Raw genomic sequence first — 57,016 nt, 5'->3', positions numbered from 1 at the left:
CGACCCGCCGGAGCGCCCGGCGCCGGGGAGACGGGCACCGAGGCCCGACCGGCGCCAGCGCGGCCAGCGGCCACACCAGGTGCCGGTGACACCGGCACCGAGGCTCGACCGGCCCGGCCGGTCGCTGCCGAACCCACCGAGGCGGACCCGGCGGCCGCGCCGCCACGCGGCGGCACCGAGGCGGACCCGCCGACCGTGGCGCGACCACCGGCGGCCCGCGGCGTCACCGAGGCCCGGCCCGGGGTCGCCGCGCCGCCCTCCGAGGCTGACCAGCCGCCCCCGCCGGAGTCACCGCCGGGTCGGCGGTACGCGTCGTCCGCGCCCGGTCCGGGGTCACCGTCTGGACCCGAGTACTGGGTCCGTCCGCGCGCAGAACTGGGATCGCCGTACGAGTTCATTCCTCACACCCTGCCGGTCGCGGTGGGGCGCGACTGCGCCGCCACCGGGTTGCCGTGAGTTGCTTCACCCGGGGCGCCGGCATGGGGGTGCCGGCCGACCGGGGTCATTGCCGTATCAATCGGGCCAATCGGGCCAACAAGCGGTCGGCCGTCCCGGGATTCGTCGGCCCCGGGGCCGGTCCAACCAGCTGAGATCACCGTTGCGCCTCTCGCCTCCGCCGCCCGGCGCCTCCGGCGCCCGCCGCGTCCTGCTCGCTGATGCCGTCGCTGTCGCCGGTCAGACCGTCCCGGCCGAGCAGGTACTGCTCGACCAGATGGTTCCAGTCGCAACCGAGGCACACCTCCACCACGAAGACCTGGAACTCACGCAGCGTCATCGCCAGCACGGGCAACTCGGTCAGTGTCCGAGCCTGGCCGGCGGACTGCTTGAGTTCGTCACCGTAAATGTAGTGGACCAGGGTCAGGTTTTCGCTGCGGCAGATCGGGCAGCGCCGGTCGGTCGGCTCGCCGTGGAACCGAGCGGCGTTCTTCAGGTACGGCGACGCGTCGCAGACGTCGTACGTGCCGACTCGTCCGGCCAGGAGCTCACGCAGCACTGCTCGCTTCTGAAGCGAGTAGTCGACGACCTGGCGCTGCGTACGCATGCGGAGAAGGGTACGCGGTCCGGCCCGACCAGGCGACCACGCTCACAATCCGTGACGACAGGGTCTCGGAACGGGGGTTTGCCCTGGCCCGCACGACCCGCTAACGTGCGATGTATCGGTCCGATACATCGCGGCGGTTACCACTTCACGCCGGAGGGTAAAGAGAGGGTGGCCAGTGCTTGAGTTCGCCATCCTCGGCCTCCTGCAGGAGTCTCCGATGCACGGCTATGAGCTGCGCAAGGAACTGACCGCCAAACTCGGCGCGATCCGGGCGGCGATCAGCTACGGCTCGCTCTATCCCACGCTACGCAGGCTGCAGGCGGCGGGATGGATCACCGAGGCTGCTGAGACACCCGCCACTGCCGAGGAGGTTCCCGCGCTGACCAGCCGACGAGGTCGGGTGGTCTACAAAATCACCGCGGAAGGCAAGGAACGCTTCGCCCAGCTGATCGCACAGGCCGGGCCCGAGACGTACGACGACACGGGCTTCGGGGTGCACTTCGCGTTCTTCGCCCGGACCGACCAGGCGACCCGACTACGCATTCTGGAGGGTCGCCGCCGCAAGATCGAGGAACGTCGCGAAGGGCTTCGTGACGTGCTTGGCCGGGCGGCCGAGCGCCTCGACGCTTACACGCTGGAACTGCAGCGCCACGGCCTTGATGCCTGTGAGCGCGAGGTCCGCTGGCTGGAGGAGCTCATCGCCAACGAGCGCTCCGGCCGAGCCCCGACGGTCCCGAACATCGGGACAGCCGGCGGCCGACGAGAAGACAACAGCCCGCCTCCGCCTGGAGAGACCAGGAATGAGCGGCCGTGACAGAAAAGAAGGAGGCAGACGCTATGGGCTCCGTCCGCGTCGCCATCGTCGGTGTGGGTAACTGCGCCTCGTCCCTGGTTCAGGGCGTCGAGTACTACCGGAACGCCAACCCGAACGACCGCGTCCCGGGTCTCATGCACGTCGCCTTCGGCGACTACCACGTCAACGCCGTGGAGTTCGTCGCGGCATTCGACGTGGACGCCAAGAAGGTGGGCATGGACCTCGCGGAGGCGATCGTCGCCAGCGAGAACAACACCATCAAGCTCTGCGACGTGCCGCCGACCGGCGTCAGCGTGCAGCGCGGTCCGACCTTCGACGGTCTGGGCCAGTACTACCGCGAGATCGTCGAGGAGTCGGACGCCACTCCGGTCGACGTGACGCAGGCGCTGCGCGACGCGCAGGTCGACGTCGTCGTCTGCTACCTGCCGGTCGGCTCCGAGCAGGCCGCCAAGTTCTACGCCCAGGCCGCGATCGACGCCGGCTGCGCGTTCGTCAACGCCCTGCCGGTCTTCATCGCCTCCGACCCCGAGTGGGCCAAGAAGTTCGAGGACGCGGGCCTGCCGATCGTCGGCGACGACATCAAGAGCCAGGTCGGTGCCACCATCGTGCACCGCGCCCTCGCGAAGCTCTTCGAGGACCGCGGCGTCGAGCTGCTGCGCACGTACCAGCTCAACTTCGGCGGCAACATGGACTTCATGAACATGCTGGAGCGCAAGCGGCTGGTCTCGAAGAAGATCTCGAAGACCCAGTCGGTCACCTCGCAGATCCCGCACGAGATGAGCAAGAGCGACGTGCACATCGGCCCGTCGGACCACGTGCCGTGGCTGGACGACCGCAAGTGGGCGTACATCCGCCTCGAGGGCCGTTCGTTCGGTGACACCCCCCTCAACGCCGAGCTCAAGCTCGAGGTGTGGGACTCGCCGAACTCGGCCGGCGTCATCATCGACGCGGTCCGGGCCGCGAAGATCGCCCTGGACCGGAAGATCGGCGGCCCGATCCTGTCGGCCTCGTCGTACTTCATGAAGTCCCCGCCGGTGCAGTACGCCGACCACGACGCCCACCAGGCCGTCGAGGAGTTCATCGCCGGTGAGGTCACGCGCTGATGCGCTGAATCATCAAGCACGCGGAAGGGCCGGGTCCGTGCGGACCCGGCCCTTCGCCGCGTTCAGCTCGACATCTCCAGGTACGGCGACAGCCGCAACGTCAACTCGTCAGTCTCGGGACCAGGCGTGTCGCAGCGCGACCCCGGCCTCCAACTCCAGCAGCTTGACCTTGCGGGGCAGGCCCCCACCGAAGCCGACCAGCTTGCCGCCCGCGCCGACGATCCGGTGACACGGCACGATCACCGGGACCGGGTTGCGGTTGCAGGCCACGCCCACCGCCCGTGCCGCTCCGGGATCGCCGACCAGCCGCGCCACCTCGCCATATGTCAGCGTCTCCCCGTACGGGATCCGGGTCATCTCCCGCCACACGGCGCGCTCGAAGTCGGAGCCACGCGGGACCGACACCGAAACGGTGAACGTGGTCAGCTCACCGGCGAAGTACGCCCGCAACTCGTCGACGGCCTGCCGGGACAGCGCGTCGTCGGGCTCGTTGGTGGCCGCCTCGAGCCGGCCGAAATGCGCGCCGCAGACGCTCGTGCCGTCGGTGGCCACGGAGAACTCACCGATGGGCGAGTCGAGCACAGTCCAGCGCATCCACCCATTCTCCCTCTCTGTTGCGGACTCGTTCGCCGGCCGGCTACCAGCGTTCTGCCGGACCGTTCGGCGTTGCGCGGCGTCGATACCGTCAAGGTCGTGGCAACGGGGACGCTCATCTTTCTGATCATCGGCGGGGCGGGCGTCGGTGTGCTCGCGCTCGCGCTGCTCGGCACCGAGTTGCTCCAGTTCGGGCACGCCGACGTTGACGGGCCGATCTCGGTCGAGACGGTCGCCGGCTTCGCCGGGGCGTTCGGGTTCGGCGCGGCCATCGTCAACGAGCTGCTCGGTGCGCGTACACCTGGCATGGTCGTCGGGGCGGTGGCCGGCGGCGTGCTCGCGGCCGTGCCCACCGGCTGGTTGGCGTCCCGGCTGAGTCGGGCGGCGCGGAACATGCGCACCGACCCCACCCCCACCCGCGACGACCTGGTCGGCGCGCTCGGCCTGGTCGTCACCCCGGTGCCGGCCAACGGGTACGGCGAGGTCCGCATTCGCCTCGCCGGCCAACCGGTCAAGCTCAGCGCCCGCGCGGACCAGCCGATCCCGATCGGCGCCCAGGTCTTCGTCGTGCAGGCGCTCAGCGAGACCAGCGTGCACGTAGAGACCTACTGACCTCCCCCTCATAGACGGGACTCCTCACATGGCCCTACTCATCGCCATCGGTGGCGCGGTCCTCCTCGCGCTCATCCTGGTGCTCTTCGTGCTCTCCCGGATCAAGGTGGCCGGCCCGAACGAGGCGTTCATCGTCACCGGTCGCAAGGGCCGCACCACCCAGACCGCCGACGGCGGGCGGTCCACCGACAACTCCGGGCAGAAGGTCGTGCTGGGCGCCTCGGTCTTCGTGCTGCCGGTGGTGCAGAAGCTCCAGTCGCTCGACCTGTCCAGCCGGCGGATCGACGTCGGCATCCGGGGCGCCGTCAGCAAGCAGGGCATCCGCGCCGACCTGCACGGCGTGGCGATCGTCAAGGTCGGCGGCACCGAGGACGCGATCCGGGCCGCCGCACAACGGTTCCTGCACCAGCAGGACGAGATCGACAACTTCACCCGGGAGGTGCTGGCCGGCGCGCTGCGCTCGATCGTCGGCCGGCTCACCGTCGAGGAGGTCATCCGGGACCGGGCGGCGTTCGCCAGCGCGGTCGCCGAGGAGGCCGAGCACTCGATGACCAACCAGGGTCTGGTGTTGGACACCTTCCAGCTCCAGGACATCCTCGCCGAAGGCTCCTACCTTCAGGACCTGGGCCGACCCGAGGCCGCCCGGGTACTCAAGGACGCGGCGATCGCCGAGGCCCGGGCCCGGCAGCAGGCCGAGCAGGAGCGGCTGCTCGCCGAGGAGGCCATCGCCGAGGCGAACCGCAACCTGGCCCTCAAGCAGGCCGGTATCCAGGCCGAGATCGACGCGGCGAAGGCGAAGTCCGCGGCGGCCGGACCACTCGCCCAGGCCGAGCGGGACCAGGCGATCCTCTCCGAACAGCAGAAGGTGGCCGAGCGCAACGCCGAACTCAAGCAGCGCCAACTCGACACCGAGGTTCGCAAGCCGGCCGACGCGGCCCGGTACAAGGTGGAGCAGGAGGCCGAGGCGTCCCGAGCAGCGGCGGTGCTGCACGCCGACGCGCAGCGTCAGTCCGTCATCGCCGCCGCGCAGGCTTCCGCCGAGCAGGCCCGCCTCACCGGTGAGGGTGAGCGGGCCCGACGGGCCGCGCTCGCCGAGGCCAACGCCATCGAGGGCGCCAAGGAGGGTGAGGCCGAGCAGCGGCGACGCTCCGCCATCGCCGAGGCCGTGGAGCGGGAAGGTCAGGCCGAGGCCGCGGCCATCCTCGCCAAGGGTGAGGCCGAGGCCGACGCGATGGCGCGCAAGGCCGAGGCGTTCGCCGCGTACGGAGAGGCAGCCGTGCTGGACCTGCTGGTCAAGGTGCTGCCGCAGGTCGTCGAGGCGGCCAGTGCGCCGATCGGGGCGATCGACAAGATGACCGTCATCTCCACCGACGGCGCGTCGTCGCTCACCAAGTCGGTGGCCGGCAACGTGGCCCAGGGCCTCCAGCTCGGCAGCGACCTCACCGGGATCGACCTGCCCGGCCTGCTGGCGCGGCTCGGTGCCGGACGGGCCGACGCCACCGCGCCGGCCACCGGGATCGACACGGTGGACGGCAGGACCGTCTCGCGCTGAGCCCGAGGGGCCCGCCGACGGTCAGGCTCTGGCCTGCCCCGGATGACCCACGAACGGCCGGCGCCCGCCGGCACCGCCTCCCGAGGGAGGGGTGCTGGCGGGCGCCGGTGGTAATTCCGTGGCTGGTTCAGGCGAGGTTCATGACGAACCGCTCGCCCGCCGAGAGGCCGAAGTCCGGACTCCAGAAGTCGAAGTCCTTGTTCGGGATGAGCTGGCTGGTGCCAGCGCTGCCGGCGCTGACCGCCTGCCCGTCGACGTTCGCGTAGATCCAGCCCGACCCGTCCGTGGTCCCGACACCCCGGTGCCAGAAGGTGAAGGCCTCCCAGGCATCGATCCTCGGGGCTGAGGCGAGCATCGGCTTCGATCCGGCACCGGTCGCCGAGACCCACTTGCCGTTGGCCAACGAACGCAGGCCGAAGTAGCCGTAGTAGTCCAGATCGAACAGCTCGAACTTCTCCCAGGTGCTGACCGACGCGACCAACGGGATCAACGGCTTGCTCCCGGCACCGTCAGCGGAGACGTACTTGCCGCTGGCTGCCGATTTGAAGCTGACGATCAGGTTCGTCTCGAGGTCGAACTTCTCCCAGGTGCTGGCGTTCGTCGCGCTGGCAATCAGCGGGCCACCGTTGCTGGGCGCACTGACGTACTTGTTGTTGACAGTGGCCCGCAGGCTCACCGTGCCGTCAATGTGGTGAACCAACTGGAACCTCTCCCAGGTGCTCACCGACGCGGCTGCGGCGATCAGTGGCTTGCTGCCGGCACCGTTGGCGCTGACGTACTTGCCGTTGACGTTCGCCCGCAGTGCGACCAAGCCGTTGCCGGCGTCGACGATGTCGAGCTTCTCCCAGCCACCGAGCACCGGGCCGACGGCGGCCAGAGGCTTGCTGCCCGCACCGTCAGCCGAGACGAAATAGCCGTTGGAACGCGCCAGCAGGCCGTGCGAGGTACGCGCGGGAGAGAGGGCCGACGCGACGTTGAGCAGACGGTCCACCCCGCCCTGCGGGTTCAGCACTGCGCCAGCGAGCCCTCGGGTCACGATCGTGTTGCGCACCTGCGCCGGGGACCACGTCGGGTTCGACTGAAGCAGCAGCGCAGCGGCTCCGGCCACGTGCGGCGCCGCCATCGAGGTCCCGCTGAAGGCCACCGACCCGTCGGTGGTTCCGCTTGCCGCCGAGACGATGTCCACGCCCGGCGCCCAGACGTCGACACACGGGCCGTAGTTCGAATCGAAGTATTCGGTCGAGGCCCGACGGTCGATCCTGTCGGTGGCTCCGACGGTGATCGCCGCCGACACCCCGGCCGGGCTGTACGCGCAGGCATCGTCCGCTTCGTTGCCGGCGGCCACCGCGTAGGTGAGACCGGTGGCGATGGAGTTGCTGACCGCTGTGGAGATCGCCGAGTCCTCCGGCCCGCCGAGGCTCATGTTGACCACGGCAGGCTTCTGCGCGTTGGCGGTCACCCAGTCGATCCCGGACAGGACCTGCTCGGTGGTGCCAAAACCCTCGCAGTCGAGGACCCGGACGGCGACCAGGTTGGCGTTCTTGGCCACGCCGTACTTCGTGCCGCCGACGGTGCCCGCCACGTGCGTGCCGTGACCGTTGCAGTCCTGCGCCACATTGTCCTGGTCGACCGCGTCGTAGCCGTTCGAGGCACGGCCACCGAAGTCGCTGTGGCTGATGTCGATGCCGGTGTCCACGATGTACGCCTTCACCCCGGCACCGGTGTTGGGGTAGGTGTAGCTGCCATTCAGCTTGGGCGAAACCTGATCGATCCGGTCCAGGCCCCAGGAGGGGGGCGAGCTCTGCGTTCCGCTCTTCTGGAAGCGGATCACCGGCTGCACGGATGCGACATCCGGGTCGGCGGCCAGCCGGCCAGCCTGCTTCGCGGTCATGGCGGCGGAGTAGCCGTTGACGGCGCTGCTGTACAGCCGACGGACACTGCCGCCGTTCTCCTTGGCCAGAGCCGAAGCGGCGGCCTTGATTTTGGCCGGGGTGGTCTTCTTGTCCTTGAGGACCACGATGTAGCGATCCGGTACGACCTCGGCGGGCTTGGCCTTGGCCAACCGGCCGTCCTGCTGGGGGGCCGTCAACTTGCTTGCGGGCTTCGGTGCCAGCGGAGCGGACGGTTCGGCCAGGGCGGCCCCACCGGTCGCGGCGCTGACGATGATGGTTGCGGAAGCGAGAGCAAGGCTCGCCACCGCCGAGCGGCGTATCACGCCACGGCGTTTCACTAGGTGATCTCCCCGTTTGGTCGTCGCCCGTCCAATCCGGAGGGCCGGACGGGCGGTGGGGTCGGCGGCGGTGTCGATGCACCGGTAGCCGACGGACGCCCAGCCATCATGGACGACGATGAAAGCGCTACACCTCAGCCATTCGGTCGATCCGCTCGCGTTTCGTCGTCGACCGGACAGCTGTGCATCGCCGTCGGCCACCTGACGGGCTCCCGCCACCTCACGGCAGATCGCGCTACACGACCAGCATCGAGGTTGAGCGCGTCAGCCGAGGATGCCCTCGGCGCGGGCCCAGCGCAGCAGCTCCGCCTCGGCGGCGTCGCGGTCCAGCGGGCCGTGCTCGAGGCGTTGTTCCTTGAGGTGCTTCCAGGCCCGCCCAACCACCGGCCCCGGCGGTACGCCGAGCAGCTCCATGATCGCGTTGCCGTCCAGGTCGGGTCGAACCCGCGCCAGGTCTTCCTCGGCCGCGATCCGGGCGATCCGGTCCTCCAGCGCGTCGTAGTCGGCCGCGAGCTGGGCGGCCTTGCGCCGGTTGCGGGTCGTGCAGTCGGAGCGGGTCAACTTGTGCAGGCGGGGCAGCAGGTCACCGGCGTCGGCGACGTAGCGGCGCACCGCCGAGTCGGTCCACTCGCCCCGCCCGTACCCGTAGAAGCGCAGGTGCAGCGCGACCAGCGCGGTCACCTGCGCTGTGACGTCCTTCGGGTAGCGCATCGCCTTCATGCGGGCCTTGGTCAGCCGGGCGCCGACCACCTCGTGGTGGTGGAAGCTGACCCGACCGTCGGAACCGACCGCCTTCGTCGCCGGCTTGCCCACGTCGTGCAGGAGGGCGGCCATCCGCAGGATGAAGTCGCAGCCTTCCTCCTCGTAGGAGACCGCGTTCTCGACGACCGTCAACGTGTGCTCGTAGACGTCCTTGTGCTGGGCGTGCTCGTCGATCTCCAGCTTCAGCCCGGTCAGCTCGGGCAGGAACCGCTCGGCCAGCCCGGTGTCGACCAGCAGCCGTAGCCCGGTGATCGGATCGGCGCCGCAGAGCAGCTTGGTGAACTCGTCGCGGATCCGCTCGGCGGTGATCCGGTCCAGGTCGGCGGCCATCTCGGTCATCGCCAGGTGCACGTCCGGGTGGACGGCGAAACGCAGCTGGGCGGCGAACCGGGCGGCACGCAGCATCCGCAGCGGGTCGTCGCCGAACGACTCACCAGGCGTACTCGGGGTACGGATCACCTTGGCCGACAGATCGTCCAGTCCACCGTGCGGGTCGGTGAACCGGTGGTCCGGCAGGCTGACCGCCATCGCGTTGATCGTGAAGTCGCGCCGCTTCAGGTCCTCGTCGAGGCTGGTGCCGTACACCACCACCGGGTTGCGGCTGACCTGGTCGTATGACTCCGCGCGGAAGGTGGTGATCTCCAGTCGGAGGCCGTCGCGCTGAGCGCCGATGGTGCCGAACTCCCGACCGGTCTCCCAGATCGACTCGGCCCAGCCCTTGATGATCCGCAGAGTCTCGTCGGGGTGCGCGTCGGTGCAGAAGTCGAGGTCATCCCCGAGTCGACCGAGCAGGGCATCCCGCACCGAACCGCCCACCAGGTGCAACTCGTGACCGGCGCGGACGAAGCGGCGGCCCAACTCGTCGGCGACCGGGGACACCCGGAGCAGTTCGGCGACGGCGTTGCGCTGCGCGGCGGTGAGTTCGCGGCGGTCGGCGGCGTGAGGAGCGGAGGCTTCGGACATGGGATCACCAGCCTATCGGGCCGGGGTGTGATCCGATCCGCCGGGCGCGGGTAACGGGTGGGGGTTGACTATGGTCTGTGGCGTGCGGGTCGGTGTCCGACTCGACGTACCCCTGGGAGGCTGGAGATGAGCGGCGGGCTCTACCGCAGCGCCAACGCCGCGAACGATGGCGGCGCTGGCGCCCGTCCCGGGGACGGCGCCACCTTCATCTCCGCCGAGCCGCTGAACCAGCCGGCCATGGAGTCGACCGCGCCGCCGCAGGAGCAGGTGGGCGAGGCGAGCGCGGCGACCAACAGCGCGGTGATGGCGATCGGCAGCCTGGTCAGCCGGGGCACCGGCTTCCTGCGCACGTTGGCGCTGACCGCCGCGCTGGGTGGGGCGCTGGTGGGTGACGCGTACACCACCGCGCAGATCCTGCCCGGAATGGTCTACGAGTTCCTGCTCGGCGGCATCCTCACCAGCGTGTTGATCCCGGTGCTTGTCCGTCGGCGCAGGGTCGACACCGATGGCGGCCAGGCGTACGCCCAGCGGCTGCTGACCCTCGCGGTGCTGACCCTGGCGGGGGCGGCCCTGCTGGCCGTGCTGTCGGCCGGACTCCTGACCAAGCTCTACGCTGGCGAGAACACCGGCGAAGACTTCCGGGGCCTGGTCAAGGCACTGTCGTACCTGATGTTGCCGATGATCTTCTTCACCGGTCTCAGTGCGCTGATCAGCGCGGTGCTCAACACCCGGGGGCACTTCGCCGCGCCGATGTGGGCGCCGATCCTCAACAACATCGTGGTGATCGCCACCGCGGGCCTGTACATCGCGATCTTCGGCGCGAAGATCGTCAAGCCGGAGGACATGACCACCGGCCGGATTTTGCTGATCGGTGGCGGCACCCTGCTCGGCGTCGCGATCCAGGCCGCCGGCCTTTTGCCAGCGTTGCGCAAGGTCGGCTTCCGGTGGAAGTTCCGGTTCGACTTCCGCACCCTCGGGCTACGGGAGCTGGGGCGTCTCGGCGGCTGGATGTTCTGCTACGTCGCGGTGAGCCAGGTCGGCCTGATCGTGATGTTCAACCTGCTGAACCGGGCAGGCAAGGAGAACGCTGCCGGCCCGCTGATCTACAACAACGTGTTCCTGCTGCTGATGATGGCGCACGGCATCATCGCCGTATCGATCATCACTGCACTGATGCCCCGGATGAGCGCGGCTGCCGCCGACGGCCGGTACTCCGACGTCGCCGCCGACCTTTCCCGGGGCACGCGCACCGTCTCGGCGGTACTCGCCCCGATCGCGGTCTGCTACGCGGTACTGGCGACTCCGCTGGCCGTGACGCTGTTCCGCTACGGCGCGTTCACCGACGAGAACGCGGCGGACACCTCGCTGGTGCTGCTCGTGGCGGCGCTGGCGCTGGTGCCGTTCGCGATCAGCCAGCTCTTCACCTTCGCCTTCTACGCCCTGCCGGACACCCGCACCCCGGCGCTGATCAACATTCCGGTGGTCGCCCTGCGGATCGGCGTGCAGGTGGTGCTCTACGTCGCCTTCGCCGCCCACTTCGCTGCGGCCGGGATGATGATCGGCAACGCCGTGTCCTACCTGGCTGCCGCCTTCGCCTCGGCGTGGCTGCTGCGGCCCCGCGTAGGCCGGATCGGGATGGGTGCCATCCTGCGGACGCTCGGTCGAGTGGCGGTTGCCGCGTTGGGGGCCGCCCTGGTCGGCCTCCTCGTCGTGAGTCTTCTGCCTGGCGGCGACAGGCCAAGTTGGATGCAGGCTGTCGTGCAGCTCGTGATCGGCGGCGTGGTGATCGGCGGGACCTACCTGGGTCTGGCCATGCTGCTGCGGATCGGGGAGATCACCGAGGTGGTCGGGATGGTTCGCCGACGGCTCGGTCGCTGAACGTCCGCATTCGATTCAACAAGTTGACAGTCATACGGACTGTGACGACGGATCACCAGGCTGGGGATGCGCCTGTGGATAACTCCGCGATTCGCCGGTCAACCGCCGCTTCGGCCTGTGGATAACCAACCGTACGGCTGAGGGTGGCGACCCGATCGGTGGGAACGTACGAGGTAGCGGAAGCGGCACGCCAGCCCAGCCCCGGCGTCGGTCACTTGCGGTGAAGCCGTAGATTAGCTAGTACATGTGCCAGCAACGTGGCTGACAACGGTCGTAACCGGACGACCTCTTCGACAGCCGGAACCCCGCCAGGTACGGCGGGAAGATGACATGTCGGAGAGACGGGCAACCCGGGTAAGGTCGCTCTCGACGGGTACGGCAGGGGCCGACGCTGGGCGTCGACACCGGTCGGCCGGTTCCTTCAACGGCAGAGCGGGAAGCCACATGCCCAGCAGTTCGGGTTCATCGATCGACACGATCACCGAGGGAGGACGGGTGACCCAGGTCGGCGAGGGTCAGGAGGCGGACGAAAGCGCTCCTCCGGTCATGACCTTCGGTGCTCCCACGGCCGGTGAAGTCCTCGCCGAGCGGTACGAACTGGTTGAGCACATCAACAACGACAGTGCGGGTCGGCTGGTCTGGCGCGGGGTCGATGTCATCCTGCGCCGTCCCGTTGCCGTGGTGCTGCGTTACCCGGGTGGCGACTCCGCCACCGAAATGCTTCAGGCCGCCGTCGCGGCCAGCCGGGTCATCCACCCCAACCTGGTCGGCGTCTACGACGCGATCGACGAGGCCGACCGGGCGTACGTGGTGCGCGAGTGGGTCGACGGGCAGTCCCTGCGGGACCTGGCGACCGACGGCCCCCTGGACCCGGCTCGGGCCACCGCGATCGGCAACGCCGTCGCGAGCGCGCTCGCCGCGGTGCACGCCACCGGCATGGTGCACGGCAACGTCCACCCCGGCACCGTCATGATCAGTGATGAGGGCCGGGTGGTCCTGGCCGACGCCCGCACCGACGGCGCCGACAGCCAGGAGAACGACATCCGGGCGGTCGGCGGGGTCCTCTACTTTGCGCTGACCGGCTCGTGGCCGCACACCGAGGCACCACTGCACGGCGCCACCGCCGGCCACGGCCGCGCCGCGATCCCGGACGCTGTTCGGGACGCCGGGGGTGCCATCGCGGCACCGCGCCAGGTTCGGGCGGGCGTTCCGGCGTACCTGGACGACCTGACCATGGATCTGCTCGACGCCGAGATCGCGCCGCCGTCCTCCGACGTGCTCGCCGCCGAGTTGGCGCGACTGGACGTGCCGGCCGAGGACGAGCACTACCTCGACAACAGCGGGCCACTGCGGTTCGCCGCCGAGACCGGGGAAGAGCCGTCGCCGCTGGCCGCGGCCGGGGGTCGCAAGGTCGCCGTCGGCATCGCTGGCCTGCTGGCCGTCGCCCTGGTCGGTCTGCTGATCGGGATCATCGCCCTGGGCGGCGACGACAAGGACCCGCAGTCCAACCCGGTCGCCGCGCCGACCTCCAGTGCCCCGGCCGGCGACGCCACCCCGGCCGCCGCGACGGCCCGCAAGCTGACAGTGAAGGACGTCCGGATCATCGACCCGGACAGCAAGGACCGCAGTGAGGTCGACGGCGCCGAGAAGGTCATCGACGGTGACGATGACAAGGGCTGGGAGACCGAGACCTACCGCGACCGGCCCAACTTCGGCAACCTGAAGAAGGGCATGGGCGTCTGGATCGACCTCGGCCAGCCGCACACCGTCAAGTCCGTGCAGGCAGTGCTGTCGGCCACCAACGCGTCCGCCCAGCTGTTCGCCGGCACTACCAACCCGCCGTCCAGCTCCAACGGTGACAAGCAGTTGGTCGCGAGCTACAAGACCGCCATCGGCCAGCCGTTCGAGGACCACGACGGCACCACCATGACGTTCAACGGCTTCGACGCCGACCAGAAATACCAGTACCTGCTGTTCTGGATCACCGAGTTGGCTCCGGCCGAGGGTGGGTTCAAGCTGGGGGTGCAGGAGATTACGGTCCAGGGGTCGTGAGCCGGGCCCCACGATCCGGGCACCGCACGCACTGGACGCGGTGATGGACGAGCGCGCCGCCGCGAGAGACCTGGAGCTGCTGCGCGCGCACGTCGCGGGAGACCGGGACGCCTTCACCGAACTGTTCCACCGGCACCGGGACCGGTTGTGGGCGGTGGCCCTGCGGACGCTCGGCGACCGCGAGGAGGCAGCCGACGCACTCCAGGACGCCCTGCTGTCGGCGCATCGGGCGGCGGCCCGCTTCCGCGGCGACTCCGCTGTCACCACCTGGCTGCACCGGATCGTGGTCAACGCCTGCCTGGACCGGATCCGACGCCGGCAGGCGCACCCCACGGTGCCGCTGCCGGACGGCAACCGGGCCGACGACGGCACCGGCGGGCTCGAGCCGGCGGCACCGACAGTGGACCACGACACAGTGCTGGTGGTCCGTGAGGCGCTCGCCGCGCTGCCCCTTGAGCAACGCGCCGCGCTGGTGCTGGTCGACGTACAGGGCTATCCGGTTGCCGAGGTCGCCCGCATCCTCGGTGTCGCCGAGGGCACTGTGAAGAGCCGGTGCGCCCGGGGTCGGGCGCGGCTGGCCGTGCTGCTCGGGCATCTTCGCCCCGCCACCGTCGCGACGCCTTCGGCCCGACCGGACCCCACCGCCCCGATCACGGGCGTGCCCGGCGTCACGCCGGGGAACCACGGCCCGGTGGAGGGCGTCGGATCGGGGTCAGGTCGATACCGGCGGGACGCCAACCAGGAGGACACGTGACGACCGAGGGGTTCCGGGAGGTCGACATCGACCTCCTCGCTGACTACCTCGGCGGGGCGTTGGACGGCACCCCGCAGCAGGACGAGGTCGCCCGACTGGTCTCGGCGGACCCGTCCTGGGCCGAGGCGTACGCGCTGCTGGCCCCCGCCGTGACCGAGGTCCGGACGGACCTCACCCGCTGGGCCGAGCCGTCCCCGGAGATGCCGTCGGCGATCACCGACCGCCTCCTGGCCGCGTTGGCCTCGGCGGAGCCGACGACCGACACCTCGACCGAGGAGGCACCCGCCGGCGCGCCCAGCGTCGATCGGGACGGCGACGCGGCGACCCCGTTGGTCGTACCGGCGCAGGGCGGGGCCGGTCGCCGGCCTCCTGCCCCCACGTCCGGCGGGTCGGGGCGCTGGGCGTCCACCGGCCCGGGCCGTCGCCGCCGGGCCCGCCGTGGCGCACCCGTGGCCGCCGCCGCGATCGCCGTCATCGCCGTCGCGCTGGGCCTCAACCAGCTCTCGATGCGGGCGTCGAACGACTCCGGTGACACCACCGCCATGAACCGGCCGGCCAGCGCGCCGGAGGGCGTCGCGGGGCCCGGGACGGCACGCACCACCGGGCCTGCACTGCGCAGCGGTACGAACTACACCCCGCAGACCCTCGGCAACGCCTACGGCACCGACGCCCCGGGCAAACCGGCTGCCAGTCGGGCGACCGGCAACAGCCCGGGCGAGCAGCCGGAGGTGGATGCCGAGGGCGAGCGCCGTCCCTCGCCCGACGGGTCGGACCAGCTGGCCCGGCTTACCGACGACGCCGCGCTGACCGGCTGTCTGGCCAGCGTCGCGACGGAGCACGGATCGGCCCCACTGGTGGTCGAGGTGATCGACTACGCGCGGTTCCAGGGCGATCAGGCGCTGGTCATCCACTTCACCGACGCGACCGGCGCCCGGTGGGCCTGGGTGAGTGGCCCGGAGTGCGGAGTGCCTGGGTCCGGCTCGGACAGCCGGTATTCGGCGCGGGTAGGGTGAATCCACGGTCAATGGCACGATGACCCCCCACGTGACCTGACCCACCGGATGCCCGGCTCGGGAATCCCCGGTTCGTACGATGACGTTCTGGAAGTCAGCTGCCGGCCCCACCCAGGCGTCGGCAACTCGGATCAGCATCGGTGCTCGCGCCGACGCCGAACACACACAACTCGGGAGACGGCAGTGGACGAGGTCCGCAACCTGATCATCATCGGCTCCGGGCCGGCCGGCTACACAGCGGCGGTCTACGCCGCACGTGCCAACCTGAAGCCGCTGATCATTGAGGGCGTGCAGTCCGGTGGCGCGCTGATGACCACGACCGAGGTGGAAAACTTTCCCGGCTTCGCCGACGGCATCCTCGGCCCCGAGCTGATGGACAACATGCGCAAGCAGGCCGAGCGGTTCGGCGCCGAGTTCCTCACCGACGACGTGACCCGCGTCGAGCTGGTGGACACCGGCGACGCCGGCTCCGGCGCGGTGAGCACCGTCTGGGTTGGCGAGACCGCCTACCGGGCGCGATCCATCATCCTCTCCACCGGTTCGGCCTGGCGTCCGCTGGGCGTGCCCGGTGAGCAGGAGTTCCTGGGCCACGGCGTCTCCGCGTGTGCCACCTGTGACGGCTTCTTCTTCCGCAACCAGCAGATCGTGGTCGTCGGCGGCGGCGACTCCGCGATGGAGGAGGCCACCTTCCTCACCCGCTTCGCGGAGTCGGTGACCATCATCCACCGCCGCGACTCGTTCCGGGCCAGCAAGATCATGGCCGACCGGGCGCTGAGCAACGAGAAAATCAAGGTCGAGTGGAACAGCACCGTCGAGGAGATCCTCGGCGAGGACGGCAAGGTCACCGGGGTACGCGTCCGCAACGTGCACACCGGCGAGACCAAGGTGATGGACGTGACAGGCGTCTTCGTCGCCATCGGTCACGACCCTCGCAGCGAGCTGTTCCAGGGCCAGGTCGAGCTGGACGACGAGGGCTACGTGAAGGTCCACGCCCCGAGCACCCGCACCAACGTGCCCGGTGTCTTCGCCGCCGGCGACGTGGTCGACCACACCTACCGTCAGGCGATCACCGCGGCCGGCACCGGTTGTGCCGCCGCGCTCGACGCCGAGCGGTTCATCGCGACGCTCAGCTGAAACAAGGAACACATCCCGGAGGAGGGGCATAGTGGGAACAACCAAGGCGGTCACCGACAAGAGCTTCGTCGCTGACGTGCTGCAGGCCGACAAGCCGGTGCTGGTGGACTTCTGGGCGGAGTGGTGCGGGCCCTGCCGCAAGGTGTCGCCGCTGCTCGAGGAGATCGCCCGGGAGATGGGTGACCAGGTCACCATCGTCAAGCTCAACATCGACGAGAACCCGGAGACCGCGCGGGCCTACCGTGTGATGTCGGTGCCGACGCTCACCGTCTTCAAGAACGGCCAGCCGGTGCAGTCGATCGCCGGTGCCAAGCCGAAGGGCGAGCTGGTCCGGCTCATCGAGTCGGCCCTCTGACCAGCAGAAACATCAACCGAACCCCGTACCCGCTCGCCGGGTGCGGGGTTCGGTGTCTTCGTCGGCGTATTTCTCGGCCCCAGCCTCCTCGCCGCCCCGGAACGCATAGCCTCAAGCCTGGGCCGCCCGGCCAGCCAGCGTCGTGCAGAGGGGGTCGTGCGTGCGTCCGATCCGACCCGGTGACCGGGGACCCGCGGTCACGGAGATCCGTACCATCCTGACCGGCCTCGAACTGCTGGCCGCCGCCGGCCCGCAAACCGACGAGTTCGACCTCGACACCGAGCGGGCCGTGCGCGCGTTCCAGCAGTCGCGCGGGCTCAGTGTGGACGGCCGGGTCGGCGCGGAGACCTGGCGAGCCCTGGATGCCGCCCGTTGGCGGCTCGGCGCCCGCACGCTCTACCACGCGGTCCCCGAGCCCCTCACCGGCGAGGACGTCCGGTCGCTACAGGAGCGACTGCTGGAGATGGGGTACGACGTGGGCCGCGCGGACGCCATCTACGGTGTCCGGACGTCGAGGGCGGTGGCCCAGTTCCAGCGTGAGGTCGGGCTCACCCCGGACGGCTCCTGCGGCCCACACACAATGAACGCGCTCCGCCGGATCGGCCGCAAGGTGGTCGGTGGCCGCCCGCAGTGGCTCCGCGAATCCGACGCGATCCGGCAGTCCGGGCCGGCGTTGGTCGGCAAGACGGTCGTCATCGACCCGGGGCACGGCGGCACCGACCCCGGAATGGTGGTGCCGGACGGCTCGCTGCGCTGGACCGAGGCGGACCTGGTGCACGACCTGGCCAGCCGACTGGAGGGGCGACTCGCCGCCTCCGGGGTGCGGGTGCAGCTCACCCGGGGCCCGTCGCCAGACAGTTGCCTGCCGGACACCGACCGGGCCCTGCTCGCCAACTCGCTCGGCGCCGACGTGTTCATCTCGCTGCACCTGGACGGCCACGCCAACCCGGACGCGGAGGGCGTCGCGACCTACCACTACGGCACCGACAACGGGGTGACCTCGGCGACCGGTGAACGCCTGGCCGGTCTGGTGCAGCGGGAGATCGTCGCTCGCACCGGGCTGCGGGACTGCCGTACCCACGCCAAGACGTGGGAGTTGCTGCGACTGACGCGGATGCCCGCCGTCCGGGTCGAGGTCGGCTACCTCACCTCGCCGACGGACCGCGCCCACCTTGTCGACCCCCGGTTCCGGGACCGGGTGGTGGAGGCGATCGTGGCCGCGGTGCAGCGGATGTACTACCCCATCGAACGAGACGTCCCGACCGGATCGCTCGACGTCAGCGAACTGCGTGCCGTGGTGACCGCCGGCACTGTGCTGGACTGATTCGACGCCGGGCGTCAGCCGTTGGTGGAGCGGGTGGCCGGGGCCGGACGGACCGGCCGGAGCAGGGTCTCCGGGCTCATCGACCCGAGCAGCTTCTCCAGCGCGTACTCGACGTCGGACTTCCAACTCAGCGCCGTACGCAGCTCAAGACGCAACCGAGGGAAGCGCGGATGCGGACGTACGGTCTTGAAGCCCACGGAGAGGAAGAAGTCGACCGGGGCCACGCAACCGCCGGCGGGGTCGTCCGCGTCGCCGAACTTGGCGTCGCCGAACGCCTCGATCGCCTTGATCCCACGCTTGGTCAGGTCCCGGGCGACACCCTGCACGAGCATCCGGCCCAACCCGCCGCCGGAGAACGCGGCTACCACGTTGGCGGTCATCAACAGTGCCGCGTCCGCGGAGACCGGTGAGGTCGGGAACGCCATCGAACGGGGCACGTAGGCGGGCGGGGCGTACATCACGAAGCCGGCCGGCATGCCGTCGACGTACGCGAGTTTGCCGCAGGAGCCCCACTCCAGCAGCGTCTGGGAGACCCATGCCTCTTTCTCCAGGCCCGGATCGCCAGCGGCACAGGCCCGGTCCGCGGAGACCGGATCGAGCTCCCAGTAGACGCACTGCCGGCACGGGCGCGGGAGGTCTTCCAACGTGTCGAGGGTCAGGCTGACCAGACGTCGCGACATATGGCGCATCCCCACAATAGGCTCGGTGGTGAGACCGGCATGGAACGACAGCGCCGCCTTCCTGCCCCCGACGAGCGATCGTACGCCGCCGATCGGAGATGCGGGAGGGGACTCGCGAATGCCCAGCGCAACGGGGGACGCCGAGGACGGTCCGCCATGTGGTCGATCTGCTGCGGCACGGCGGCAGCACCACTCCGGCGGACTAGGATCGACAATCGGTGTGTCCGCCGCCATGGTCAGCGGTGTGCGGGGTACCCGGGGCGGGAGCCACTCGAGCAGCGATCGAGGTGAGGTCATGACCGGCACGACACTCGACGACTACACCGACCGGTACGCCCGGCGGGTACGCGGGATGACCGCCTCCGAGATCCGAGCACTGTTCGCGGTGGCCAGTCGTCCGGAGGTCGTCTCGCTCGCCGGTGGCGCACCTTACATCGCCGCCCTTCCGCTGGACGCGGTCGGCGAGATGCTCGGCCGGCTCGGCTCCGAGCACGGCGTGACCACCCTTCAGTACGGCATTGGTCAGGGCACCCTCGAGCTGCGCGAACGGATCTGCGAGGTGATGTCGCTCTCCGGGATCGACGCCGCCTGCGGTGCTTCCCCCGAGGACGTCGTGGTCACCGTGGGCGGGCAACAGGCACTGGACCTGGTGGCCCGGCTCTTCCTCGACCCGGGCGACGTGGTGCTCGCCGAGGGGCCGACGTACGTCGGTGCGCTCGGCGTGTTTCAGGCGGCCCAGGCGCAGGTCGTCCACGTACCGATGGATGCGGACGGGCTGATCCCGGAGGCGCTGGAGGCGGCCATCGCCGACCTGGCCCGCGCGGGCCAGCGGGTCAAGTTCCTCTACACGATCCCCACCTACCAGAACCCGACCGGCGTGACGCTCAGCGAGGAGCGCCGGGAACGAGTGCTCGACATCTGCGAGCGCGCCGGCCTGCTCGTCGTCGAGGACGACCCGTACGGCCAACTGGGGTTCGAGGGTGAGGCCCCGGCTCCTCTGCGGGCCCGCCGCCGCGACGGCGTCTTCTACCTCAGCACCTTCTCCAAGACCTTCGCCCCCGGGCTGCGGGTCGGCTGGATCCTGGCGCCGCACGCGGTCCGCGACAAACTGGTCATCGCCAGCGAGGCGCAGATCCTCTGCCCCAGCGGTTTCGCCCAGGCCGCAGTGGCCACCTACCTGAGCACGATGCCCTGGCGGCAGCAGCTCAAGGTCTATCGCGAGGTCTACCGGGAACGCCGCGACGCCCTGCTCGACGCGATGGCCGACCTGATGCCCGAGGGCACCAGCTGGACCACCCCGGCCGGCGGTCTCTTCGTGTGGGCCAGCCTGCCCGACGGGCTCGACTCGAAGGCCATGATGCCGCGAGCGGTCGCCGCCCGGGTCGCCTACGTTCCCGGCACCGGCTTCTACGCCGACGGCACCGGCACCGACGCCATGCGGCTCAACTTCAGCTTCCCACCGCCGGAACGGATCCGCGAGGGCGTCCGCCGGCTGGCCGGTGTGATGGAGCAGGAGATCGCCATGCGCCGGGTCTTCGGTGCCGTGGGTGGTGCCGCCGGCCGACGCGGCCGGGCCGGCTCCGACGTGCCCGGGCCCGACTTGGCATGATGCCGGCATGGCTACGACCGCCGAGCACCTCCTCGTGACCGACTCCGCCGCCTCGGCCGACCTGCGCGTCGTGGTGCTCGCCGGTGGGCTCTCCTACGAACGGGACGTGTCGCTGCGCTCCGGTCGTCGGGTGCTCGACGCGCTGCGCGCCGTCGGGGTGGAGGCCGAGCTGCGCGACGCGGACGCGGCGCTGCTGCCGTCGCTCGCGGCCGACCCGCCGGACGCGGTGGTGATCGCACTGCACGGCGCGACCGGCGAGGACGGCTCACTGCGCGGGGTGCTGGATCTGTGCGACGTCCCGTACGTCGGCTGCGACGCTCGGGCCTCCCGGGTCGCCTGGGACAAGCCCTCGGCCAAAGCGGTGCTCCGCGAGGCCGGCATCCCCACCCCCGACTGGGTGGCGCTCCCGCACGATCGTTTCTCCGAGCTCGGCGCGGTCGCCGTCCTGGACCGGATCGTCGACCGTCTGGGCGTACCCCTGATGGTGAAGCCGGCGCAGGGCGGGTCCGGGCTGGGCGGGGCTGTGGTCCGGGACGCCGCCGCGCTGCCCGCCGCGATGGTCGGCTGCTTCGCGTACTACTCCACGGCGCTCGTGGAGCGGTACGTGCCGGGGATGGATGTGGCGGTCTCCGTCGTCGACCTCGGCGACGGCCCGCAGGCGCTGCCGCCGGTGGAGATCGTGCCGCGCAACGGCGTGTACGACTACGCCGCCCGTTACACAGCAGGGCGGACCACCTGGCACGCCCCCGCCCGGCTGGACCCGGAGGTGGCTGCCACGGTCGCTGACGTGGCCCTCGCCGCGCACACCGCGCTCGGTCTACGGGATCTCTCCCGCGTCGACGTGATCGTGGACGCAGCCGGCCAGCCGCACGTGCTGGAGGTCAACGTCTCGCCAGGGATGACGGAGACGTCACTGCTCCCGCTCGCCGTGCAGGCGGCCGGGCTGGACTTCGGCCGACTCCTCGGCACCCTGGTCGCCCGAGCAGCCGCCCGCCTCACCAGGCACTGACCTACCCGCCAACCCGTTCGACCGAGCGGACCACCCGCCGGACGACCATGAGGTTGGCCTGTCGGGGTCAACCTCACGGTCGGTTCCAGATCAGTGGGTCGCGCGTATGTCGGGTGTGTCGCTGCCGTTGGTGCGCGCGACCGCGCCCGGAGTGCCGGCGCGCTTCTCGGGGGCGGTCCTGCTGATTGCCTCTCCGGAGGCGTCCCCGGTGGCCGGGTCGTACGCGGCTGGGTTGGCGGAATCAGCCTCGTCGGCGCTTCCGCTCGCCGGGCCGACGTGGGGCCCGCCGGTGGGCTTCTCCGCCGAGCCGACGACGTGAGGTCTGTCGGTGGCCGTCGTGGCTGCGCTGCCGGATGCTGCGCTGCCCGATGCTGCGGCGGTGGAGTCCCGGGTGCCGGCGGCCGGGGTGCCGGGCAGATTGGTATTGGATGCCGTCCGAGCGGGTTCAGCCGCCGGACCGCTGACCGTGGCCGACCGGGCGGGTTCAGTCGGGCGGTCGGTGACGGTGGTCGCCGTCGAGCCGGCATCGGCGTCCGGGTCCCCGGCCGGTTCGGCCCGGGGTCCGCCGTCGGCGTCGCTCGGATCAGGAGTGGAGTCCGACGCCGGTTCCGGGATCTCCTCTGCCGCCTCGATGACCGAGACCACCTCCGTCCCGGCTGCTGCCGCTGAAGCGGCCTCCGCTGCGGCAGCGGCATCCGCGGCAGCGGACTGGGCAAGCAGACTGGACGGCGCCTGCCACTGGATGCGGGGCGGCTCGGCGAGCGGGCGGCCACCGAACTCGGCGAGCCAGGCCGCGACGAGCGCCAGATTTTCCCGCCACTGTGCCTCGGAGATCGGCGGCAGGATCGAGTCCCACAGGGACAGGAACGTGCCCCGCAGTTGAAGGCGGCCGTACGGACGGGCGAGGAACCACATGTGCAGATGGGCCGAGCCGTCGCCCCAGCGATTGACGTGCACCCGTGCCACGCCGTCGAGCGACCGGATGGCCCGCTCCAGACGTACGGTCATCACCCCCAGCTCGGCGGCCAGAAGGTTCGGCAGGTCGCCGAGGTCGAGGTGGGTGCGCGATTCCAGGATGAGCACCATGGGCAACCCGGTGGGCCGGTCCATGGCGCGGACCCGCCACCGCTCGCCCACCCAGATGTAGGCGTCGTCGGGTGCGTTGCAGGCGGTGCATTCCCGGAGACCCTCGCCCTTCCGGGGCGGTTCGACCGGGACCGGATCATCGAGTTGCTTCACGTGGAGGTCACCCTCGAAGGGAAATGACGGCCACTGGGTGAAGTCCGGGACTGAGGGAGGGTTGTCGTGCACGACGCTGACCCTAACCGAGTCTGGCACCGCTGTCCCTACCTGTTCGAGCGGTCCCGGGCCACCGGATCGGCACCCGCCGTCGGCCGGGTGCGCGTGGTCGCGCAGGCATCGAGAGGCGATATCCACAGGCTGCCGAGATCCTGAACACAGGCCGTCATCCACAGGCTCACACCCGCTCCCACGCGCTGTTTCACGTGAAACGGGGGGTGCCTGTGGACAACCGGTGTGGATAACTTTTTGGCCAGTCGGTCGTTGTCCGCGAACCGCCAAATCGGCGGGTTCGACGGCCCACTGGAGACGACATCGGACGGGCGGGCTCCGATCGGCGCCACATGCCACCGCCGGCGCGGTGCTCAGCCGCCGACGACCGCCCGCTGGCTCGTTGGCACGCGTCGGCGGTGACGGCTCGGCCCGTGTTCTCGGACCGCGTCAGCAGACCTCGGCCCGCCCGGCCCGGATGCCCCGGATGATGCTCCGGACGCCGACGGACGGAGAGGCCGAACCGCAGCACTGACGTCGAGAGTCGGAGACGGGGAGGCGACTCGCTTGACCGTCGACCCCAGGGTTTCGATCGGTGCCAGCGCGTCGCTGTCGCGGTTTCACGTGAAACCGCGCGCCGGGCAGCGAAGGGCGATCCTGCGGTCCGGGGCCAGGCTTGCGCTGGCTACCGCTCGTACACCAAGTTCGTGCGGTCCGGCGGTCCGGCGGTCCGGCGGTCCGCCGGTCCGGCGGCCTGGTGGTCCGGCGGTCCGGCGGCCTGGTGGTCCGGCGGTGCCGCGGTCTGGTGGCTCGGCGGACTCCCGCCAAGTTCGCTGCGAGGCTGCTCCCGCAGATTGACCGCAGTCGGGAGCCTCGGCCGAGGTGCGATGACAACGGAGATGTCGTTTCGCGCCACTGAGCGGCTCGCTGGCGCTTTGATCGGCGCATGGGGTGGTTCGGGTTGACTGGACCATCCCGAAGCCTCCTGCGACGCGCGTAGAGGATCCATCAGCGCCCGCACTCACCCCAGCGGCCGCCGCCAAGTCGCCCGCCACCGTGCCCGGCCGCTCGCCGCTGCATCCGCTCCGCCACTATCCGCCCGCGACGCCAGGCTCGTCGCCCACCGCCCCGCCCATCGCCCGCCACGCAAGGCGGGAGCCGGAACCCGCGAGCCGCGAGCCGCGAGCCGCGAGCGGATTGTGCTTTCGAACGTGCGGGCCAGCGCGACCGACCGACCACATCCGTCCATCACTCCCGCCGACTTCTCCTGCGGCCAGAGGGGGACCCCGGGCTGGCTGGGGGCGAACCAGGGATGACGCCGGCCCACGGGCCGATCTCGGGATCAGGTCCGCCGTCTGTTTCACGTGAAACCGCGACGACCCCGGGATGCAGAACGGCCGCGCCCCCGTTCGGGTAGCGCGGCCGTAGGCGCGACGGGCGGGGTCAGTCCTCCCCGCCCTCCTCCTGTTGCACACCGATGATCCCGACGATCCGCTCAAGGTCGTCCACCGTGGCGAACTCGATCGTGATCTTGCCCTTGCTCCGGCCGATGTCCACCTTTACGCGGGTGTCGAACCGGTCGGACAGCCGATCGGCGAGATCGGTCAGGGCCGGCGCGTGCGCCTTGGGCCGCCGCTTCGCGGCCTGACCCTTCGCCGGCCCGTCGTTGAGGGCCAAGGCCACGATCTCCTCGGTCGCCCGAACCGACAGTCCCTCGGCCACGATCCGCAGGGCCAGCTGTTCCTGAGCCTCCGCCTCGTCGAGGCTCAGCAGGGCTCGGGCGTGCCCCGCCGACAGGATGCCGGCGGCTACCCGGCGCTGCACCTGGGCGGGCAGGTTCAGCAGTCGGATGGTGTTGGAGATCTGCGGGCGACTCCGGCCGATCCGGCGGGCCAACTCCTCGTGGGTGGCCCCGAACTCCTCCAGCAGTTGCTGGTAGGCGGCGGCCTCTTCCAGTGGGTTCAGGTTCGCCCGGTGAATGTTCTCGAGCAGGGCGTCGCGGAGCATCGCGTCGTCACGGGTGTCCCGGACGATCGCCGGGATGCTCTCCCGCCCCACCGCCTGGGCGGCCCGCCAGCGCCGCTCGCCCATCACCAGTTCGTACTTCTCGTCGTCGAGCTGCCGAACGACGATGGGCTGGAGGAAGCCGACCTCCTGGATCGAGGTCTTCAGCTCCTCCAGCGCTTCCTCATCGAAGACCTGGCGGGGCTGCTTCGGGTTGGGCATGATCGCGTCGACCGGGATCTCGGCGAATCGAGCACCGGGCACCGGGCTCAGCACGGGTTCCGGCTCGCGGACCGGCGCTCCGGCCGGCACCGCGGCGACGGCGACGGTGCCGGCGTCGTCCAGGTGCTCGTTCTCCGGATCTGCCGTCGCGGTGCCAGCGGCAGCCGGCGCCGGCCCGGTCGGGATCAGCGCCCCCAGGCCCCTACCCAGACCGCCCCGAGGACGGTTCTTCATGCCACGCCTCCCAGCGACTCGTCCGCACTACGCATTCCGGCCCACCGGCTCCTTGACGCCGCGCTCGGCGATCTCCTGGGCGGCCTCGAAGTAACTCGTGGCGCCCCGCGAACCGGGATCGTAGGTCATCACCGACTGGCCGTAGCTCGGTGCCTCGGAGACCCGGACGTTGCGGGGGATGACCGCCTGGAGAACCTTGTCGCCGAAGTGGTTCCGGACGTCCTGCTCGACGGCGTCGGCCAACCGGGTGCGACGGTCGTACATGGTCAGCAGGATGGTGGAGACATCGAGCTTCGGATTGAGGTGCTGGCGTACCAGGTTGATGTTGTTGATCAGCTGGTTGAGCCCTTCCAGCGCGTAGTACTCGCACTGGATCGGGATCAGCACCTCCTGCGCGGCAACCAGAGCGTTGACCGTGAGCAGGCCGAGCGAGGGCGGGCAGTCGATGAAGACGTAGTCGAACTCGCCCGGGTAGGCGGCGATCGCCCGATCCAGGCGCGACTCCCGGGCCACCACCGACACGAGCTCGATCTCCGCACCGGCCAGGTCGATGGTCGCGGGAACGCACCAGAGGTTGGGGATGCCCTCGACCGCCTGCGCCACCTCGGCCAGCGGCATGCTGTTGATCAGGCAGTCGTACACGTCGGGGATTCCGGTGTGGTGTGGGACGTTGAGCCCGGTCGAGGCGTTGCCCTGCGGGTCGAGGTCGACCACGAGCACCCGGTTGCCGTGCAGGGCGAGCGCCACCGCAAGGTTGACGGTGGTGGTGGTCTTACCCACCCCACCCTTCTGGTTGGCGACGCACATGACCCGGGTCCGGTCCGGCCGAGGCATGGTCACCTCGCCACTGGGATTCAGGATCTGCACGGCGCGCATCGCCTCCATAGCCAACGGTGGGTCATCCTCTTCGCGCGTCGGGGTTTCACGTGAAACGTACGTGGGATCGGCCGCCATGGCGGCCAACGACTCGGTCGAAGCGACAGGTGCGTCGGCGGCCACCGGCGCGGCGTCCCGAACGGCCGCCGCAGTGGGTTGGTGTGGGACGGCCGGCTCGAAGCGAACCGCCGCGGCGGTGTTACGGCGACCTGAGGTCGACCGCACCTCGGCGGCGTTGATCGGTCGACTCGACGCCTCCGGCGTCCGACGACCACTCGCCGGCTCCGGAATGGCCGAGCCCTCCGGCCGCCCGGCACCCGACGACGGGTCGAGCGCTGCCGGCGGATCGCCGTCGTTAGGTCGGGTCGATGGCCCGGTCTCGCCGGGCGACCAGCTCGGGTAGTCGGTTTCACGTGAAACGGGATCGCTGGTCGACCCGGTCACGCGTGGATCGTCGTACCTGCCGTCGTCATGCACCTGTCATCCCTGCCCGCTTCGGATGGTCGGTCCGCGCCCCGGTCAACTTGGCCGCATCCTCGCCCGCAACCCGGAGCGTACGGCCCGCGGGAGCGGTCGGAAACCCGCGACGTCCGTCACCCGCTCCACACTATCGACGCGCGGTCAGCCTACGGCGGACGGGCGCGGCCGGTCCACGTCGGGTTCTCATCCCCTCGTCCATCCGTACCGGTACAACGAGGCAACCCACCGGCCGGAAGCCCGATGGCGCGAAGTGTCAACCTCGGCGGGAGCGTCCACCCCGGGCGCGTTTCTTGGTCGCCGGGCGGGCCGGGCCGACCATCCGCTCGCGCACGATCTCCACAACCGTGGTGGGCGGGTCGATCACCCCGACGCCGCACAGCTGCACGGTCGGCTCCCCGCCGCCAAGTCGCGCCACCACCTCGGCGTGCTCCTCGATCTCGGCGGCGGCGGACGAGCCCTTGAGCGCCAGCAGCCGACCGCCGCGAACCGCCAGGGGAAGGCTCCAGCCCGCGAGCCGATCCAGGGGTGCGACCGCGCGCGCGGTCACCACGTCTCCGCTGATCGGCTCCCGGCCACTCGACCCGCTGGCCGCCTCGTCGGCCCGGCCACGGAACACCCGCACCGACTTGGCCAGACCGAGTCGCTCGACGACCTCGATCAGGAACGACGTCCGCCGGGCCAGCGGCTCGATCAGGGTGACAGTGAGGTCGGGGCGGGCGATGGCCAGGACGAGACCCGGCAGACCGGCGCCGGAGCCGACGTCGAGCACGGTCGCGCCGGACGGGATCCGCTCGGCGACCGCGGCGCAGTTGAGCAGGTGCCGATCCCAGATCCGGGGTGCCTCCCGGGGGCCGATCAGGCCGCGGACCACCCCGTCGGTGGCCAGCAGTTCGGCGTACGCGGCGGCCAGGTCGAGGCGGTCACCGAAGAGGGTCAGCGCGGCCGGGGCCAGCTCGGGCGGCAACGCCGCGTCGGCCGGTGACGGGGAGGTGTCCCGCCCGGTCGATTCGGCATCGGCGTCGACGGTGGCGGGGCGGACAGCGGACGGCCCGGGCGGCGTGCCGCCCGGGCCGGACACGGCGTCGGCCGTGATGTCGTCGTGGGTCACCCGGTCAGTCCGCCGGCCGTACGACGATGCGCCGGTTCGGCTCCACACCCTCGGACTCGCTCGCCACGCCGGACATGGCGTTCACGACGTCGTGCACGCACTTGCGCTCGAACGCGGACATCGCGTCCAGGCGGACCGGCTCGCCGTACTCCTTGACCTTCTCGACGGCGTTCTTGGCGACCGCGGCGAGTTCCTTACGGCGGTTCGCCCGGTAGCCACCGACGTCGAGCAGCAGACGGCTCGGCGTACCGGTCTGCCGGAAGACGGCAAGGCGGGTCAGCTCCTGGAGGGCCTCCAGGGTGGCCCCGCGCTGGCCGACCAGATTCTGCAGCCGCTCGCCGACCACCTCGACCATCGGACGGCCGGCGGCGACCAGCTCGTCGATGTCGCCGTCGTAGTCGAGGATGTCGAGCAGTCCTTCGACGTAGTCGGCGGCGATCTCGCTCTGCCGGAACAGGTCACCCTCGCCCACAGCCTTCTTCACCCGGGTGCCAGCGGCGGTGTCGGTGTCGTCGTCCGCCTCGGTGTCATCGGCTTCGGTGTCGTCGCCGTCCACCGCGAGCGTGGCGGTCTCCTCCTCGTCCAGGGACTGCTCGGCGCGGGGGATGCTGGTCTCGGTCACGGTCTCATCTCCGTACTCGCTCGGCCGGACCGTCGGGTCCGACTGGTTTCCCGGGGCCGGCTGGAGGTTGCCGGTGCCCACAGGCACGTCTGTACGGGCAGTGTCGCCCGTGGCCGCGCGGTGCGCGGTCGGTTCCGCCCGGCGCCGGCCGTACGGCGGCTGCGCGGTGCGGAACGGGCCGCCGCCGGATCACCGGCGGCGGCCCTCGTAGGTCAGCCCTGCCGCTTGGCGGGGCGGCTCTTCTTCGGGTTGTTTGCGGGCTTGGCGCCCGGCTTCGGCCCGGCCACCTTGGGCGCGGTCGCCTTGACCGGTGCCGGCGGGGCCGTCTTGCCACGACCGAACAGGCCACCGGACTTGGCAGGCTGCACCGGGTTACGGCTGGCGGCGGGCGCGACGGCCTTCTTGGCGGTCACCGGCGGCGGGAACTTCCGCAGCACCCACTGCTGCTGGCCGAGGGTGAAGAGGTTGTTGGTGACCCAGTAGATGATGACGCCGATCGGGAAGATCGCGCCGGAGATCAGCAGCGACGCGGGGATGCCGTAGAGCATCAGTCGCTGGATCATCCGCTGCTGCGGGTCCTCGGCCCAGCCGGTCTTGAGGATCATCTGACGGCTGGTCAGGTAGGTGGTGGCGATCATGACCAGGACCAGGACACCAGCAATGATCTTTACGGTGCTGCCGTTGGCGCCGAGGCTGGCCAGCTCGTCGGCAGTGGAGCCGAACTTGCCGGCGATCGGGGCGGTGAAGAGCTTCGCCTGCGAGGCGCTCTGGAACTGGTCGGCGGTCCAGCCGTAGAGGGTCTTGCTCTGCTTGTCCGGGTCGAGCCGGCGCAGCACGTGGAAGAGGCCCAGGAAGACCGGGATCTGAAGGAACATCGGAAGGCAACCCATAAGCGGGTTGGCCTTCTCCTTCTTGTAGAGCTCCATCATTTCTTTCTGGAGCGTCTCCCGGTCACCCTTGTGCTTCTCCTGAAGCTCCTTGACCTTGGGCTGGAGCGCCTGCATCGCCCGCTGCGACTTGATCTGCTTGACGAAGACCGGGAACAGGATGACCCGGACGGTGACCACCAGGAAGATGATGGCCAGGATCCAGGCGAAGTTGGTGCCGATCACCGCGCCGACGGGCACCCCGATGGCGTCCCAGGCAGAGTGCCAGGTCAGCAGGATCCACGAAATCGCGTAGTAGATCCAGTCGAGACTCAGACTCAATTCGGGGCTCCAGTCACATCAGCACGACGGCGGCCGCCCGGCTCCGGCACCGGGTCATATCCACCAGGGTGAAAGGGGTGGCAGCGCAACAACCGCCGGGCCGCCAGCACGGCTCCCCGGAGCGCGCCATGCCGAACGACCGCCTCCTGGGCGTACGCACTGCACGACGGGTAGAACCGACAGCGAGCCGGCAGTGCCGGACTTATCCACCGACGGTACGCGATGATGGGCGCGATCAGCACCTTGGCACCGGTTGTCGACGGCCGTGGGCTGCTCTGCTCGGTGCCGCTCATCGGGACCGCCGTTCGCGCGGCGACCTGGCGACCGCGATGGCGGCGTCCAGGTCGGTGGCGAGTCGAGGGTACGACGCCTGCGCCGCGGCGGGGAGCGCCCGGACGACCAGGGTGCTGCCGTCGGGCAGGTCGGTCAACCGTTCCCGGACCAGCGCCCGCAGTCGGCGCCGGACCCGGTTACGGGTCACCGCGTTGCCGACCGCCTTGGACACGACGAAGCCGGCACGGGACGGCACGGACGACTGCTCCGCACTGTTGTCCCGTACCGGCTCCGGCGAGGTCGATGTGCTGGGGTCGACGGTTGCCGGCACGGTCAGGTGGACCACGACGGCGCCACGTCCGGCGCGTCGGCCACCGCGAACCGCTGCGGCGAAGTCAGTGCTGCGCCGCAGTCGCTGTGCGGCGGCCAGCACGACTGCCCACGTCCCCTGGACCGGCCCGGTCGGCTCAGGCCGACAGGGTGGTGCGACCCTTGGCGCGACGGCTCGACAGGATGGCACGGCCGGCACGGGTGCGCATGCGCAGCCGGAAGCCGTGGGTCTTCGCGCGCCGGCGGTTGTTCGGCTGGTAGGTGCGCTTGCTCACGTCAGGCTCTCCGTTTTCGTACGCGCCCCGCGCGACGGGATCGCCGGGGTCGTGTGGTGGTCCAGGCCACCTCGACGGTGGCCCACGATCGGTGCTGTCCGGCGGAGCGGGGACTTCGGTGTTGCGGGGATGCGACCGCGGACAGCAAGCACCCATCACCCTAGCAGAGGGCGAGAAAGCAGCCGTTCCAGCCTACGCAGGGGGGCAATGACCGTCAAACACCCCGAGCAGGGGACAACGGGACGCGCCCGAGGCCGAAGGGCGGTTTTCGCTGATGCCGACAAGGGCGCCGCCGCGTCGCCGGTTGATGGCGCAGGGACAACGCTGTTACCGTGCCCGATTGCGGTGAGCGTCGGAAGCTCCGGTCGTCGCGCAGGCAAGACCGGACATGGCAGTGAATCGTTCGGCACGGTGAACCCGCTTCAGCGCCCGTTCAGGCGGGGGCAGGTCCCACCCGCGTCCGGCGGCGGCCACAATCGGTCGATACACAGGCTGTGGATAACTTGTGGATGACCACCGGTCGACCGTCCGGGTGGGTGTTGTTCCACCCGCGAACGCGGCGGGCCCGGGACGGCCGGCTGGCAGACAGCGGCGGCCGGGAGCAGAAGCGAGGGGGTGGCACGACGGTGGCCGGTACGACCGACCTTGCCGCAGTGTGGTTAGCGGCGACCGACGAGCTCGCCGACGAGATCATCTCCGCCCAGCAGCGTGCCTATCTCCGACTGACCCGGCTGCGAGCGATCGTCGAGGACACCGCACTGCTCTCCGTTCCGGACGCGTTCACCCGTGACGTGATCGAGTCACGACTGCGCCCGGCGATCACCGAGGCGCTCACCCGCCGGCTGGGCCGACCGATTCAGGTCGCGGTCACCGTTCGGGTGGCCGAGGACGCCAGCGGCCGACCGGCCGGCACCGTCTACCGCAGCGCCCCGGAGACCGGGCAGCTCGACATCGACGGCCCCGGTATGGCGCCGTTCGACGACGACCAGGGCGGTCGACCGTCTGCCGACGCGATGATCCCTGAGCAGTCGCCCGAGCCGGGTCCGCCGCCAGCGCCGGCGGGTCCGCCGCCAGCGCCGCCCGTGGAGGGGCATCGCGCGGGGTTGATTCCGGCCAGCAGGGACGGGCAGGAGGCGTTGTTCAGCGCTGCCTTCGCGGAGCCCCTGCGTCCCTCCCGACCGGGTCCGGACCGGCGTGGCTACGACGAGCAGGCTGCCCGCCTGGACCCGTCCGGCCCCGACACCCGGCCCTACGAGCCCCGCTACCGGGACGACTCGGCGTCGCCACGCGACCAGCACGTGATCCGTTCGCTGCCTCGGGACAGCGGTACGGACAGCGGCCCGGGTCGCAGCGCGGTGGACCATCGGGCCGGTGGCCGCGACGACCGTCGGTTGCCAGGTGCCGACACCGGCGGAAACCGGCTCAACCCGAAGTACATGTTTGAGACGTTCGTCATCGGCTCGTCCAACCGCTTCGCCCACGCGGCGAGTGTGGCGGTGGCGGAGTCGCCGGCCAAGGCGTACAACCCGCTGTTCATCTATGGGCACTCCGGGTTGGGCAAGACGCACCTGTTGCACGCCATCGGGCACTACGCCACGACACTCGGCAACGCCCGCTCGGTCCGGTACGTCTCGACCGAGGAATTCACGAACGACTTCATCAACTCGCTCCGGGACGACAAGACCAGCGCGTTCCAGCGGCGCTACCGCGACGTCGACATCCTGTTGATCGACGACATCCAGTTCCTGGAGAACCGCGAGCGCACCCAGGAGGAGTTCTTCCACACCTTCAACACGCTGCACAACGCCAACAAGCAGATCGTGATCACGTCCGACCGGTCGCCGCGTCAGCTCGCGACCCTCGAGGACCGGATGCGAACCCGGTTCGAGTGGGGGCTGCTGGCCGACATCCAGCCGCCGGATCTGGAGACCCGGATCGCGATCCTGCAGAAGAAGGCGGCGCAGGAGCGGATGTACGCCCCGCCGGACGTGTTGGAGTTCATCGCCTCCCGGGTGTCGAACTCGATCCGGGAGCTGGAGGGCGCGCTGATCCGGGTGACCGCGTTCGCCAGCCTGACCCGGTCGACCGTCGAGCTGTCGCTGGCCGAGGAGGTGCTTCGGGACTTCATGCCCGACGGCGCCGGTCCGGAGATCAACGCTGACCAGATCATGGCCTCGACCGCTGACTACTTCGGGGTGAGCCTGGAGGACCTGCGTGGCCAGTCCAGGTCCCGGGTGCTGGTCAACGCCCGCCAGGTGGCCATGTACCTGTGTCGGGAGTTGACCGAGCTGTCGCTGCCCCGGATCGGGCAGGCGTTCGGTGGCCGGGATCACACCACTGTGATGCACGCCGACCGCAAGATTCGTCAGCAGATGGCGGAACGCCGCTCGCTGTACAACCAGATCGCCGAGCTGACCAACCGGATCAAACAGAACAGCTGAGGCGTACGACGGCCCTCGCGGCGGCGCACAGCCGCAGGACACGCCCGACCGGATCTCCGGTCGGGCGTTCTTTTGGTCCGTGAGCTGGACTCTCGACATGGTGGAGACCACAGCATTGAGGCCGTGACCGCCTCGATCCCCGCTCGTTGTCCACAGCTCGTTATCCACCGTCGGTGGATAACTACGGTCCGTCCTCCGCCAGTTACCCACAGGCTGTGGAGAAACCCTGTGTACGAAGCTGTGGACGCCTGGGGACGACCGTCAGGTTATCCACCGATCATCATCAACCTGTGTACGAGCTGTTGAAGGTTCTGGGGATGACGGCAATGGTGATCTTCCCCGCGATCCACAGGCTTGGGGAGAAAGTCGGTGGATTACCGGTGGACAACCGGTGGACAACGGTGGACAACCGGCCGTCGTCGCCGGGCTGTGGACACACGGGCCGGTTGTACCCCCGGTTCTCCACAGCTAAATCACCGGTGGATAACCTGCCTGGCCTGCGCAGACCTCGGTTTTCCACAGTTTGCACAGGTGCGATGAAGACGATGAGTTATCTCTTCTAAGAGAACAAAAACCAATCATCACCGTTGGGCTTTCTGTGGATCGGGCCGAACGCTGTCGGATCAGCCGGTCAGCATCGACACGATCCATGGGGTCGGGCGCACAGCCGATGTCCCCGCGCCCTAAGGTGCGATGGGTACCCGCACGGTCGGGCGGGACGGTAGGCAGCGGTCGGCATGAGAGAGTTGTCGCTGACGTCGACGCGGAGGCATTGATGAAGTTCCGAGTGGAGCGCGACGCGCTCGCCGAGGCTGTGGCGTGGACCGCGAAGAGCCTGCCCAACCGGCCATCCGTACCGGTGCTCGCCGGGGTGATGCTCCGCGTCACCGACGGCAACCTGCGGGTCTCCGGGTTCGACTACGAGGTCTCCAGCCAGGTGACCGTCGAGGTGCAGGGCGACGCCGACGGCGCCGCGCTCGTCTCCGGCCGCCTGCTCGCCGAGATCACCAAGGCGTTGCCGGCCAAGCCGGTCGACATCGCCGCGGTCGGCGCGCATCTCGAGTTGGTCTGTGGCAGCGCCCGGTTCACGCTGCCCACCATGCCGGTGGAGGACTACCCCGCGCTGCCGGAGATGCCGCAGAGCGCCGGCACTGTCGATGCCGCAGCGTTCGCCACCGCGGTGGCCCAGGTGGCCATCGCCGCCGGTCGCGACGAGACGCTGCCGATGATGACCGGTGTCCGCGTCGAGCTGTCTGGCGACACCCTGTCGATGCTCGCCACCGACCGTTACCGGTTGGCGCTGCGCGAGATCCAGTGGCGGCCGGACGACCCCGAGGTGAGCATCAACGCCCTGGTGCCCGCCCGCACCCTGAACGACACCGCCAAGGCCCTCGGCCCGCTGGGCGGCGAGGTCACCCTCGCCCTTGCCCAGGGCGCTGCGGGCGAGGGCATGGTCGGCCTCGCCGGCGGCACCCGACGTACCACCAGCCGGCTGCTCGACGGCGCCAACTACCCGCCGGTGCGGTCGCTCTTCCCGGCCACGCACAACGCCGCGGCCCGGGTGCCGGTCAGCACGCTGATCGAGGTGGTCAAGCGGGTCGCGCTGGTCGCCGAACGGACCACCCCGGTGCTGCTCAGCTTCAGCGCCGACGGCCTGGTGGTCGAGGCCGGCGGTTCCGAGGAGGCGCGGGCCAGCGAGGCGATGGAGGCCACCTTCACCGGTGAACCGCTGACCATCGGCTTCAACCCGCAGTACCTCATCGACGGTCTGGCAAACCTGGGCGCTCAGACGGCCGTGCTCTCGTTCGTCGACGCCTTCAAGCCCGCGGTGATCTCTCCCGCTGGCGAGGATGGCGAGGTCATTCCGGGGTACCGGTACCTCATCATGCCGATCCGCGTCTCGCGCTGATCGCGCCCAGCAACACCCAGATCCACGGAGGTAGAAACACATGCAGCTCGGCCTGGTAGGACTCGGCCGTATGGGCGGCAACATGCGGGAGCGGTTGCGTTCGGCCGGGCACGAGGTGGTCGGCTTCGACCACAACGCGCAGATCAGCGACGTCACGACCATCGCCGGCCTGGCAGAGAAGCTTGAGTCGCCGCGCGCGGTCTGGGTCATGGTGCCCGCCGGTGTCACCGACGCTACGATCGACGAGCTCGCCGAGGTGCTCGGCGAGGGCGACATCATCATCGACGGCGGCAACTCACGCTTCAGCGACGACGCCCCCCGCGCGGAGCGGCTCAACCAGCGGGGCATCGGCTACATGGACGTCGGGGTCTCCGGTGGCGTCTGGGGCCGGCAGAACGGCTACGGGCTGATGGTCGGCGGCGCCCAGGAGCACGTGGACCGCCTGATGCCGATCTTCAACGCGCTCAAGCCGGAGGGTGAGTTCGGCTTCGTGCACGCCGGCCCCGTCGGTGCCGGGCACTACTCGAAGATGGTGCACAACGGCATCGAGTACGGCCTGATGCACGCCTACGCCGAGGGCTACGAGCTGATGGCCGCCTCGGAGCTGGTGACCAACGTGCCGGGCGTCATCAAGTCCTGGCGGGAGGGCACCGTCGTCCGTTCCTGGCTGCTCGACCTGCTCGACCGGGCGCTCGACGAGGACCCGGAGCTTGCCGACCTGAGCGGCTACACGGAGGACACCGGCGAAGGCCGGTGGACGGTCGACGAGGCGGTCCGGCTGGCGGTGCCGCTGAACGTCATCACCGCTTCGCTGTTCGCCCGGTTCGCCTCGCGGCAGGACGACTCGCCCGCCATGAAGGCCGTCTCCGCGCTGCGTCAGCAGTTCGGTGGCCACGCCGTCCACAAGCGCTGAGCGGTATCCACAACCTGTGTACGTTCACCGGCTGGAACTGGTCGACTTCCGCTCGTACGAGCGGGTCGCCGTCGACCTCCAGCCGGGAGCGAACGTCCTGATCGGCGCCAACGGCGTCGGCAAGACCAACCTCGTCGAGGCGCTGGGCTACGTGGCGACCCTGGACTCGCACCGGGTCGCCACCGACGCGCCTCTGGTCCGGATGGGCGCCACGTCCGCGGTGATCCGCTGCGCGGTGGTGCACGACGGCCGCGAGCTCCTGGTTGAGCTGGAGATCGTGCCCGGCAAGGCCAACCGGGCCCGACTGGGCCGCTCACCGGCGCGGCGGGCCCGGGACGTGCTCGGGGCGCTTCGGCTGGTGCTCTTCGCCCCGGAAGATCTTGAGCTGGTCCGGGGTGATCCGGCCGAGCGCCGCCGCTACCTGGACGACCTGCTGGTCAACCGACAGCCCCGGTTCGCGGGCGTGCGGGCCGACTACGAGCGGGTCGTCAAGCAGCGCAACGCCCTGCTGCGCACCGCATACCTGGCCCGCAAGACCGGTGGCTCCAGGGGTGGCGACCTCGGCACCCTCGCGGTCTGGGACACCCACCTGGCCCAGCACGGTGCGGAGCTGCTCGCCGGCCGCCTGGAGCTGGTGGCCGCGCTCACCCCGCACGTGGCGAAGGCGTACGACGCGGTGGCGGCCGGTCGGGGTGCGGCGAGCATCACCTACCGGCCGTCGATCGAGCTGGCCGAGCCGACCACCGACCGGGCCGCGCTGGCCGAGGCGTTGACGGCGGCCCTGGCCGCGTCCCGCTCCGCCGAGATCGAGCGGGGCACCACCCTGGTCGGCCCGCACCGCGACGAGTTGGCGCTGAGCCTCGGCCCACTGCCAGCCAAGGGGTACGCCAGCCACGGCGAGTCCTGGTCGTTCGCCCTCGCGTTGCGGTTGGCCGGGTACGACCTGTTGCGCTCCGACGGCATCGAGCCGGTGCTGGTGCTCGACGACGTCTTCGCGGAGTTGGACACCGGCCGCCGGGAGCGGTTGGCGGAGCTGGTCGGCGGGGCGAGTCAGCTGCTGGTCACCTGCGCCGTGGACGAGGACGTGCCGGCCGCCCTGCGCGGCACCCGCTACCAGGTCGGCGAAGGGACGGTACGCCGTGTCGGATAAGCCAGGCACCGATCGGCCAGCGGCTGGCGACACCCCGGCTGCGCGTACCCCGAAGGCGGCGGAGGGATCGGCGGGCGGTGAGTCGGCGGCGGCCGCCAGCGGGCCGGAGCTGGCCCGGGCGGTGCTCGACGCGGCGCTGTCCCGACGGCAGGCGGCGGCCCGCGCCCGGCGTACCCCCGGCGGCGGCGGCGACGCTGCCGGCGGTTCGGGGCGGCGGTTGCGCGGTTACTCCGGCCCCGGCCCCGACCCGCGCGATCCGCAGCCGCTCAGCGCCGTGCTGAACCGGCTGGTGAAGGCGCGCGGCTGGCAGCAGCCGGCGGCCGAGGCCACCGTGTTCGGCGCCTGGGAGCGGGTCGTCGGCGCGGAGGTCGCGCAGAACAGTCGCCCGGTGAAGTTGGAGAACGGCGAGCTGACAGTGGAGGCGCGCTCGACCGCCTGGGCCACCCAGCTGCGGCTGCTCGCCGGCTCGCTGCTCAAGCAGATCGCCAGCGAGGTCGGGCACAACGTGGTGCGCAAGCTGCACATTCACGGCCCGGCCGCGCCCTCCTGGGGGAAGGGCCCGCGCCGGGTACGCGGCCGGGGTCCGCGCGACACGTACGGCTGAGCCGACGTTCAGCCGCGTCGGTCGGCCTCGCGGGCTGCCCGCTTGCGTTCCCGCTGCTCCCGGGTGAAGCGTTTGCGCTCGGCCAGGTCACGTTTCCACGCCTCGCGGGCCTCGGCCGAGCCGCCCTGCACCGCGCCCTGCACACCCTCGGCCGGGCCGGCGAGGTGCCGGAAGGCCCAACGCATCAATCGGCCGCCCTCGCCAGGGGCCCTGGTGACCGCGCCGTCCTCGCTCATCTGCCGCCCTCTTCCCCGCGTCGCCTCGCCGGTTCTCGCCCGTCGCACGAGCAGACCTTTGGGGCACCAATGGTTGGTGTACCAATGATCGGTACGATAGTCACCGTGCGGAGAGAGGGCAACCGATGAGCGAACGACCGGACGGCGTCGACCCGCTGGCCCTGGAGCAGGTCGACCCGCTGGCCCTGGAGCAGCAGGTCTGCTTCGCCCTCTCGGTCGCCGCCCGCAGCGTGGTGGCCGTGTACCGGCCGCTGCTGGAGCCGATGGGGCTGACCCACCCGCAGTACCTGGTGATGTTGGCGCTCTGGCAGCACGCGCCGTTGTCCGGTCGCGACCTCAGTCGCCTGCTCCAGCTCGACCCGGGCACGCTGTCACCCCTGCTGAAGCGGCTGGAGGCGGCCGGCTACCTGCGCCGGGAACGCGACCCGAACGACGAGCGCAGCCTCGCCGTCACCCTCACCGCCAGCGGTGCAGCGCTGCGGAGTCAGGCCGAGCAGATCCCGGCCGCGATCGTGCAGCGGCTCGGGCTGCCCGTCGAGGACCTGCAACACCTGCACGCGGTGCTCACGCAGCTGATCTCGGCCGCCAACCGACCGGCCGCCGCGGAGACTGACGCGGCGGCTCAGGCGTCGGCGTAGACGGCGAACCCGCGCTCGGCGCAGCGCCGGTAGAACGCGGCCAGCACGCCCAGCTCGGCGCAGGTGAAGTTCCACTGCGGCGGGTCACCGCGCTCGTCACGCAGCGCGTCGAGCCGGCTCTCCAGCCAGCGCAGCTGCTGCTCGGCCAACCGACCGTCGCCGAGCAGGGAGCGCAGCACGATGCTCACCGACTCGAAGGTGACCGCCTCGCCGGTCGCGCGGTGCGCGGCCACGAACCGCTCGATGCCGCTCGCGATCCAGGAGCAGCCGTCCGGGTCGATCACCGGGTCCTCGTCCTCGGCGGCGGCGTCTGTGGCGTACAACACACCTTCGAGGCCGAGAAGCAGATCCACCAACTCGGTGTACGCGGTTGCCCGGATGGTGCCGGTCTTCGCGATCAGCTCGGCCAACGCCGCGGTCGGCGCGGAGATGCGCGGCAGGTCGACGATCTCGCCGAAGTCGACGAACTCGGCCGGCGCGACCGGATCGTAGAAGCGGCCGGTCCGCGGCCAGTGCACCGCGACGTTGTCCAGCCCCATCTGTCACCTCTTAAAGAGCACGTGTCGGGTCGATCGGGTCGATCGTCCCGGTTCCAACCGGTAAAGATCAAGGCTGGTTCCGGGGCGCCGCAAACGTACGGCACTGACGCTTCGGCCGCGACCCCCGACCCGCCCGACAGCGGGTCAACCCGTTCCGGGGCGGCGCGTGCGATGAGGGCCTGGCGTGTGGGGGGAGTCGTGGGCGGCGGGGTTCTGCCGGCTATGGACTTCTCAGCCGCCTCGCTGAGGGTGCCGAGTGGTGGTTCTGTCCCCCACGCACAGTAGGATTGACAGCGAGACGAAGACCCGGTGCGGGAGTGGGACGGGGCCGGTGGCCCCAGATTCATTCTCCACGTCGGGTCGAGCCGATCGCGATCCGCGGGCAACCGCGGCGACCGGCGCGTTCGACCCGCTGTCCGGAGTTCTCCGGCGCCGGTCCGCGCGCCGACGTCGCGTCCTGTCCGCCGAACCCGCGCCCGACGCGCCCTACCGGCGCGGCTGACGCGAGAAAGTGGCCGAGGGTGGCAGCGCAGGACAAGCAGGAGTACGGCGCAGAGTCGATCACCGTTCTCGAGGGGCTGGAGGCGGTTCGCAAGCGGCCCGGTATGTACATCGGGTCCACCGGCGAGCGCGGTCTGCACCACCTCGTCTGGGAGGTCGTCGACAACGCTGTCGACGAGGCGCTGGCAGGATACTGCGACACCATCGACGTGGTGCTGCTCGCCGACGGCGGCGTCCGGGTCACCGACAACGGCCGTGGTTTCCCCGTCGACCTTCACCCGAAGCTCAAGAAGCCCGGTGTCGAGGTCGCGTTGACCATCCTGCACGCGGGCGGCAAGTTCGACGGCAAGGCGTACGCGGTCTCCGGCGGTCTGCACGGCGTCGGTGTCTCCGTCGTGAACGCGCTCTCCACCAAGATGTTCGTCGAGATCCACAAGTCCGGCAACGTGTGGCGGCAGCACTACACCAACTCCAAGCCGAGCCCGCTGGAGAAGGGCGAGGCCACCGACCGCACCGGCTCGGCGGTCTCCTTCTGGCCCGACCCCGACGTCTTCGAGACCGTCGACTTCGACTTCCAGACCATCTACCGACGCCTGCAGGAGATGGCCTTCCTCAACCGCGCCCTGCGCATCCACCTGCTCGACGAGCGGGTGGCCGAGGAGGAGGACGGCCGGCAGCGCGAGGTGACCTTCTACTACGAGGGCGGCATCGCGGACTTCGTCCGGCACCTCAACGCCTCGAAGAGCCCGATCCACAAGACAGTGGTCGAGTTCGAGGCCGAAGAGGAGGGCATGTCACTCGAGATCGCCATGCAGTGGAACGAGTCGTACGGCGAGTCGGTCTACACCTTCGCCAACACGATCAACACCCACGAGGGCGGCACCCACGAGGAGGGCTTCCGGTCCGCGCTGACCAGCGTGGTCAACCGGTACGGCACCGACAAGAAGCTCCTCAAGGGCGACGAGAAGCTCTCCGGCGAGGACATCCGCGAAGGGCTCGCGGCGATCATCTCGGTCAAGCTGGCCAACCCGCAGTTCGAGGGTCAGACCAAGACCAAGCTGGGCAACACCCCGGTGAAGAGCTTCGTGCAGCGGGTCTGCAACGACCGGCTGGTCGACTGGTTCGACCGCAACCCGGCCGAGGCCAAGATGATCATCACGAAGGCGTCCCAGGCGGCCCGCGCCCGGATCGCCGCCCAGCAGGCGCGCAAGCTGGCCCGGCGCAAGTCGCTGCTGGAGTCCGGCTCGATGCCGGGCAAGCTGGCCGACTGCCAGTCGACCGACCCCCGCGAGTCCGAGGTGTTCATCGTCGAGGGTGACTCGGCCGGCGGCTCGGCCAAGCAGGGTCGCGACCCACGGACCCAGGCGATCCTGCCGATCCGCGGCAAGATCCTCAACGTGGAGAAGGCCCGGATCGACCGGGTGCTGAAGAACAACGAGGTCCAGGCGCTGATCACCGCGCTGGGCACCGGCATCCACGACGACTTCGACATGGAGAAGCTGCGGTACCACAAGGTGGTGCTGATGGCCGACGCGGACGTCGACGGCCAGCACATCCAGACACTGCTGCTCACCCTGCTGTTCCGCTTCATGCGTCCGCTGGTCGAGATGGGGCACGTCTACCTGGCCGCCCCGCCGCTCTACAAGATCAAGTGGAACAAGAAGGGCGACGACGCCCAGTACGCGTACTCCGACCGCGAGCGGGACGGTCTGATCGTGCTGCGCCAGCAGAAGAAGCCGAACGCCAAGCCGGACGACATTCAGCGCTTCAAGGGCCTCGGCGAGATGAACTACCCCGAGCTGTGGGAAACCACCATGAACCCGGCGACGCGTACGCTGCGTCAGGTCACTCTCGACGACGCGGCGACCGCCGACGAGTTGTTCAGTGTGCTGATGGGTGAGGACGTCGAGGCGCGCCGGTCGTTCATTCAGCGCAACGCCAAGGACGTGCGGTTCCTGGACATCTGACGGACTGCTGTGGATCGGCCGGGCACTGCCCGGCCGATCCGGCGGTCCACAGAGTTATCCACAGCTTGGCCGGTATCCACAGCCGTTATCCACAGCACGAAAACGACTCTGAGTCTGATAAGGGTATACAGTGACCGATTCTCCCGAGTCCACACCGAACGAGCCCGAGGTTCCCGCCGAGGCCATCGCCGCGGTGGTCGCGCACGACCGGATCGAACCGGTCGGGCTCGAGGTGGAGATGCAGCGCTCCTACCTCGACTACGCGATGAGCGTCATCGTCGGTCGCGCGCTGCCGGACGTCCGGGACGGCCTCAAGCCGGTCCACCGCAAGATCCTCTACGCGATGTTCGACTCCGGCTACCGTCCGGACCGCGGCTACGTGAAGTGCTCCCGTGTCGTCGGTGACGTGATGGGTCAGTTCCACCCGCACGGCGACTCGGCGATCTACGACGCGCTGGTCCGGATGGCGCAGTCCTGGTCGCTGCGCTACCCGCTGGTCGACGGCAACGGCAACTTCGGCTCGCCGGGTAACGACCCGGCCGCCGCCATGCGATACACCGAGTGCAAGCTCGACCCCCTCGCCATGGAGATGCTGCGGGACATCGACGAGGACACCGTCGACCTGCAGGACAACTACGACGGCCGGGCCAAGGAGCCCACCATCCTGCCGTCGCGGATCCCCAACCTCCTGGTGAACGGCTCCGAGGGCATCGCGGTCGGCATGGCCACCAAGATCCCGCCACACAACCTGCGGGAGATCGGCGCGGCGGTGCAGTGGTGCCTGGAGCACCCGGAGGAGGACGAGGAGACCACCCTCGAAGCCCTGCTCGGCATCGTCAAGGGCCCGGACTTCCCGACCCACGGCCTGATCGTCGGCACCACAGCGATCCAGGACGCGTACCGCACCGGTCGCGGCTCGATCCGGATGCGCGCCGTGGTGGAGGTCGAGGAGGACAAGCGGGGCCGCCCCTGCCTGGTCGTCAGCGAGCTGCCCTACCAGGTCAACCCGGACAACCTCGCCGAGCGGATCGCCGAGCTGATCAAGGAGGGCAAGCTCGCCGGCATCGCCGACATCCGCGACGAGTCCTCCGGTCGTACCGGCATGCGGATCGTCCTGGTGCTCAAGCGCGACGCGGTCGCGAAGGTCGTGCTGAACAACCTCTACAAGCACACCCAGCTTCAGGAGACCTTCGGCGCCAACATGCTGGCCCTGGTCGACGGGGTGCCGCGCACGCTCAACCTGGCCCAGTTCCTCCGCTACTACGTCGAGCACCAGATCGACGTGATCCGCCGGCGGACCGCGTTCCGGCTGCGCAAGGCCGAGGAGCGGGCACACATCCTGCGCGGCCTGGGCAAGGCGCTGGACGCGCTGGACGAGGTGATCGCCCTGATCCGGCGCTCTCCGACGGTGGACGACGCCCGGCAGGGCCTGATCCGGCTGCTGGAGATCGACGAGATTCAGGCGACAGCGATCCTGGACATGCAGCTGCGCCGGCTCGCCGCCCTGGAGCGGCAGCGGATCATCGACGACCTGGCGAAGCTCGAGATCGAGATCGCCGACCTCAAGGACATCCTCGCCAAGCCCGAGCGGCAGCGGAAGATCGTCTCGGACGAGCTGGGCGAGATCGTCACCAAGTGGGGCGACGACCGCCGGACGCAGATCATCCCGTTCGACGGCGAGGTCTCGATGGAGGACCTCATCGCCCGCGAGGACGTGGTCGTCACGATCACCCGCACCGGGTACGCCAAGCGGACCAAGGTCGATCTGTACCGCTCGCAGCGGCGCGGCGGTAAGGGCGTCAGTGGCGCCACGCTGCGGCAGGACGACATCGTCAGCCACTTCTTCGTCTGCTCGACCCACGACTGGATCTTGTTCCTTACGAACAAGGGCCGCGTCTACCGGGCCAAGGCGTACGAGTTGCCGGAGGCCAGTAGGGTAGCCAAGGGCCAACACGTGGCCAATCTGCTCGCCTTCCTACCCGACGAGCAGATCGCGCAGATCATTGAGATCCCGAACTACCAGGTAGCCCCCTATCTGGTACTGGCCACGAAGAACGGCCTGGTGAAGAAGACGCGGCTCGAGGAGTTCGACTCCAACCGTTCCGGCGGCATCATCGCGATCAACCTGCGCGATGAGGACGAGCTGGTCGGTGCTGCGCTGGTTGCGCCGGAGAACGATCTGCTGCTGGTCTCGAAGAAGGCACAGGCGATCCGGTTCAACGCCTCGGACGAGGCGTTGCGGCCGATGGGCCGGGCCACCTCGGGCGTCATCGGCATGCGCTTCACGGACGACGACGTCCTGCTCGCCATGGAAGTCGTGCGGGAAGGTTTGGACGTTCTGGTGGCCACGAACGGGGGATACGCGAAGCGGACCCCGATCGAGGAATACCCGGTGCAGGGCCGGGGAGGTAAGGGCGTGTTGACTGCAAAGATCACCGAACGGCGCGGTGGTCTGGTTGGCGCGGTGGTGATCGATCCGGACGACGAGCTGTTCGCGATCACCAGCAACGGTGGTGTCATTCGGACTCCGGTGAAGCCTGTACGGCGTACGCGTGACCGGAACACAATGGGGGTCAAGCTGATGGACCTCCCGGACGGCGTGACTATCGTGGCGATTGCTCGCAATGCCGACGAGCCTGACGAACAGGACTAGTTGAATGACGGAGACACAGGCGAAGTCGGGGAACTCGGGGACCTCGGCCAAACCGGTCGACGAGGAGGCCGCCAAGGGCGGCACACCAGCGACCGGCCGCGCGGCCGTGGGCCGGGCGACGGTCCCCGCCGACGCGCCTGCCCCGAAGTTCACCAGGGCTCCAGGTATGACACCCCCGCCGGAGCAGCCGGGCGAAGGTGGCGAGTCCGGCGACAAGACCGAGGCGCCCAGCGCCGAGGCGCCGACGTCGGCCGCCGCCAATCCTCCGGCTCCGGCAGCGGCGCCCTCGGCACGTCCGGCCACCACCCAGCCGATCGGTCTCCGGCCCGGTCAGGCCGCGTCAACCGGTTCCACCGGCACCCAGCCGCGGATCACACCCGGGATGACCCAGCCCCAGTCGGACGCGACGCGTACGGCCGCCGCTGCCGGCCGCCCGGCCAGCGGTGGTGGCCTGCCACCGGGGATCGGCAACGCGTCCGCCGTCGGTGCGGCCCGCGTCGGTGACGCGGTGCGTGCGGCGCGTACGTCGGTCAGCTCGGCCGCCTCCCGCGGACCGCGTCGGGCCCGGCTGAACCTCAAGCGGATCGACCCGTGGTCCGTGATGAAGTTCGCATTCGCGGTGTCGGTGGTGCTCTTCATCGTCGTGGTGGTCGCCACCTCGGTGCTCTATCTGGCGCTGGACGCGATGGGTGTGTTCCAGAGCGTCAACGAGAGCCTGAGTGATCTGGTCAACGCCGGCGGTGGGCAGAGCACCAGCGGCTTCCAGATCACCGCCAAGGGCGTGATTCTCAGCTCGGCGCTGATCGGCCTGGTCAACGTGGTGCTGTTCACCGCGCTGGCCACCCTTGGCGCGTTCGTCTACAACGTCTGCGCCGACCTGGTCGGCGGGATCGAGCTGACCCTCGCCGAGCGGGACTGAGTGACCGGGACGCCGGGGCACCGCGGAAAGCGGTCGCTCCGGCGTCCCGTACTCGGGTAGGTTTTGCAGGCGGCGACGAGCCTGGCTCGCAAGCTCGGACCCCGATTTGGGGCCGGCGGAGCGGATGGGTTAATCTTGCTCGTCGCAACGCGGGGCTATAGCTCAGTCGGTTAGAGCGCAGAGCTGATAACTCTGAGGTCGATGGTTCGATTCCATCTAGCCCCACCGCATGTCGTCCGACGGTAGTCGAGCGCGAGGGGTCGCCCCATGTTCAAGAAGCTGCTGATTCTGGCTGGCGTCGTCGGTGTGGCCGCCGTCGTGTTCAACAAGATCAAGGCGTCGAACGACGAGCGTGCCCTGTGGCACGAGGCGACCACCGCGCCCGACCTGCGCTGACGCTCTCGCAACGCGCGGCAATCGCCGCGCAATTCGCGGGGCCCTAGCTCAACTGGCAGAGCACTGCCTTTGCAAGGCAGGGGTTAGGGGTTCGAGTCCCCTGGGCTCCACCAGCACTTTCCCCGGTTGATCTCGGTCCCGAGTACAGCCAAGCCGGTCACGCCGTCCCCTCCTGGCCGATAATCCGGTCAATGGCCGGGGCCGCCCGACGAGCCCCGCGCCGGCAGAACGTGGCCGTAGGTGTCGGCCGTCATCCGGATCGTGGAGTGCCCGAGCAGCTCCATCACCGTCCGCAGCTCCCTCGCCCTGGTCGAGCAGGAGACCAGGTCCAGATCCGACCACACCTCGCCGGCCGCGAGCCGTTCCTTGGCCTGGTCCACGATGTGCGGACTCACGGCGGAGATGGGCTTTGAGGCAGAGGAGCGGTGTGTGCCAGACGAGGTGTTCCCCAGCGATCTTTCCGGCCACTTCTGGGCAACGGTGGAACGCCGGCCGGAACTCGATCGATGGCGCTTCGAGATCCTCGACTATCAGAACAACGTCCTGCTCAGCGGCTTGGCCTGTAGCGAGCGGCAGGCCGCAGCGATTGTCATCGCATGGGACCAGGTGATCACAACGTCGCCCGACGAAGAGGACCCCAGCATGGATTGGGTCGATGACTCGGAATGACGGGGAGATCACCGCCCAGGGGCGCGCAGTCCCTAAAGCATCGCGATCTGGCCGGGCAGTTCGGGCGGACCGGACAGCACTGCGCGGAGCTTGTTGATCTGCGGGAACTCACTCGCTCCCGCCTCGCCCCATAGGCTCCGCCACTCCGAGTCGTCGCCGAGGACCCGGTCAAGTGCTCCGACCGCCAACTGTGGCAGGTCGTCGTCCAAGTCGAGGGATTCACCAGCAAGCAGGAAATCCGGCGCGTACGGCGAGGTTATCGGGTCTCCTCCGGGCATCGGAGACGCCACGATGGCCGCTGCGGCGATGGCCGAGGCGGCGTCGTCATGGTCGAGGTACCCGGTGTTGAATGCTGCCGTTGTCAGAGCAGCACGAACCATTGCCGGCCGGGCAGGCGGATCGGCATCGTGGAGGTCACCGCACCAGTCGGCGGCGCTGTCGTTGTCGAACGGGCCGTCATCCCAGGTGCCCATGTGCTCCTCCTTCACGTTCCCGGTGAGCGGATCATGAAGCCAAGCGGGGACGGACGCAAGGCGCGAGAGCGCTTGGTTGTACAGCCATCGATACAGCCAAGCTGGCCGACGGACGTGGGTCACGAGCGGCGGCAGCCGTTCGGGCACCCTCGCCTCCAGTTGCTTCGATGCAGATCAGTGACGCCAGACGACCTGAAGTCGGCCGCGAAGCGGATGGCCGAGTTGGGGGTCGGTGCGCTGCCGATCTGCGGCGACGACAACCGGCTCAAGGTCTTTGTCATCTGGCCGCCGGAGCCGCCGGAGCCGACACCGCCGTCAGGCGGTAGGAGTGAGCGGGACGGTCTCGCCACGGGCGATGGTGCGTACCTGCTTTGCCCAACCTCGGCGGCGGGCCTCGTCGACGAAGTGCGCCAGCGGTGAGCGGAACACCGGGTAGTCGTCGTAGTGGATCGGCACGGTCAGCTGTGGACGGACCAGCTCCACCAGGTCCGCGCCCTGGCGGGCGTCCATGGTGAGCAGGATCCCGGCGACCTTCGTGCCGCCGAGGTGGATCAGCATCGCGTCGATGTCCGGATAGCGTTCGGGGATCGCGGTGAGTAGCGGCCGGTTGAGGGTGTCGCCGGTGACGTAGAGCCGGAACTCCCGCCGCCCGGAGCGTTCCACGTCAATCATCGTGCCCATCACGTCGGGCATCAGCAGGTCCAGTGCGCCCGGGCCGTGCTGGCCGGGCATCGAGGTCAGCCGCACTGTCGTACCGTCGCGGTGCAGCTCCCGGGACGACCACGTCGGCAGACCCTGGGCGGCCCGGAAGCCCCAGCGGCGCAGCTTGCGTTCCGCCGCGGGGGTGGTGATGATGGGCAGCTCGCGGGCCAGTTCCCGACGGGCCACCCGATCGAAGTGGTCGCCGTGCAGGTGGGAGAGGACCACCGCGTCCAGCTCCGGGAGCTGGGCGATCCGCAGCGCCGGGTCCGTGCGTCGGCGCGACCACAACCCCTTGCCCAGGTACGCCCGTTGACCCCGGTGCAGGAAGTTCGGGTCGGTCAACAGGGTGAAGCCGCCGATCCGCAGCACCGTCGTCGCGGTACCGATGAACGTCACCTGGGGTTGCTCCACCATCGCGCCCACCTCCTGCGGCTCCGGTACCCCGATGAGCCGTCGGCATGCGGCTCAGCCCTTGACGCCGCTGACGGGCCGACCAGTGCACGCGTGCGGGTCAGGTGTCGGAGCGCGCGATCCGGACGGCGACGCCGTCGAGGGATCAACTCCAGCCCGAGTGCCAAGTCCGCGTCAGCTGGCGGAACCACCGTCCGCCGCTGACTCGGCACCGGATTCGGTCCGGTTGGGGCGGGTCTCCGGGAGGCGTTCAACCAGCTTGGTGAGCGCGCCGTTGGCGAAGGTCGCGCCGAGCGCCGACCCGGCCCCGATGGTCCAGCCCACCGGCCCGAGCGGGGTGCAGCCGAAGAACTGGCTCACCCCCGGGGTCTGCACCACCACGACCAGGACGCCCAGTGACGCCGCCGTGGAGGCCAGCACGGCCGGACTGGTGCCGCCGGCCAGGATGGTCTGCCCGAGTTGGGTGCCGACCAGGGCGACCAGGGCGACAGTGCCGGCCCGCTGACGGCGTCCGGTGTAGCGGGCCAACGTCCAGCCCGCTGTCGCGCCCAGCGTGGTGGCTGCCGCCCGCAGCCCGATCTCCCTGGTGAGGCTCTCGCCGAGCGCCGTGTCCGGGCCCTCCCGGAGCAGCGCGTCGGTGCGGTCCGATGCGGGCGGCCGGACCGCGATGGCCAGCGCCGGCGCCAGGTCGGTGAGCAGGTTGACCAGCAGAAGTTGTCGCCCGGTGAGCGCGGAGCGGCCGGTCGCCGCTGCGGTGAGCACACTGAACGCGATCTCACCGAGGTTGCCACCGACCAGGATGCTGAGCGCGTGCCGCACCGACGACCACATCGCCCGCCCTTCGATCAGGGTGGCGATGATGGTTTCCAGCCGGTCGTCGGTGACCACCAGGTCGGCTGCGGCGCGGGCGGCCGGGGTGCCCCGTTGACCGAGGGCGATGCCGACGTCGGCCAGCCGGATCGCCGGGGCGTCGTTGGCGCCGTCGCCGGTCATCGCCACGGTCCGCCCGCACTTCTGCAACGCCTGGATGATCCGCACCTTGTGCGCAGGGGTGCAGCGGGCCACCACGTCGGTGTTGGCCAACCGCTCGGCGAGCGCGTCGTCGTCCAACTGGTCGAGTTCAGCGGCGGTGACCACCCGCTGTTCGTCGTGTTCACTGATGGTGGCGGCGATCGCCTCTGCGGTGGCCGGGTGATCACCAGTGATCATGATGGTGTGCACGCCGGCCTGCCGGATCCGGCGTACCGCCGGGGCTGCGCTCTCCCGGACACCGTCCGCGAGGGCCAGGAAACCCACGAAGGTCAGCCCTCGAACGTCGGAGTCGGTCACCTTCGGGTCGTTCACCGGGCACTCCGCGACGGCGAGGATCCGGTTTCCCGCCCCGGCCCGGTCGGCGAGCATCCGCTCCAGCTCCGCGCGGCCGGCGTCGTCCAGCGGCTCCTGACGACCGTCCATCCGTCGGGACGAACAGCGCGGCAGCACCGTCTCCGGAGCACCCTTGACGCTCAACAACAGGTGACCGTCGGTCTGTCCGATGCTCGCGTGGTAGCCGCGGGACGGCTCGAACGGCAGCCCTCCGGCGGCCCGCCACCCGGCGGCGCCGGTCTGCTCCACCACCCCGGCCTCCCCGGCGCCCCGACGGACCGCCCGGTCGGTCTGCAACGCCAACTCCTCCGGGTTCTTCGCGGCGGGGGTGGCCCGCAGCGCCGCGGCCAGCGTCATCCGGAGCCGGTCGTCCAACCGGTCCAGCGGGGCGTACCGGTCGCCGACGCTGTCGCCGACCCCGGCCAGCAGCAGCTTGCCCTCGGTGAGGGTGCCGGTCTTGTCGAAGCAGAGCACGTCCACCCGGCCCAGCGCCTCGATGGTGCGCGGGTTGCGGACCAACGCGCCGTGCTCGGCCAGCCGCCGGGCCGCGGCCAGCTGCGCCGCGCTGACCAGGAACGGCAGCCCCTCCGGCACCGACGCCACGGCGAGGTTCGCGGCGGTCGCCGCCGTTTCGGCCAGGGGTACGCCTCGGAGCAGGCCCGCGCCGGCCACCGCCACCGCGGAACCGGCCGCCAACGGGATGGCGGCGCTGGTCAACGCGCCGAGCCGAGCCTCCACCCCACTGGCCGGCGGGTCCTGCTTGACCAGGGCGAGGCTGCGCCCGGCCTCGGTGTCGTTGCCGGTCGCCACCACCACTGCGGTGCCGTGCCCGGCGGCGACTGTGGTGCCCTCGTAGAGCATCGAGTGTCGGTCGGCGATGGCGGCGGCGACCACCGGTCGGTTGGACTTGGCGACCGGCAGCGACTCACCGGTCAGCGACGACTCGTCGGCCTCCAGGCCCACCGACTCGAGCACCCGGCAGTCGGCGGGCACCGAGTCGCCCGGTTCGAGGGCGATGACATCCCCGAGGACCAGGTCTTCGGCGGCGAGAACCTGCTCGGCACCGTCCCGGCGGACCCGTGCGGTCACCGCCGACCGTGACAGCAGCTCCGCCAGCGACCTTTCCGTGTTGCGCTCGTGCACCGCCCCGATCAGGGCGGACCCACCGACCACGCTGCCCACCAACGCGGCGTCGACAAGTGAGCCGAACGACGCGGAAAGCACCGCCCCGGCGGCCAGCACCGGCGTGAGCGGGTTGGACAACTCGTCCACGAAGGCACGCAGCAGGCCACCACGTCCGGGTCCGGCGCCGCCGTTGTCACCGGAACCGTGGCGTCGGCGTTGCGCCTCGGCGCTGGCCAGGCCGTCCGGGGCGGAACGCAGGTGGTCGAGCACGGTGCCGACCGGCATCAGGTGCCAGGCGGTTGCCACGGGCACCGGGGTGTCGGACTGGTCGTGCAACCGGCGGGCCTGCCAGACCCCGTTGGCGAAGGCCAGCCCGGCCGCGCCGTTGACCGCGACGAGCGCCCGGTGCGGCAGCTGGGTCGGTGGGGCGGTGAACGCGCCCAACGCCCCGAGACCGGTGCCGGCCATGGCCAGGCGGATGTTCTGCTGGGCCGTGCGCCGGGCCACCCCGGTCGCCTCGATCACCAGCGCCACCACCCGCAGGTCGGCACCGACCAGCAGGTGCGCGCCCCACGGGGGCAGTTCCTCCGGCGCGGCGAACCCGAGACCGCAGTCGGACGCGCCGAGTGCCTTCCGGTCCGCGGAGACCAGCATCACCACGGCGCCGTCGCGCTGCAACGCGCGTACCGACTCGGCCAACTGGTCCCCGCCGGGGAGCATCGCGTCGGCGAAGCCGTACCGCTGCTCGTCGCCGCCGGCGACGACCAGCCGCAGGCCGGCATGTCGGGCGGCGGAGGGCAGGCCGTCGACGCCGGGCGCGGGTTCCGGCTCGACCCGCAACAGGGCGGCGAGCCGGTCGCCGTGGCAGAGGCCGAGGAGTTGGCCGCCAGCGGAGCGCAGCCGGGCCGCGTCCGGGATGGCGTCCGGGTCGTTCGCGGGCATCCGGTCCAGCGGCCCGAGCCGCCAGCCGTCCGCCGTCCGGGAGGCGGACGGGTCGTCCGGGTCGAACAACGCGAAGGCCCGCTCCGCCACCTGGTCGACGTCCGCGTCGGACGCCGGCGCCAGATCGGCCAGGACGCCCCGGTCCGAGCCGAGCACGGCGGCGTCGAGCACGAGCGTGTCGATCCGGTCCAGTTCGCGCAGCACACTCCGGTCCATCGCGATCACACCACGCCGGGCCAGCATCCGGCCGAGCTGAGCCGCGTACCCCTCGCGGCCGCTGCCCGGCGCCTTCGGCAGCGCGGACAGACCCAGCGCGGTGGCCCGCTTCGGCCCGGCGAACGGCACCGCCGCCGCGCCGGCGGCCGCACCGGCGGCGAGCATGCGGTTGATGTACCGCTCGACCGGGCCGTCCGGCTTCGGCCGCGGACGTTCGATCACCGGCCAGCGGGCGGTGGCTCGTTCGGCGTCGCCGGTCAGCCGTGGTTCGGCCTTTTCCCAGGCGGAGAGTTGGGCCCGATCCTCACCCCACTGCACGACCCGTTGGGCACCGTCCAGGACGATGCCCGTCCAGCGGCCGGTCAAGCCCTGCACCACCGCCTCGGCCAGCGGAAACAGGATGTCGGCGCGCGGGTCGGAGCGCAGCCGTCTGCCGATGAACTCGTGCAGTTTCGGTTGAAGATCCACAGCGGAGAGCAGGCCGGCCACCTCGCCGGGCAGCGGCGCGAACGGCAGGATCCGGGTGGCTGCCGAGATGGTCAGGCCCAGTGCGTCCGAGGCGAGCGCGCCGAGGGTGCGCGGTGTGCGCGGCCCCTCCTCCGGTGGGTGCGGCGGTGGGATCTCCGGGTCCGGTTCGTGGTCGCAGGTCCGCTCGACTCGGTCGATGGTGGCGATCAGGTCGCGCAACGTCGGTTCGGGGGTCTGGACGGCGATCACCACCCGGCCGGAGGGTGCGTTGACCCGGGCCCAGGCCACCCCGGGCATCCGTTCCAGCGCGCCCTCCACCTGACGGGCCAGCCGGTTGCCACCGTCCTGGCAGACACCGTGCACCTCGATGTGGTGCCGGCCCGGCCGGGACCAGACCCGACGCCGCGTCAGCCCGGCCGTCCGGGCCAGCCGGACCGCGGCCGAGCTGACCGACCGGGACGCCTCGCCGACCAGATGCGGCACGCCGAAGGACGGCAGGATGCGGCCGGCAGCGCGACCCGCCGCCGTCATCGAGGCGTACGGCTGGACGGGCGCCGGCCCGGCTCCCTGTTGCCGCTCGTCCTGACCTTGGCCATGTCGTCCTCCCACCGCACTCACGTCCGGCGGCCTGGCTTCCCGACCTGCCATCCGTTATGCCCCTTGAGTGGCGGAATTTTCCGCCGTCGCTGGCGCATGGACGGGATGGGCTGTGGAACCCGACGACCATCACCGGACATGGGGAGGCCGGCATGAGCACACTGACGCGACATCTCAACGGTTCACGGGAGAACGTCTCGATGTACAACCGGCGGGTGCAACTGCCGATGGTGGGTGAGGTGGCGGTGCCGCCACCGGACAAGGTCGCCTACTACGCCGGGCTCGGAGTGCTCGCCGCGCTACAGGTCATCGAGTGGCCGATCGCTGTGGTGATCACCGCTGGTCACCTGCTGGCAGACCAGCATTTTTCCGGGCTGGTGCGCGGTGTCGGGGAGGCGCTGCAGGACGCCTGACGAGAGCCGGGTCACCGGACGGTTGACATGAATCAGGGTTGAAGTCGCATGCTCGGCCGATGCCGAGCACAGCCGTCACCACCACACCCGCCGCACCGGGACTCTTCGCACCGCGGCTGCGCGCGATGACGGTGGGCAGCGTCGCGCTGATCTCACTCCTCGCGTTCGAGGCGTTGGCGGTCGGTACGGCGATGCCGACCGTCGCGCGCAGCCTGGACGGGTTGGCGCTCTACGGGATCGCGTTCGGTGGTCCGTTCGCCACCGGTGTGCTGGCCATGGTGGTCTCCGGCATCTGGTGCGACGCGCGGGGTCCCAGGGGGCCGATGTGGCACGGCGTCGCCTGGTTCGTGGTCGGGTTGCTGATCGCCGGGACCGCCCCCGTGATGAGCGCGCTGGTCGTCGGGCGGGTCGTGCAGGGTTTCGGCTCCGGGCTGCTCTCGGTGGCGCTCTACGTGATCGTCGGGCAGGCGTACCCGCAGGAGCTGCACCGGCGGATCTTCGCGGCGTTCGCGGCGGCGTGGGTCGTACCGTCGCTTGTCGGGCCGGCGGTTGCCGGCCTGATCGTGCAGTACCTGGGCTGGCGGTGGGTCTTCCTGGCGGTGCCGGCGGTGGCGGTGCCGGCGGTGCTGCTGATCCACCCCGGCCTGCGGTCGCTGGCCCGGGGTGCGGCGACGAGCCCGCCGGCAGGTGCGGCCGCGCGGATCGGTTGGGCGTGCGGGGCCGCGGTGAGTGCCGCACTGCTGCACATCGGGGGACAGCAGCGCGGCGCCACCGCAGTGGTGCTGGTCGGGTTCGCCGTGGTCGGCCTGCTGGTCTGTGCCCCGCGCCTGCTGCCGGCCGGTTTCCTCCGGGCCGCGCGCGGGTTGCCCACCGTGGTGGGGTTGCGTGGTCTGGCGTCGGCGGCCTTCGTCGGCGCCGAGGTGGTCATCCCGCTGATGCTCTCCCGGGAACGGGGTCTCTCGCCGACCGCTGCCGGGTTGGTCCTCACTGTCGGCGCGCTGGCCTGGTCGGCGGGCTCCTGGTTGCAGGGCCGGATTCCGGTGCCGGTGTCGCGGGCCAGCCTGCCGCGTGCCGGGTTGATCTGCATCACGGTCGGCACCGCCACGGTCGCGCTGGCCGTCCGGCCCGAGCTGCCGGTGGCTGTCGCCGTGCTCGGTTGGGCGGTCGCCGGTCTGGGCATGGGGCTGCTCTATCCGTCGTTGTCGGTGCTCACCCTGGAGTTGTCCGCACCGGGTGAGCAGGGCCGCAACAGCTCGTCACTGCAACTGAGCGACTCTCTCTTCGCGGCGACAGTGCTCGCGCTGACCGGGGCCGTGTTGGCGGCGGGAAGTGCGCCGGGCCCGGCCAGCTACACGACGACGCTCGTGGTGACCGCTGGGCTGGCGCTGCTCGGGGCGCTGCTGGCCGGCCGGGTCGCGGTGGGCGGGGGTGTACGACCGGCCGGGTGATCCGCGGATTCCGCCGCGTCCCGCCCGCTCGTGCCGGAAGGATGGCGGACGATGAACCTCCTGACCATTCTTCCGCTCGCCGTGGTCATGGTCGCCGGGACGCAGTTGGTGGTGGCCGTTTTCCTGGCCTCGTCGGATCGGCCCCGGGCGGCGTCGCTGGGCTTCCTCGCCGGCGCGGGGCTGGTGGTCGCCGCCGGGGTGACAGTGGCCTGGTTGTTGACCAAGTTGGTGGGTGGAGTGGTCGCCGACGCCAGCGCCGCCGCCGGGAAGGTCGATCGCGGCCCCGCCATCGACCTGGTGGTGCTGGCCCTGCTGGTGTGCCTGGCGGTGCTGATCTGGGTCCGCCGGGGCCGCTCCGGACCGCCGCGCTGGCTGGGAAGCATCGAGCATGCCGGTCCGCCGCAGGCGCTGCGGCTGGGTGCGCTGCTCTTCGTGGCGACGCCGACCGACGACCTGACCATGGCCACCGTCGGGGCGAGCGTGGCCCGACATGATCTGCCGTGGTGGCACCTGGTGCCGTTCGTGCTGCTCACAGTGCTCCTGCTCGCGCTGCCTCTGCTGGCGTTGCTGCTGTTGGGGAGCAGGGCATCTCGGGTGCTGACCCGGATGCGGGAATGGGCCGAGGGGCACGCCTGGATCGTCAACGAGATCGTGATCGCGTTCTTCGCGCTGCTCACCGTGTTGGACCTGATCCGGTCGGGGTGAGCCGCCGCGTGCCGTCACGGGATTGCGTGTCGTTTCGTCGACACCAGGAAGGGTCGGACGGGTTCCAAGGAGGACGAGATGAAGGTTCTGATCACCGGGGCGTCCGGCACTCTGGGCCGTGCGGTGCTGGGTCGGTTGCGTGACGACGGGATCGGCGTCCGGGCAACCAGCCGCCGGCCACCCGCCGGCACGGACGTGGAGTGGGTGGTGACCGACCTGGTCACCGGGGACGGGCTGACCGAGGCGGTGACCGGGATGGACGCCGTGCTGCACCTGGCGTCCGCGCCTCGGGGTCGGCAGACCTACCAGGTGGATGTGTTGGGCACCCGACGACTGGTGGTGGCCGCCGGCACTGCCGGTGTGCGGCACATCGTCTACATCTCGATCGTCGGGGTTGATCGGGTGCCGATCCCGTACTACCGCCACAAGCTCGCCGCCGAGCAGGTGATCGCGGCCGGTCCGGTGCCGTGGTCGGTGCTGCGGGCCACCCAGTTCCCCCAGTTCCTGGACGACATGCTGACCGCCAGCGCGCGGCTGGGCCCGGTGATCGGGGACCGGGCGGTGCTCGCCCAACCGGTCGACCCGGGTGAGGTGGCGGCGCGGCTGGCGGCCCGACTGGTCGCCGGACCATTGGGCGGCATCGAGGAGCTGGGTGGGCCGCAGGTGCTTCGCTTCGACGAGGCCGCCCGGGCGTGGCGAGCGGCCCGAGGCTCGCGCCGACCGCTGCTACCGGTGCGGATTCCCGGCCGGCTCGGTCGCGAGCTGCGGGCCGGTGGTCTGGCCACCGAGGCACTGCCCCGGGGCGTACGTACCTGGGCCGACCACCTGGCCGACACGTACGGGGGAACCGGCCGGAAATGAGAGCAACAACGGTTCACGTTCGTCTTACCGTGACGCCATGTTCGCTGTCGTCACCACTGTGATCCTCTACGTCTTCGGCTTCGTCTTCCTCTACGGCGTGATCCGGCTGGGTGTCCGGCACGCGTTCGAGGATCTGGAGCTGCAACGGGCCAAGGCCCAGCGCGAGGAGGAGTTGGCGGCTGCCCGCGACCGCTCCTTCATGAGCGACAACGCCTTCCTCGCGGGCAGTTGAGCGCCGGATCGATCCGGCCCGGGCCGCTGGCGTCGCCGGGGGGCCGGGGAGCCGCCGGGCGGTTCAGCGTCGCGGATGCGAGGATCGCACCCGTGATGGGAACGCTGAAGACCGAACCGGCCCGCGCCCGCCTGGATCTGCTCGCCCCGCCGGTCGCGGAGGCCATCGCGCAGTGGCCGGCCGACGCGCCGGTGGACGTCAACGACGTGCTGGTCGCGCCGATCGACGCCGACCTCGCCGACACCGCGGCGTTCTGCGCGGCGTACGAGGTGGGGCTGGACGTGTCGGCCAACTGTGTCGTGGTGGCGGGCAAGCGTGAGGGCGTGGTGCGCTACGCGGCCTGCATCATCCTGGCCACCACTCGGGCCGACGTGAACGGGGTGGCCCGCCGGACGCTGGACGTCCGCAAGGCGAGCTTCGCCCCGATGGACGACGCTGTCGAGTTGACCGGCATGGAGTACGGCGGCATCACCCCGATCGGGCTGCCGGCGCAGTGGCCGATCCTGGTGGACGCGCGGGTCATCGCCACACCGCACGTGATCGTCGGGTCCGGCGTACGGCACAGCAAGATTGCGCTGCCGGGGCCGGCGTTGGGCGCGCTGCCGGGAGCCCAGGTGGTGGAAGGGCTGGCCAGGCCGGTCTGACCAGGTATCGGCATCGATGTTGTTGCACGTGAAACATCGTGATCATCAATGTCGGACGTCCGGTCGTCGGTGACTCAGTGTGAGTGCGCTGCGGACTCGCGCTGCTCGACCTCGGCGAACGCGGCGAGCAACGTCTGCACTTCCTGCGCACCGGAGACCGCGTACTTCCCGGCCAGCACGAAGGTCGGCACGCTGGTGATGCCCAGATCCTGGGCGGCGGCCAGGTCGGCGGCGACGTCGGCGACGCGCTCGTCGGAGTCGAGGAACCGGCGCGCGTCGACCGCGTCGAGGCCGATCTCACCGGCCAGGGTGGCCAGCGCCTCCCGCGAGCCGACGTCGACTCCGTGGTTGAAGTGCGCCTGGTAGAGCGCCTCCACCATCTCGGCCGCCCTGCCCTGGTCGGTCGCCCAGGAGACCAGCCGGTGCGCGTCGAAGGTGTTGGCGATCACCGCGCGGTCGTAGTCGAGCCGCAGCCCG

At 70.4% G+C, this 57,016-nt stretch carries 51 protein-coding genes, 2 tRNA genes and 2 pseudogenes (2 of these 55 running past the window's edge); 33 read left to right on the top strand and 22 right to left on the bottom strand.

Features of this window, described 5'->3' with window-relative positions:
* A protein-coding gene (locus PSH03_RS00525) for a transglycosylase domain-containing protein (RefSeq protein ID WP_238687927.1) crosses the window boundary here: on the bottom strand, positions 1–398 show its 5' portion. Its footprint begins 2,476 nt before the window's first position; the window shows 398 of its 2,874 coding nt (coding positions 1–398); its start codon is at positions 396–398; the stop codon falls past the left edge of the window.
* A gap of 194 nt (positions 399–592) precedes the next feature.
* Positions 593–1,042: a DUF5318 domain-containing protein gene (locus tag PSH03_RS00520; RefSeq protein WP_091396619.1), complete on the bottom strand. Its 450-nt coding sequence runs from the start codon at positions 1,040–1,042 to the stop codon at positions 593–595.
* Positions 1,043–1,217: 175 nt separating this feature from the next.
* Between PSH03_RS00520 and PSH03_RS00515 the strand changes: the two genes are divergently transcribed.
* Both PSH03_RS00515 and PSH03_RS00510 read left to right on the top strand, forming a co-directional pair.
* Entirely contained in the window at positions 1,218–1,856 is a 639-nt protein-coding gene (locus PSH03_RS00515) for a PadR family transcriptional regulator (protein WP_030331823.1), read from the top strand.
* 23 nt (positions 1,857–1,879) lie between these two features.
* The gene (locus tag PSH03_RS00510) at positions 1,880–2,959 is read left to right on the top strand and encodes an inositol-3-phosphate synthase (protein ID WP_124819940.1); all 1,080 of its coding nucleotides are present in this window, start codon (positions 1,880–1,882) and stop codon (positions 2,957–2,959) included.
* Between the two features lie 108 nt (positions 2,960–3,067).
* On the opposite strand, the gene PSH03_RS00505 is transcribed toward PSH03_RS00510, so the two are convergent.
* Positions 3,068–3,553 (bottom strand): methylated-DNA--[protein]-cysteine S-methyltransferase, encoded by a 486-nt coding sequence (locus PSH03_RS00505; RefSeq protein ID WP_210782068.1) that lies wholly within the window; start codon positions 3,551–3,553, stop codon positions 3,068–3,070.
* Between the two features lie 54 nt (positions 3,554–3,607).
* On the opposite strand from PSH03_RS00505, the gene PSH03_RS00500 reads away from it, so the two are divergent.
* Together PSH03_RS00500 and PSH03_RS00495 are read left to right on the top strand one after the other, a co-directional pair.
* Positions 3,608–4,165 carry an NfeD C-terminal domain-containing protein gene (locus PSH03_RS00500; protein ID WP_372494696.1) on the top strand — a complete coding sequence of 186 codons (558 nt, stop codon included), beginning with the start codon at positions 3,608–3,610 and terminating at the stop codon, positions 4,163–4,165.
* 28 nt (positions 4,166–4,193) lie between these two features.
* A complete protein-coding gene (locus PSH03_RS00495) occupies positions 4,194–5,717 on the top strand; it encodes a flotillin family protein (RefSeq protein WP_238687926.1) in 1,524 nt (507 codons plus the stop codon).
* Between the two features lie 127 nt (positions 5,718–5,844).
* On the opposite strand, the gene PSH03_RS00490 is transcribed toward PSH03_RS00495, so the two are convergent.
* Both PSH03_RS00490 and PSH03_RS00485 read right to left on the bottom strand, forming a co-directional pair.
* Complete coding sequence (locus PSH03_RS00490) at positions 5,845–8,148, bottom strand: S8 family serine peptidase (RefSeq protein ID WP_238687925.1); 2,304 nt, start codon at positions 8,146–8,148, stop codon at positions 5,845–5,847.
* Positions 8,149–8,211: 63 nt separating this feature from the next.
* Entirely contained in the window at positions 8,212–9,672 is a 1,461-nt protein-coding gene (locus PSH03_RS00485; RefSeq protein ID WP_112700307.1) for a CCA tRNA nucleotidyltransferase, read from the bottom strand.
* Between the two features lie 126 nt (positions 9,673–9,798).
* Between PSH03_RS00485 and murJ the strand changes: the two genes are divergently transcribed.
* From murJ to PSH03_RS00450, 7 genes are all read left to right on the top strand, one after another.
* Positions 9,799–11,550 (top strand): murein biosynthesis integral membrane protein MurJ, encoded by a 1,752-nt coding sequence (murJ, locus tag PSH03_RS00480; RefSeq protein ID WP_238687924.1) that lies wholly within the window; start codon positions 9,799–9,801, stop codon positions 11,548–11,550.
* Between the two features lie 444 nt (positions 11,551–11,994).
* Positions 11,995–13,602, top strand: coding sequence for a protein kinase family protein (locus tag PSH03_RS00475; protein ID WP_210782078.1), 1,608 nt, complete (start codon positions 11,995–11,997; stop codon positions 13,600–13,602).
* Between the two features lie 43 nt (positions 13,603–13,645).
* Positions 13,646–14,356 carry an RNA polymerase sigma factor SigM gene (sigM, locus tag PSH03_RS00470; RefSeq protein ID WP_238687923.1) on the top strand — a complete coding sequence of 237 codons (711 nt, stop codon included), beginning with the start codon at positions 13,646–13,648 and terminating at the stop codon, positions 14,354–14,356.
* The gene (locus PSH03_RS00465; RefSeq protein ID WP_238687922.1) at positions 14,353–15,369 is read left to right on the top strand and encodes an RsmA family anti-sigma factor; all 1,017 of its coding nucleotides are present in this window, start codon (positions 14,353–14,355) and stop codon (positions 15,367–15,369) included. Before sigM ends, PSH03_RS00465 begins: the two co-directional genes overlap by 4 nt.
* A gap of 183 nt (positions 15,370–15,552) precedes the next feature.
* Positions 15,553–16,503 (top strand): thioredoxin-disulfide reductase, encoded by a 951-nt coding sequence (gene trxB, locus PSH03_RS00460; RefSeq protein WP_091396582.1) that lies wholly within the window; start codon positions 15,553–15,555, stop codon positions 16,501–16,503.
* Between the two features lie 31 nt (positions 16,504–16,534).
* The gene (gene trxA, locus PSH03_RS00455) at positions 16,535–16,858 is read left to right on the top strand and encodes a thioredoxin (RefSeq protein WP_030331849.1); all 324 of its coding nucleotides are present in this window, start codon (positions 16,535–16,537) and stop codon (positions 16,856–16,858) included.
* 160 nt (positions 16,859–17,018) lie between these two features.
* Positions 17,019–18,182, top strand: a complete 1,164-nt coding sequence (locus PSH03_RS00450; protein ID WP_210782083.1) for an N-acetylmuramoyl-L-alanine amidase — start codon at positions 17,019–17,021, stop codon at positions 18,180–18,182.
* Positions 18,183–18,196: 14 nt separating this feature from the next.
* Here PSH03_RS00450 and PSH03_RS00445 read toward each other — a convergent pair whose 3' ends face one another.
* Positions 18,197–18,862, bottom strand: a complete 666-nt coding sequence (locus PSH03_RS00445; RefSeq protein ID WP_091396576.1) for a GNAT family N-acetyltransferase — start codon at positions 18,860–18,862, stop codon at positions 18,197–18,199.
* Positions 18,863–19,157: 295 nt separating this feature from the next.
* Between PSH03_RS00445 and PSH03_RS00440 the strand changes: the two genes are divergently transcribed.
* Together PSH03_RS00440 and PSH03_RS00435 are read left to right on the top strand one after the other, a co-directional pair.
* Positions 19,158–20,471 carry an aminotransferase-like domain-containing protein gene (locus PSH03_RS00440; RefSeq protein ID WP_196928948.1) on the top strand — a complete coding sequence of 438 codons (1,314 nt, stop codon included), beginning with the start codon at positions 19,158–19,160 and terminating at the stop codon, positions 20,469–20,471.
* Positions 20,472–20,478: 7 nt separating this feature from the next.
* A complete protein-coding gene (locus PSH03_RS00435; protein ID WP_210782087.1) occupies positions 20,479–21,480 on the top strand; it encodes a D-alanine--D-alanine ligase family protein in 1,002 nt (333 codons plus the stop codon).
* A 90-nt stretch (positions 21,481–21,570) separates the two neighbouring features.
* Here PSH03_RS00435 and PSH03_RS00430 read toward each other — a convergent pair whose 3' ends face one another.
* The 9 genes from PSH03_RS00430 to rpmH form a co-directional block, all read right to left on the bottom strand.
* Positions 21,571–22,566, bottom strand: coding sequence for a hypothetical protein (locus tag PSH03_RS00430; protein ID WP_238688003.1), 996 nt, complete (start codon positions 22,564–22,566; stop codon positions 21,571–21,573).
* 1,647 nt (positions 22,567–24,213) lie between these two features.
* Positions 24,214–25,230, bottom strand: a complete 1,017-nt coding sequence (locus PSH03_RS00425) for a ParB/RepB/Spo0J family partition protein (RefSeq protein ID WP_238687921.1) — start codon at positions 25,228–25,230, stop codon at positions 24,214–24,216.
* Between the two features lie 27 nt (positions 25,231–25,257).
* Entirely contained in the window at positions 25,258–26,583 is a 1,326-nt protein-coding gene (locus tag PSH03_RS00420; protein ID WP_308194338.1) for a ParA family protein, read from the bottom strand.
* A gap of 256 nt (positions 26,584–26,839) precedes the next feature.
* On the bottom strand, positions 26,840–27,694 hold the full coding sequence (rsmG, locus tag PSH03_RS00415; protein WP_238687920.1) for a 16S rRNA (guanine(527)-N(7))-methyltransferase RsmG: 855 nt from the start codon (positions 27,692–27,694) through the stop codon (positions 26,840–26,842).
* A 4-nt stretch (positions 27,695–27,698) separates the two neighbouring features.
* Positions 27,699–28,316, bottom strand: a complete 618-nt coding sequence (locus PSH03_RS00410; protein WP_210782093.1) for a Jag family protein — start codon at positions 28,314–28,316, stop codon at positions 27,699–27,701.
* 212 nt (positions 28,317–28,528) lie between these two features.
* Complete coding sequence (gene yidC, locus PSH03_RS00405) at positions 28,529–29,518, bottom strand: membrane protein insertase YidC (protein ID WP_210782192.1); 990 nt, start codon at positions 29,516–29,518, stop codon at positions 28,529–28,531.
* 2 nt (positions 29,519–29,520) lie between these two features.
* Positions 29,521–29,817, bottom strand: a complete 297-nt coding sequence (gene yidD, locus PSH03_RS00400) for a membrane protein insertion efficiency factor YidD (protein ID WP_091396555.1) — start codon at positions 29,815–29,817, stop codon at positions 29,521–29,523.
* Positions 29,814–30,230, bottom strand: coding sequence for a ribonuclease P protein component (rnpA, locus tag PSH03_RS00395; protein ID WP_238687919.1), 417 nt, complete (start codon positions 30,228–30,230; stop codon positions 29,814–29,816). Before rnpA ends, yidD begins: the two co-directional genes overlap by 4 nt.
* Positions 30,231–30,264: 34 nt before the next feature.
* Positions 30,265–30,402, bottom strand: a complete 138-nt coding sequence (rpmH, locus tag PSH03_RS00390) for a 50S ribosomal protein L34 (RefSeq protein WP_007453904.1) — start codon at positions 30,400–30,402, stop codon at positions 30,265–30,267.
* A 626-nt stretch (positions 30,403–31,028) separates the two neighbouring features.
* Here rpmH and PSH03_RS33175 point away from each other — a divergent pair.
* From PSH03_RS33175 to PSH03_RS00365, 6 genes and pseudogenes are all read left to right on the top strand, one after another.
* A pseudogene (locus tag PSH03_RS33175) lies at positions 31,029–31,353 on the top strand (chromosomal replication initiator protein DnaA); the annotation flags it as partial.
* A gap of 167 nt (positions 31,354–31,520) precedes the next feature.
* Positions 31,521–32,843 (top strand): annotated as a pseudogene (gene dnaA / locus PSH03_RS00385) (chromosomal replication initiator protein DnaA); the annotation flags it as partial.
* A 775-nt stretch (positions 32,844–33,618) separates the two neighbouring features.
* Complete coding sequence (gene dnaN / locus PSH03_RS00380) at positions 33,619–34,752, top strand: DNA polymerase III subunit beta (protein WP_210782097.1); 1,134 nt, start codon at positions 33,619–33,621, stop codon at positions 34,750–34,752.
* 40 nt (positions 34,753–34,792) lie between these two features.
* On the top strand, positions 34,793–35,665 hold the full coding sequence (gene gnd / locus PSH03_RS00375) for a phosphogluconate dehydrogenase (NAD(+)-dependent, decarboxylating) (protein ID WP_091396544.1): 873 nt from the start codon (positions 34,793–34,795) through the stop codon (positions 35,663–35,665).
* A 16-nt stretch (positions 35,666–35,681) separates the two neighbouring features.
* Entirely contained in the window at positions 35,682–36,815 is a 1,134-nt protein-coding gene (gene recF / locus PSH03_RS00370; protein WP_210782099.1) for a DNA replication/repair protein RecF, read from the top strand.
* Positions 36,805–37,419 (top strand): DciA family protein, encoded by a 615-nt coding sequence (locus PSH03_RS00365; RefSeq protein WP_210782101.1) that lies wholly within the window; start codon positions 36,805–36,807, stop codon positions 37,417–37,419. Before recF ends, PSH03_RS00365 begins: the two co-directional genes overlap by 11 nt.
* 8 nt (positions 37,420–37,427) lie before the next feature.
* Here the strand turns inward: PSH03_RS00365 and PSH03_RS00360 are convergent, their stop codons facing one another.
* Positions 37,428–37,655 (bottom strand): hypothetical protein, encoded by a 228-nt coding sequence (locus PSH03_RS00360; RefSeq protein WP_210782103.1) that lies wholly within the window; start codon positions 37,653–37,655, stop codon positions 37,428–37,430.
* Between the two features lie 125 nt (positions 37,656–37,780).
* On the opposite strand from PSH03_RS00360, the gene PSH03_RS00355 reads away from it, so the two are divergent.
* Positions 37,781–38,293 carry a MarR family winged helix-turn-helix transcriptional regulator gene (locus PSH03_RS00355; protein ID WP_238687918.1) on the top strand — a complete coding sequence of 171 codons (513 nt, stop codon included), beginning with the start codon at positions 37,781–37,783 and terminating at the stop codon, positions 38,291–38,293.
* Here PSH03_RS00355 and PSH03_RS00350 read toward each other — a convergent pair.
* Positions 38,278–38,832 carry a hypothetical protein gene (locus tag PSH03_RS00350; RefSeq protein ID WP_210782112.1) on the bottom strand — a complete coding sequence of 185 codons (555 nt, stop codon included), beginning with the start codon at positions 38,830–38,832 and terminating at the stop codon, positions 38,278–38,280. The genes PSH03_RS00355 and PSH03_RS00350 overlap by 16 nt on opposite strands.
* A gap of 521 nt (positions 38,833–39,353) precedes the next feature.
* Between PSH03_RS00350 and gyrB the strand changes: the two genes are divergently transcribed.
* The 6 genes from gyrB (at position 39,354) to PSH03_RS00320 (ending at position 45,381) form a co-directional block, all read left to right on the top strand.
* On the top strand, positions 39,354–41,300 hold the full coding sequence (gene gyrB, locus PSH03_RS00345) for a DNA topoisomerase (ATP-hydrolyzing) subunit B (RefSeq protein WP_210782114.1): 1,947 nt from the start codon (positions 39,354–39,356) through the stop codon (positions 41,298–41,300).
* A gap of 130 nt (positions 41,301–41,430) precedes the next feature.
* Complete coding sequence (gyrA, locus tag PSH03_RS00340) at positions 41,431–43,953, top strand: DNA gyrase subunit A (RefSeq protein ID WP_210782116.1); 2,523 nt, start codon at positions 41,431–41,433, stop codon at positions 43,951–43,953.
* A gap of 4 nt (positions 43,954–43,957) precedes the next feature.
* Positions 43,958–44,872: a DUF3566 domain-containing protein gene (locus PSH03_RS00335; RefSeq protein WP_210782118.1), complete on the top strand. Its 915-nt coding sequence runs from the start codon at positions 43,958–43,960 to the stop codon at positions 44,870–44,872.
* A gap of 151 nt (positions 44,873–45,023) precedes the next feature.
* A tRNA-Ile gene (locus tag PSH03_RS00330) sits at positions 45,024–45,097 on the top strand.
* A 42-nt stretch (positions 45,098–45,139) separates the two neighbouring features.
* Positions 45,140–45,268, top strand: coding sequence for a DLW-39 family protein (locus tag PSH03_RS00325; protein ID WP_209444550.1), 129 nt, complete (start codon positions 45,140–45,142; stop codon positions 45,266–45,268).
* Positions 45,269–45,305: 37 nt separating this feature from the next.
* Positions 45,306–45,381, top strand: a tRNA-Ala gene (locus PSH03_RS00320).
* A 75-nt stretch (positions 45,382–45,456) separates the two neighbouring features.
* Here PSH03_RS00320 and PSH03_RS00315 read toward each other — a convergent pair.
* Entirely contained in the window at positions 45,457–45,663 is a 207-nt protein-coding gene (locus PSH03_RS00315; protein WP_238687917.1) for a hypothetical protein, read from the bottom strand.
* Positions 45,664–45,697: 34 nt separating this feature from the next.
* Here PSH03_RS00315 and PSH03_RS00310 point away from each other — a divergent pair, with 34 nt between their 5' ends.
* Positions 45,698–45,937 (top strand): hypothetical protein, encoded by a 240-nt coding sequence (locus PSH03_RS00310; protein ID WP_238687916.1) that lies wholly within the window; start codon positions 45,698–45,700, stop codon positions 45,935–45,937.
* 32 nt (positions 45,938–45,969) lie between these two features.
* Here PSH03_RS00310 and PSH03_RS00305 read toward each other — a convergent pair whose 3' ends face one another.
* The 3 genes from PSH03_RS00305 to PSH03_RS00295 all read right to left on the bottom strand — a co-directional run bounded on the left by PSH03_RS00305 (position 45,970) and on the right by PSH03_RS00295 (position 52,170).
* Positions 45,970–46,557, bottom strand: coding sequence for a DUF4259 domain-containing protein (locus PSH03_RS00305; protein ID WP_238687915.1), 588 nt, complete (start codon positions 46,555–46,557; stop codon positions 45,970–45,972).
* A gap of 168 nt (positions 46,558–46,725) precedes the next feature.
* Entirely contained in the window at positions 46,726–47,526 is an 801-nt protein-coding gene (locus PSH03_RS00300) for an MBL fold metallo-hydrolase (RefSeq protein WP_238687914.1), read from the bottom strand.
* 171 nt (positions 47,527–47,697) lie between these two features.
* On the bottom strand, positions 47,698–52,170 hold the full coding sequence (locus PSH03_RS00295; RefSeq protein WP_238688001.1) for a cation-translocating P-type ATPase: 4,473 nt from the start codon (positions 52,168–52,170) through the stop codon (positions 47,698–47,700).
* 218 nt (positions 52,171–52,388) lie between these two features.
* Here PSH03_RS00295 and PSH03_RS00290 point away from each other — a divergent pair, with 218 nt between their 5' ends.
* The 6 genes from PSH03_RS00290 (at position 52,389) to PSH03_RS00265 (ending at position 56,539) form a co-directional block, all read left to right on the top strand.
* Positions 52,389–52,649: a hypothetical protein gene (locus PSH03_RS00290; RefSeq protein ID WP_210782130.1), complete on the top strand. Its 261-nt coding sequence runs from the start codon at positions 52,389–52,391 to the stop codon at positions 52,647–52,649.
* Positions 52,650–52,708: 59 nt separating this feature from the next.
* Positions 52,709–54,097 carry an MFS transporter gene (locus PSH03_RS00285; protein ID WP_238687913.1) on the top strand — a complete coding sequence of 463 codons (1,389 nt, stop codon included), beginning with the start codon at positions 52,709–52,711 and terminating at the stop codon, positions 54,095–54,097.
* A 51-nt stretch (positions 54,098–54,148) separates the two neighbouring features.
* On the top strand, positions 54,149–54,802 hold the full coding sequence (locus tag PSH03_RS00280; protein ID WP_238687912.1) for a GAP family protein: 654 nt from the start codon (positions 54,149–54,151) through the stop codon (positions 54,800–54,802).
* A 78-nt stretch (positions 54,803–54,880) separates the two neighbouring features.
* Entirely contained in the window at positions 54,881–55,663 is a 783-nt protein-coding gene (locus tag PSH03_RS00275; protein ID WP_238687911.1) for an SDR family oxidoreductase, read from the top strand.
* A 37-nt stretch (positions 55,664–55,700) separates the two neighbouring features.
* Positions 55,701–55,895: a hypothetical protein gene (locus PSH03_RS00270; RefSeq protein WP_210782138.1), complete on the top strand. Its 195-nt coding sequence runs from the start codon at positions 55,701–55,703 to the stop codon at positions 55,893–55,895.
* Positions 55,896–55,990: 95 nt separating this feature from the next.
* Positions 55,991–56,539 (top strand): YbaK/EbsC family protein, encoded by a 549-nt coding sequence (locus PSH03_RS00265; protein ID WP_210782198.1) that lies wholly within the window; start codon positions 55,991–55,993, stop codon positions 56,537–56,539.
* Between the two features lie 74 nt (positions 56,540–56,613).
* Here PSH03_RS00265 and PSH03_RS00260 read toward each other — a convergent pair whose 3' ends face one another.
* Positions 56,614–57,016 carry the 3' portion of a DsbA family oxidoreductase gene (locus tag PSH03_RS00260; RefSeq protein WP_238687910.1) on the bottom strand. It continues 239 nt past the right edge of the window, so 403 of the gene's 642 nt are visible here — the last part of the coding sequence; the start codon falls outside the window, past its right edge; it ends in the stop codon at positions 56,614–56,616.

Source organism: Micromonospora salmantinae (assembly GCF_022230905.1).
Lineage (GTDB): Bacteria > Actinomycetota > Actinomycetes > Mycobacteriales > Micromonosporaceae > Micromonospora > Micromonospora salmantinae.
This window is presented reverse-complemented; position numbering and strand designations above follow the sequence as displayed.

What these genes read in the sequence shown, in the direction of transcription:
- PSH03_RS00520 (WP_091396619.1), bottom strand. Translation starts at nt 1,042, where the DNA reads ATGCGTACGCAGCGCCAGGTCGTCGACTACTCGCTTCAGAAGCGAGCA.
- PSH03_RS00510 (WP_124819940.1), top strand. Translation starts at nt 1,880, where the DNA reads ATGGGCTCCGTCCGCGTCGCCATCGTCGGTGTGGGTAACTGCGCCTCG.
- PSH03_RS00505 (WP_210782068.1), bottom strand. Translation starts at nt 3,553, where the DNA reads ATGCGCTGGACTGTGCTCGACTCGCCCATCGGTGAGTTCTCCGTGGCC.
- PSH03_RS00495 (WP_238687926.1), top strand. Translation starts at nt 4,194, where the DNA reads ATGGCCCTACTCATCGCCATCGGTGGCGCGGTCCTCCTCGCGCTCATC.
- PSH03_RS00485 (WP_112700307.1), bottom strand. Translation starts at nt 9,672, where the DNA reads ATGTCCGAAGCCTCCGCTCCTCACGCCGCCGACCGCCGCGAACTCACC.
- murJ (WP_238687924.1), top strand. Translation starts at nt 9,799, where the DNA reads ATGAGCGGCGGGCTCTACCGCAGCGCCAACGCCGCGAACGATGGCGGC.
- PSH03_RS00475 (WP_210782078.1), top strand. Translation starts at nt 11,995, where the DNA reads ATGCCCAGCAGTTCGGGTTCATCGATCGACACGATCACCGAGGGAGGA.
- sigM (WP_238687923.1), top strand. Translation starts at nt 13,646, where the DNA reads ATGGACGAGCGCGCCGCCGCGAGAGACCTGGAGCTGCTGCGCGCGCAC.
- PSH03_RS00445 (WP_091396576.1), bottom strand. Translation starts at nt 18,862, where the DNA reads ATGTCGCGACGTCTGGTCAGCCTGACCCTCGACACGTTGGAAGACCTC.
- PSH03_RS00440 (WP_196928948.1), top strand. Translation starts at nt 19,158, where the DNA reads ATGACCGGCACGACACTCGACGACTACACCGACCGGTACGCCCGGCGG.
- PSH03_RS00435 (WP_210782087.1), top strand. Translation starts at nt 20,479, where the DNA reads ATGGCTACGACCGCCGAGCACCTCCTCGTGACCGACTCCGCCGCCTCG.
- PSH03_RS00430 (WP_238688003.1), bottom strand. Translation starts at nt 22,566, where the DNA reads ATGGTGCTCATCCTGGAATCGCGCACCCACCTCGACCTCGGCGACCTG.
- PSH03_RS00425 (WP_238687921.1), bottom strand. Translation starts at nt 25,230, where the DNA reads ATGAAGAACCGTCCTCGGGGCGGTCTGGGTAGGGGCCTGGGGGCGCTG.
- yidD (WP_091396555.1), bottom strand. Translation starts at nt 29,817, where the DNA reads ATGAGCGGCACCGAGCAGAGCAGCCCACGGCCGTCGACAACCGGTGCC.
- dnaN (WP_210782097.1), top strand. Translation starts at nt 33,619, where the DNA reads ATGAAGTTCCGAGTGGAGCGCGACGCGCTCGCCGAGGCTGTGGCGTGG.
- gnd (WP_091396544.1), top strand. Translation starts at nt 34,793, where the DNA reads ATGCAGCTCGGCCTGGTAGGACTCGGCCGTATGGGCGGCAACATGCGG.
- PSH03_RS00360 (WP_210782103.1), bottom strand. Translation starts at nt 37,655, where the DNA reads ATGAGCGAGGACGGCGCGGTCACCAGGGCCCCTGGCGAGGGCGGCCGA.
- PSH03_RS00355 (WP_238687918.1), top strand. Translation starts at nt 37,781, where the DNA reads ATGAGCGAACGACCGGACGGCGTCGACCCGCTGGCCCTGGAGCAGGTC.
- PSH03_RS00350 (WP_210782112.1), bottom strand. Translation starts at nt 38,832, where the DNA reads ATGGGGCTGGACAACGTCGCGGTGCACTGGCCGCGGACCGGCCGCTTC.
- PSH03_RS00335 (WP_210782118.1), top strand. Translation starts at nt 43,958, where the DNA reads ATGACGGAGACACAGGCGAAGTCGGGGAACTCGGGGACCTCGGCCAAA.
- PSH03_RS00325 (WP_209444550.1), top strand. Translation starts at nt 45,140, where the DNA reads ATGTTCAAGAAGCTGCTGATTCTGGCTGGCGTCGTCGGTGTGGCCGCC.
- PSH03_RS00300 (WP_238687914.1), bottom strand. Translation starts at nt 47,526, where the DNA reads ATGGTGGAGCAACCCCAGGTGACGTTCATCGGTACCGCGACGACGGTG.
- PSH03_RS00295 (WP_238688001.1), bottom strand. Translation starts at nt 52,170, where the DNA reads ATGACGGCGGCGGGTCGCGCTGCCGGCCGCATCCTGCCGTCCTTCGGC.
- PSH03_RS00290 (WP_210782130.1), top strand. Translation starts at nt 52,389, where the DNA reads ATGAGCACACTGACGCGACATCTCAACGGTTCACGGGAGAACGTCTCG.
- PSH03_RS00285 (WP_238687913.1), top strand. Translation starts at nt 52,709, where the DNA reads ATGCCGAGCACAGCCGTCACCACCACACCCGCCGCACCGGGACTCTTC.
- PSH03_RS00280 (WP_238687912.1), top strand. Translation starts at nt 54,149, where the DNA reads ATGAACCTCCTGACCATTCTTCCGCTCGCCGTGGTCATGGTCGCCGGG.
- PSH03_RS00275 (WP_238687911.1), top strand. Translation starts at nt 54,881, where the DNA reads ATGAAGGTTCTGATCACCGGGGCGTCCGGCACTCTGGGCCGTGCGGTG.
- PSH03_RS00270 (WP_210782138.1), top strand. Translation starts at nt 55,701, where the DNA reads ATGTTCGCTGTCGTCACCACTGTGATCCTCTACGTCTTCGGCTTCGTC.
- PSH03_RS00265 (WP_210782198.1), top strand. Translation starts at nt 55,991, where the DNA reads ATGGGAACGCTGAAGACCGAACCGGCCCGCGCCCGCCTGGATCTGCTC.